The sequence below is a fragment of the Pedosphaera parvula Ellin514 genome (genome assembly GCF_000172555.1).
Taxonomy (GTDB): domain Bacteria; phylum Verrucomicrobiota; class Verrucomicrobiia; order Limisphaerales; family Pedosphaeraceae; genus Pedosphaera.
This window is the reverse complement of the sequence record NZ_ABOX02000008.1, coordinates 57,672-115,342: the sequence shown is the minus strand read 5'-3', so window position 1 is coordinate 115,342 and position 57,671 is coordinate 57,672. Positions and strand designations below refer to the sequence as shown.

General features: G+C 52.7%; 41 protein-coding genes (2 of these 41 cut by a window edge). 31 read left to right on the top strand and 10 right to left on the bottom strand.

Annotated features, from left to right (window positions below; all coding sequences use genetic code 11):
* The 4 genes from CFLAV_RS32050 to CFLAV_RS08460 all read right to left on the bottom strand — a co-directional run.
* On the bottom strand, window positions 1-353 hold the 5' portion of the coding sequence (locus CFLAV_RS32050) for a sensor histidine kinase (RefSeq protein ID WP_160164527.1). Its footprint begins 1,243 nt before the window's first position; only the first 353 of its 1,596 coding nucleotides appear in the window; its start codon is at window positions 351-353; its stop codon lies off the left edge, out of view.
* Window position 354: 1 nt separating this feature from the next.
* Window positions 355-879: a hypothetical protein gene (locus tag CFLAV_RS08470; RefSeq protein ID WP_007414269.1), complete on the bottom strand. Its 525-nt coding sequence runs from the start codon at window positions 877-879 to the stop codon at window positions 355-357.
* 130 nt (window positions 880-1,009) lie between these two features.
* Window positions 1,010-1,324 (bottom strand): type II toxin-antitoxin system PemK/MazF family toxin, encoded by a 315-nt coding sequence (locus tag CFLAV_RS08465; RefSeq protein ID WP_007414268.1) that lies wholly within the window; start codon window positions 1,322-1,324, stop codon window positions 1,010-1,012.
* Window positions 1,302-1,490 carry a hypothetical protein gene (locus CFLAV_RS08460; RefSeq protein WP_007414267.1) on the bottom strand — a complete coding sequence of 63 codons (189 nt, stop codon included), beginning with the start codon at window positions 1,488-1,490 and terminating at the stop codon, window positions 1,302-1,304. The genes CFLAV_RS08465 and CFLAV_RS08460 overlap by 23 nt, the downstream gene beginning before the upstream one ends.
* Window positions 1,491-1,657: 167 nt before the next feature.
* Here CFLAV_RS08460 and CFLAV_RS34000 point away from each other — a divergent pair, with 167 nt between their 5' ends.
* The 7 genes from CFLAV_RS34000 (at window position 1,658) to CFLAV_RS08425 (ending at window position 8,469) form a co-directional block, all read left to right on the top strand.
* Window positions 1,658-2,104 carry a Fur family transcriptional regulator gene (locus tag CFLAV_RS34000; RefSeq protein WP_007414266.1) on the top strand — a complete coding sequence of 149 codons (447 nt, stop codon included), beginning with the start codon at window positions 1,658-1,660 and terminating at the stop codon, window positions 2,102-2,104.
* Window positions 2,105-2,128: 24 nt separating this feature from the next.
* Window positions 2,129-3,577 (top strand): Fe-S cluster assembly protein SufB, encoded by a 1,449-nt coding sequence (sufB, locus tag CFLAV_RS08450; protein WP_007414265.1) that lies wholly within the window; start codon window positions 2,129-2,131, stop codon window positions 3,575-3,577.
* 12 nt (window positions 3,578-3,589) lie between these two features.
* Window positions 3,590-4,087: a hypothetical protein gene (locus tag CFLAV_RS08445; RefSeq protein WP_007414264.1), complete on the top strand. Its 498-nt coding sequence runs from the start codon at window positions 3,590-3,592 to the stop codon at window positions 4,085-4,087.
* 50 nt (window positions 4,088-4,137) lie between these two features.
* Entirely contained in the window at window positions 4,138-4,908 is a 771-nt protein-coding gene (gene sufC / locus CFLAV_RS08440) for a Fe-S cluster assembly ATPase SufC (RefSeq protein WP_007414263.1), read from the top strand.
* Between the two features lie 155 nt (window positions 4,909-5,063).
* Window positions 5,064-5,504 carry a DUF6678 family protein gene (locus CFLAV_RS08435; RefSeq protein WP_007414262.1) on the top strand — a complete coding sequence of 147 codons (441 nt, stop codon included), beginning with the start codon at window positions 5,064-5,066 and terminating at the stop codon, window positions 5,502-5,504.
* A 64-nt stretch (window positions 5,505-5,568) separates the two neighbouring features.
* The gene (locus CFLAV_RS08430; RefSeq protein ID WP_007414261.1) at window positions 5,569-6,687 is read left to right on the top strand and encodes an LptF/LptG family permease; all 1,119 of its coding nucleotides are present in this window, start codon (window positions 5,569-5,571) and stop codon (window positions 6,685-6,687) included.
* Between the two features lie 39 nt (window positions 6,688-6,726).
* Window positions 6,727-8,469 carry a GAF domain-containing protein gene (locus tag CFLAV_RS08425; RefSeq protein WP_007414260.1) on the top strand — a complete coding sequence of 581 codons (1,743 nt, stop codon included), beginning with the start codon at window positions 6,727-6,729 and terminating at the stop codon, window positions 8,467-8,469.
* 445 nt (window positions 8,470-8,914) lie between these two features.
* Here CFLAV_RS08425 and xylA read toward each other — a convergent pair whose 3' ends face one another.
* Window positions 8,915-10,228, bottom strand: coding sequence for a xylose isomerase (gene xylA / locus CFLAV_RS08420; protein WP_007414259.1), 1,314 nt, complete (start codon window positions 10,226-10,228; stop codon window positions 8,915-8,917).
* Window positions 10,229-11,454: 1,226 nt separating this feature from the next.
* Here xylA and CFLAV_RS08410 point away from each other — a divergent pair.
* The 7 genes from CFLAV_RS08410 (at window position 11,455) to CFLAV_RS08380 (ending at window position 23,543) form a co-directional block, all read left to right on the top strand.
* Entirely contained in the window at window positions 11,455-13,053 is a 1,599-nt protein-coding gene (locus CFLAV_RS08410) for a glucose-6-phosphate isomerase (RefSeq protein WP_007414257.1), read from the top strand.
* Window positions 13,053-15,008, top strand: a complete 1,956-nt coding sequence (locus CFLAV_RS08405; RefSeq protein WP_007414256.1) for a tRNA uridine-5-carboxymethylaminomethyl modification enzyme MnmG/GidA — start codon at window positions 13,053-13,055, stop codon at window positions 15,006-15,008. Before CFLAV_RS08410 ends, CFLAV_RS08405 begins: the two co-directional genes overlap by 1 nt.
* Window positions 15,009-15,177: 169 nt before the next feature.
* Window positions 15,178-16,524, top strand: a complete 1,347-nt coding sequence (locus tag CFLAV_RS08400; RefSeq protein ID WP_007414255.1) for an FG-GAP repeat domain-containing protein — start codon at window positions 15,178-15,180, stop codon at window positions 16,522-16,524.
* Window positions 16,525-16,609: 85 nt separating this feature from the next.
* The gene (locus CFLAV_RS08395; RefSeq protein WP_007414254.1) at window positions 16,610-20,692 is read left to right on the top strand and encodes a PVC-type heme-binding CxxCH protein; all 4,083 of its coding nucleotides are present in this window, start codon (window positions 16,610-16,612) and stop codon (window positions 20,690-20,692) included.
* 76 nt (window positions 20,693-20,768) lie between these two features.
* Window positions 20,769-21,323 (top strand): hypothetical protein, encoded by a 555-nt coding sequence (locus CFLAV_RS08390; RefSeq protein WP_007414253.1) that lies wholly within the window; start codon window positions 20,769-20,771, stop codon window positions 21,321-21,323.
* Window positions 21,324-21,448: 125 nt separating this feature from the next.
* Window positions 21,449-22,492 carry a dipeptide epimerase gene (locus tag CFLAV_RS08385; protein WP_007414252.1) on the top strand — a complete coding sequence of 348 codons (1,044 nt, stop codon included), beginning with the start codon at window positions 21,449-21,451 and terminating at the stop codon, window positions 22,490-22,492.
* A gap of 94 nt (window positions 22,493-22,586) precedes the next feature.
* Entirely contained in the window at window positions 22,587-23,543 is a 957-nt protein-coding gene (locus CFLAV_RS08380; RefSeq protein ID WP_007414251.1) for a substrate-binding domain-containing protein, read from the top strand.
* A gap of 7 nt (window positions 23,544-23,550) precedes the next feature.
* Here CFLAV_RS08380 and CFLAV_RS08375 read toward each other — a convergent pair whose 3' ends face one another.
* The 4 genes from CFLAV_RS08375 to CFLAV_RS32045 form a co-directional block, all read right to left on the bottom strand.
* Window positions 23,551-24,288 (bottom strand): DUF3299 domain-containing protein, encoded by a 738-nt coding sequence (locus tag CFLAV_RS08375; RefSeq protein ID WP_007414250.1) that lies wholly within the window; start codon window positions 24,286-24,288, stop codon window positions 23,551-23,553.
* Window positions 24,289-24,371: 83 nt separating this feature from the next.
* Window positions 24,372-25,577 (bottom strand): ABC transporter permease, encoded by a 1,206-nt coding sequence (locus CFLAV_RS08370; RefSeq protein WP_007414249.1) that lies wholly within the window; start codon window positions 25,575-25,577, stop codon window positions 24,372-24,374.
* Between the two features lie 3 nt (window positions 25,578-25,580).
* Window positions 25,581-26,282, bottom strand: coding sequence for an ABC transporter ATP-binding protein (locus tag CFLAV_RS08365; protein ID WP_007414248.1), 702 nt, complete (start codon window positions 26,280-26,282; stop codon window positions 25,581-25,583).
* Window positions 26,283-26,450: 168 nt separating this feature from the next.
* Entirely contained in the window at window positions 26,451-31,148 is a 4,698-nt protein-coding gene (locus CFLAV_RS32045) for a golvesin C-terminal-like domain-containing protein (RefSeq protein WP_007414247.1), read from the bottom strand.
* An 862-nt stretch (window positions 31,149-32,010) separates the two neighbouring features.
* Here CFLAV_RS32045 and CFLAV_RS08350 point away from each other — a divergent pair.
* The 12 genes from CFLAV_RS08350 to CFLAV_RS08300 all read left to right on the top strand — a co-directional run bounded on the left by CFLAV_RS08350 (window position 32,011) and on the right by CFLAV_RS08300 (window position 47,375).
* Window positions 32,011-33,129: a glycosyltransferase gene (locus CFLAV_RS08350; RefSeq protein ID WP_160164526.1), complete on the top strand. Its 1,119-nt coding sequence runs from the start codon at window positions 32,011-32,013 to the stop codon at window positions 33,127-33,129.
* Window positions 33,130-33,178: 49 nt separating this feature from the next.
* Entirely contained in the window at window positions 33,179-34,480 is a 1,302-nt protein-coding gene (glf, locus tag CFLAV_RS08345) for a UDP-galactopyranose mutase (protein WP_083808827.1), read from the top strand.
* A 390-nt stretch (window positions 34,481-34,870) separates the two neighbouring features.
* A complete protein-coding gene (locus CFLAV_RS08340; protein ID WP_007414242.1) occupies window positions 34,871-37,765 on the top strand; it encodes a glycoside hydrolase family 2 protein in 2,895 nt (964 codons plus the stop codon).
* A gap of 8 nt (window positions 37,766-37,773) precedes the next feature.
* Window positions 37,774-38,955, top strand: coding sequence for a PAS domain-containing response regulator (locus tag CFLAV_RS08335; protein ID WP_007414241.1), 1,182 nt, complete (start codon window positions 37,774-37,776; stop codon window positions 38,953-38,955).
* Window positions 38,956-39,081: 126 nt separating this feature from the next.
* Window positions 39,082-39,348 (top strand): ElaB/YgaM/YqjD family protein, encoded by a 267-nt coding sequence (locus CFLAV_RS08330; protein WP_007414240.1) that lies wholly within the window; start codon window positions 39,082-39,084, stop codon window positions 39,346-39,348.
* Between the two features lie 230 nt (window positions 39,349-39,578).
* On the top strand, window positions 39,579-41,252 hold the full coding sequence (locus CFLAV_RS08325) for an AAA family ATPase (RefSeq protein ID WP_237712380.1): 1,674 nt from the start codon (window positions 39,579-39,581) through the stop codon (window positions 41,250-41,252).
* A 120-nt stretch (window positions 41,253-41,372) separates the two neighbouring features.
* Window positions 41,373-42,893: a proteasome accessory factor PafA2 family protein gene (locus tag CFLAV_RS08320; protein WP_007414238.1), complete on the top strand. Its 1,521-nt coding sequence runs from the start codon at window positions 41,373-41,375 to the stop codon at window positions 42,891-42,893.
* A gap of 17 nt (window positions 42,894-42,910) precedes the next feature.
* Window positions 42,911-43,081, top strand: coding sequence for a ubiquitin-like protein UBact (locus tag CFLAV_RS34825; RefSeq protein WP_007414237.1), 171 nt, complete (start codon window positions 42,911-42,913; stop codon window positions 43,079-43,081).
* Window positions 43,078-43,848 (top strand): 20S proteasome subunit alpha, encoded by a 771-nt coding sequence (locus CFLAV_RS08315; RefSeq protein WP_007414236.1) that lies wholly within the window; start codon window positions 43,078-43,080, stop codon window positions 43,846-43,848. Before CFLAV_RS34825 ends, CFLAV_RS08315 begins: the two co-directional genes overlap by 4 nt.
* A gap of 32 nt (window positions 43,849-43,880) precedes the next feature.
* Window positions 43,881-44,615: a hypothetical protein gene (locus CFLAV_RS32040; RefSeq protein ID WP_007414235.1), complete on the top strand. Its 735-nt coding sequence runs from the start codon at window positions 43,881-43,883 to the stop codon at window positions 44,613-44,615.
* Between the two features lie 124 nt (window positions 44,616-44,739).
* Window positions 44,740-46,188, top strand: a complete 1,449-nt coding sequence (locus CFLAV_RS08305) for a proteasome accessory factor PafA2 family protein (protein WP_083808825.1) — start codon at window positions 44,740-44,742, stop codon at window positions 46,186-46,188.
* A gap of 77 nt (window positions 46,189-46,265) precedes the next feature.
* On the top strand, window positions 46,266-47,375 hold the full coding sequence (locus CFLAV_RS08300) for an N-acetylmuramoyl-L-alanine amidase (RefSeq protein ID WP_007414233.1): 1,110 nt from the start codon (window positions 46,266-46,268) through the stop codon (window positions 47,373-47,375).
* Between the two features lie 321 nt (window positions 47,376-47,696).
* Here the strand turns inward: CFLAV_RS08300 and CFLAV_RS08295 are convergent, their stop codons facing one another.
* A complete protein-coding gene (locus tag CFLAV_RS08295) occupies window positions 47,697-49,133 on the bottom strand; it encodes a BNR-4 repeat-containing protein (RefSeq protein WP_007414232.1) in 1,437 nt (478 codons plus the stop codon).
* A gap of 143 nt (window positions 49,134-49,276) precedes the next feature.
* On the opposite strand from CFLAV_RS08295, the gene CFLAV_RS08290 reads away from it, so the two are divergent.
* The 5 genes from CFLAV_RS08290 to CFLAV_RS08270 all read left to right on the top strand — a co-directional run.
* The gene (locus CFLAV_RS08290; protein ID WP_007414231.1) at window positions 49,277-52,291 is read left to right on the top strand and encodes a sensor histidine kinase; all 3,015 of its coding nucleotides are present in this window, start codon (window positions 49,277-49,279) and stop codon (window positions 52,289-52,291) included.
* 36 nt (window positions 52,292-52,327) lie between these two features.
* Window positions 52,328-52,957 (top strand): response regulator, encoded by a 630-nt coding sequence (locus CFLAV_RS08285; protein ID WP_007414230.1) that lies wholly within the window; start codon window positions 52,328-52,330, stop codon window positions 52,955-52,957.
* A 152-nt stretch (window positions 52,958-53,109) separates the two neighbouring features.
* Entirely contained in the window at window positions 53,110-53,754 is a 645-nt protein-coding gene (locus CFLAV_RS08280) for a hypothetical protein (protein ID WP_007414229.1), read from the top strand.
* Window positions 53,755-53,886: 132 nt separating this feature from the next.
* On the top strand, window positions 53,887-57,027 hold the full coding sequence (locus CFLAV_RS08275) for a DEAD/DEAH box helicase (protein ID WP_007414228.1): 3,141 nt from the start codon (window positions 53,887-53,889) through the stop codon (window positions 57,025-57,027).
* Between the two features lie 134 nt (window positions 57,028-57,161).
* A protein-coding gene (locus tag CFLAV_RS08270) for a sugar-binding transcriptional regulator (RefSeq protein ID WP_007414227.1) crosses the window boundary here: on the top strand, window positions 57,162-57,671 show its beginning. It continues 537 nt past the right edge of the window; 510 of the gene's 1,047 nt are visible here — the first part of the coding sequence; it begins with the start codon at window positions 57,162-57,164; the stop codon falls past the right edge of the window.

Here is a 57,671-nt window from a genome sequence, read left to right as displayed (position 1 = left end):
TCAAACTGCCTCCATACCACCCCCCAACTAGGTCCAGGCTTAATCAGTTTTTGCAGATCAGTTCTAAGTTCATACTCAAATGGCGAGACGTGGTGCAAAAGCTTCGTGACCACTTGAACTGGATTTGTTCTCCAGTCTTCTGGCAACCGTGACGCCTGATGCTCTGCCAGGTTAAGAATCTTTATCGCCGCCAGATGAGTCAGAGAGAGACCCGCTTCCGAGGAATCGATGGTATCATTACCTGATGCGCCGAGCACCTCATTGTAGGCCGTAATTGCTTGTTCAGTCGTTTCAAAATGCTCCATCGCAACCGCTCGATTGAAGCGTGCGCGGATCATTAAATTCTCGGGCAAGTTACGGAGTCCACTGTTCTGGTGCACTTCGGATCTTGCTCGATCCTGACTCACAGAGAACATTCCAAATAGTTTGGGCCGCCTCAGGCCAGTCACCTCTCGATAGCGCCGCTTCCGCTGCCTGCCACTCTTTCGACTGTTGCGGACCCAACTGGTTTTCTGTTCTTAGCAATTGAGTTGGTTGGCTCGGCCATTCAAGAGGCTCGGGGTGGATTAACTCATTTTTTGAATTCACACAGAAAATCAGACTGTTTGCGAATTCTGGTGAGCTAGGCCCCCGAGATTGTGGGTCAAGGTTTGCCTCGTACAGAGCGTTGGAGGCTTGGAGTAGGACCTGTGACTGTTCGAATGCTGTGAGGGCAACCGCCGCCACCTGCTTGGCACCTTCTCTGGCTCGCTGCGCCGCCAAAGCTTGGTTCTGTAGCAAGGCCAAAATTCCGAACAACGTGAGCACCACCACCGGCAACAAAATCAATAACCCCTGCCAAAAAAAGCTCGGTTGTTTTTGTTGTTTCTGTTTAGCCATCTATGTGTGCTTCCGTTTTTAACACATTGGCCCATCTGAAGGAGCAAATTGTCACGGTTTTGCAAAATCTTCAGCTGTTGAAGTAATGCCAGAAAGGCGTCGAGGCTGTAACTGTAAGAGGTGACTTCGTTTACAAACCAAGCCTGTTCGCAAGGGCATCATCCACGAGTTCCATCTCTGAGCCATCAAGAGTTCCCAATCGACGCTCCAGCTTGATGGTGGATATGGTTTGAATTTGTTGAAGATGAAAGGCCCCGGGCTTGAGAAAAGGTTTGGGAATGCTCAACTCCCAACGATTGCCCCGCAATGCCGTGGTATGAAGTAAAACCGTCACCAGGTCCAGTTCGTCGTCTGCCGGATTATCGGTCAACAATAAGGCTGGTCTGACCTTGGCTGCCAAACCAAAATCCACAATCCAAACCTCACTCCTTCTTACGACTGGCATCCTCGTCCTCCATGCGATCAAACATCAAAGCCCCCTCAAGTGCTGCCTGATTGCACAACTGGACATCTTCATTCTCGGAAGCTAACTCCAACAATTTCTGACGGATGGCGCGCCGCTCCTGCTCAGAAAGCTTGGGCAATTCGTTGATTATCTCGGTCGCGCTCACAACTAGAGTCTAATCAATTCATTCACGTTGTCAGGTTGAAACTTTTGATCCAGAGCGTTTTGAGATTAGCCGGCATCCGACCGCCCCCACTGCCAATGCATCCACCTTAGATTTAGAATTATTCCAAATATTGACAACCTTCACCATTACATTAAGCTTTTCTTGTGATGAGCGCAGACAATCACAGTGCATTAGATCATCAACTGAACGAGCGACTGGCTACCAGTGGGTTCCGTTTTACGCCCCAACGCCAGCACGTTTATAACGTTCTGTTGGAAAAGCGCGATCATCCCACCGTCGAAGAGGTCTTTATTCGCTCCAAGCATGGCATGCCAGATATCTCAATGGCAACGGTTTATAACTGTCTAGATGCCTTGGTAACCTGCGGTTTGGTCCGTCACGTTAATCTTGATCGTTCCGCCACTCGTTACTGTCCAAATATGAAGGAGCATTGCCATTTTCACTGCGACTCCTGCGGCGGTATCTATGATGTGGATGTGTTGGCCGAAAACAACCCTGCCGGTCTCAAAATACCAGACGGTTTCCGGGTCAAACACTTTGATATTTCCATCCGCGGGCTCTGCCGCGACTGCTCCAATAAAGAGCAGAAATAGTTTAATTCCAACAATTTACGTTTTATGAGTACTGCCACTGATACTATCGAGGAATTTGTTAATAAGGAGTACAAGTATGGCTTCGTTTCGGATATCGATACGGAAACCATCCCTCCCGGCTTGAATGAAGATGTCGTTCGCTTGATTTCCAAAAAGAAAAACGAACCCCAATTCATGCTCGATTGGCGTCTCAAGGCCTATCGCCATTGGTTGACCCTCAAGGAACCGAACTGGCAAAAGGCCGAGTATCCGCCGATCGACTACCAAGCCTCCATATACTACGCTGCTCCCAAGCCCAAAAAGACCCTCAACAGTCTCGATGAAGTCGATCCCGAGCTGCGTAAAACCTTCGATAAGCTTGGCATCTCCCTCGACGAACAAAAGCGCATCTCCGGCGTCGCGGTCGATGCCGTCGTCGATAGCGTCTCGGTGGCCACCACGTTCCAAAAGGATCTGGCCAAAGTGGGAGTCATTTTCTGTTCGTTTAGCGAAGCGGTCCAGAAACACCCCGATCTCGTCGAAAAATACATCGGCTCCGTCGTTCCTTATACCGATAACTTTTTCGCCGCGCTCAATTCCGCCGTCTTCAGCGATGGTTCTTTTTGCTACATTCCGAAGGGCGTCCGCTGCCCGATGGAACTCTCCACCTACTTCCGCATCAATACTGCAAATACCGGTCAGTTCGAACGCACGCTCATCATCGCCGAGGAAGGCGCTTACGTCAGCTATCTCGAAGGCTGCACCGCTCCCATGCGTGATGAAAATCAATTGCACGCCGCCGTGGTCGAATTGATTGCCCTCGGCAAAAAGTCCGAGATCAAATATTCCACTGTTCAGAATTGGTATCCAGGCGATAAGGAAGGCAAAGGCGGTATTTACAATTTCGTCACCAAGCGCGGTAAATGCCAGGGCGAAGGTTCCAAGATTTCCTGGACTCAGGTCGAAACCGGTTCCGCCATCACCTGGAAATATCCCAGCGTCATTTTGCAGGGCGACAACTCGGTGGGCGAATTCTACTCCGTCGCGCTCGTAAACAACCGGCAGCAAGCCGACACCGGCACCAAGATGATTCACGTTGGTAAGAACACCAAAAGCACAATCATCTCCAAAGGTATTTCCGCCGGCAAAGGCCAGAATAGTTATCGCGGCCTCGTCAAGATCATGAAGAACGCCGAGAACGCCCGCAATTTCTCGCAGTGCGATTCCCTGCTGATCGGCGATAAATGCGGCGCTCACACCTTCCCTTACATTGAAGTGAAGAACACCACCGGTCGCATCGAACACGAAGCCTCCACTTCCAAGATCGGTGAAGACCAGATCTTCTACTGCAATCAGCGTGGCATCTCCACTCAGGACGCCGTGAACATGATCGTCAACGGCTTCTGCAAGGAAGTCTTCCGCGAGTTGCCGATGGAATTTGCTGTCGAAGCCCAAAAGCTCCTCGGCGTCAGCCTGGAAGGCAGCGTCGGCTGATTTTGGGTGCGGATGAAAACTGGAGATCATAAGGTTGAGATCGAAGGCGGTTACCTTTTCGAAAAGGGGACTTGGCACTTCCGAAGCGCATTCCTGCCCGAGCCAAGAATTTGGGGGCCTGCGATCGTCATAATCGCAGCTATCGTTTGGTACGGGGCCAACCATGCGCTTGATTGGTATTGGATTGTCGTTCCGTCGCTCATTATTTTTTTTGTCGGCACAAGCGTGATTTGGAGATTTACCATTGAACCGCAAAATGGAGTTGTGCGCGAACAAGCGCTTTTGTTTGCCCGCCGTGTTGTAAAAGAACAACTCATGTCGTTTGCTGACTTCAAATACATCTTCGTTGACCGCAAGGGCCCGGAAGGAGAGGAATTCAGGATTTTCTTACAGCACTGTTCCGGTCGCAAGATGCTAGTTAAATGCGAGTCAACGCCGCGCGGCGCCGAAGAATTGGCGTGGCGAATTTCCTGTGATACCGGCATAAAAATGAAAGGCGAGCGGGACTGAACAAGTCCTATCTTCCCAAACTGTATTTATTTATTTGTATTAATTTTAAAATGAGCAACCACTTACTCGAAATCAAAAATTTACATGCCGGTGTCGACGATAAGAAGATCCTCAAAGGCATCAACCTGACCATCAATCCCGGCGAAGTCCACGCGGTCATGGGCCCCAACGGCAGCGGCAAAAGCACGCTCGCGTCCATCCTCGCCGGACGCGAAGGCTACGACGTCACCGAAGGCCAGGTCCTCTATGACGGCAAGGATTTGCTCGAAATGGACCCTGAAGAACGTGCCCGCGAAGGTGTCTTTCTCGCCTTTCAATATCCGGTCGAAATCCCCGGCGTGAACAGCACCTACTTCCTGAAGGCCGCCCTCAATGAAATCCGCAAGCACAAAGGTTTGCCGGAACTCGACGCCATGGAATTTCTCCAACTCGTGAAGCAAAAGGTCAAGCTCCTCGAATTACCCGAAGACCTGCTCAAGCGCCCCGTCAACGAAGGTTTCTCCGGCGGTGAAAAGAAGCGCAACGAAATCTTCCAAATGGCAGTTCTCGAACCCAAGCTTTCCGTCCTCGACGAAACTGATTCCGGCCTCGATATCGACGCGCTCAAAGTCGTCGCCAACGGCGTGAACAAGTTGAAGAGCAAGAACAACGCCCAACTCGTCATCACCCATTATCAACGCCTGCTCGACTACATCATCCCCGATTTCGTCCACGTCCTCTACAACGGCAAAATCGTAAAGACCGGTGATAAAAGCCTGGCTCTGGAATTGGAAAAGCGCGGCTACGATTGGGTTATCAGTCATGAACCTGTATCAGCCTAGAATCTTCATCTAATTCATTCAAAACGGCGGTTGATCACCGCCGTTTTCCTTTTATCGATTGGAGGGCATGAGACCGATCACCTTGAAAAAGCCTGACTAGTAAAACGATGGCTAACCAACTATAATGGGATTGTCATTTAGGAATCTTGTCATGTATGAGTGACTCCGTTCCATCAGCCAAATCGGTTACAGACCGGGGAATGCATGACCGGAATCTGTATCGTCGTATCGTCAAGGATCGTGGCCTATGCGGCCTTGCCAATAATACGAAGTGGGATGAACTTACTTCTGCAATGCGCTCGCGCATGGGCAAGGCTTGGACACCAAAAAATCGCTGCAAATGCCTCGATAGCTCACCATCTTATTGGGACGGTGAGTGGTTCTACCACCTTCCTTTTCCGCTTATGTCTCTGGAGTGGCTGGACCTCTCCTTTCTCGAAAAAAAGAAACAATCGAGCTCCACTTCAATAACTGTTGACCACTCAGGATGGATCGAGGAATTATTGAACGGTATCGGCTTAGACTATCAAAAGGGCAAAAGCGTAATTCGCATTTTTGGCTACAGCCCGCGGAACTTTGACCTTTTTGAGGCATAAGAACTTCGATTGTTTCTTCGCACAGCTTGCTTTGATCGCACACCATGGCTACCCTGCACATTGAATGCGTCTGCTTGACCGCTATTTATTGCGTGAATTGTTGATTCCTCTGAGATACTGTCTGGGGGGGTTTCTGATATTTTGGATCTCATTCGATCTAATTAACAGCATACACCAGTTTCAAGAGGCCAAGCTCCACCTTTTCGATGTAGTTCAATACTATCTGATCACGGTTCCTTCCTTCCTCGTCATCGTTTTGCCGATGGCCCTGTTGCTCGCTTTGCTCTACACACTCTCGAATCATGCCCGGCATCACGAAATCACCGCCATCCGCGCCGCCGGCATAAGTCTTTGGAGAATTTGTATTCCGTACGTCGCCGTCGGCCTCGTGTTTAGCGCCGCAGTATTTGCGATCAATGAATATTGGATTCCCGATAGCGATCAAAAAGCGCAGGACATTCTCGATAAGTATAAGCCTAACCGACCGGACGGCTCCAACAAGGATGTTTACCGCAACTTCGGAATTCCCAACGGCCGCGACAAACGCACGTGGGATATCGGCTCATATAATCTGAAAACTGAAATCATGACTGACCCCAAGGTCAGTTGGATCGATACCAACAATCTACCGCACCGTTTGATCGCGGAACGCGCCGAGCGCACCAATGACGTTTGGACATTCTACAACGTCACGGAATTCGAAACCATGCCCGACGGCTTCATGGGTCCCACGATGAAGACCAACGTCGTTGCACATCCCGAATTTTCCGAAACCCCGGACCAAATCCGGCGCGAAATCAAATTCAGCAAACGGCTCACCTCTCATAACGCCAAGGCTGCCGAAGTTCCCATCGTCGACATTCTGGATTACCTGGATTTGCACCCCGTCCTCACCAAGAAAAATAAATGGTGGCTCTACACACAATTGCATGGGCGCCTCGCCGCTCCCTGGACCTGTCTGGTCGTTGTTTTTCTTGCCATTCCTTTCGGCGCGGCTTCCGGCCGGCGCAATATTTTCGTCGGCGTCGCCAGCAGCATCGTCATCGTCTTTGCCTACTACGTTCTGCTAAAATTAGGATTGGCCCTGGGCACCGGCGGCTATGTGCCAGCCTGGGTCGCCGGCTGGCTGCCCGACTTCGTGTTCGGCGCTGCTGGCATCTGGATGCTTCTTCGAGTGCGTTGAGTTTGCACTCCACAGTTTTGAGAAGCTGATGAAATTTTTATGAACTTTCCGAATCGAACACCGGGTGATGAACTCGCGGACCTGAAGGTGCGTTATGCGCGCCTCGATTTGCTCTATCAGGTCGGCAACGTTATCCATTCCACTCTCGATCCGCAGGAAGCCCTGCAGTTGATCATCGACCAGGCGGTCCGCGTGATGCGCGCTTCCAGTGGCTCGGTCGTTTTGATTAATCCGACGACCAACTTTCTCGAGATCCACGCTTCCATGGGTTTGCCTCCCAATGCCGCCGCCTTAAAACTGCGCGTCGGCGAGGGCATCACCGGATGGGTCGCCATCAAGGGTAAAACCGTCCGCTCCGGTGATGTCACGCAGGACCCTCGTTACATCCAGTTGCGCCAAAATGTTCGCTCCGAGCTCGCCGTCCCCATGCTCGTCAACGGTGAAATCCGCGGAGTGATCAACGTCGACTCGGATCGCAACAACGCTTTCAGTGAAGGCGATCAGGAACTGCTCGAAGCACTCGCGCTGTCGGCTTCGCGCGTCATCCAAAACACCTGGCTCTACGAACAACTCCGCTTAAAAGCGCGCCTGTTCGAGATGCTGGCCAGCGTTGGTCAAACCATCAACTCCGCACTAAACCTGGATGATGCGCTCCACGTTATCACGCGCGAGGCTTGCGGCATGATGCAAGCCAAGATGTGTTCCCTGCTCATGCTCCAGGAATCAGGTGAATGGTTGGAATTGCGCGCGAGTCATGGCGCTGGCGAAGTGTACATGAAGAGCCCCAAGCTCAGCATGAACGAAAGTCTATTGGGCACGGTGGTCCGGCGTCGCAAACCGATCCAGGTGGAAAATGTGCAAACTTCCAGCCGCTATCAGCGCGCTGAAATCGCCCGGCAGGAAGGTCTGGTTGCGCTGTTAAGCGTGCCACTCATCTTCGCCAACGAATGCATTGGCACCTTGAGCATTTACACCGGCCGACCCTACAAGTTTTCCAACGAGGAAGTCCGCATCCTCTCCGCGCTCGCCGAGCTCTCGGCCATCGCCATTGAGAAGGCGCGGCTTTATGAACGCATTGTCGACGTCGAAGAGCAGTTGCGCCAGAACGAAAAACTTTCTGCCCTCGGCTTGCTCGCCGCGGAAGTCGCTCACGAAATCCGCAATCCACTCACGGTGATGAAGATGCTGTATCACTCGCTGGATTTAAAATTTCCCGCAGGTGATCCGCGTAACAAGGATGCCGAAATCATCGGCCAGAAAATGGAGCTGCTCAACAAAATCGTGGAACAAATTCTTGATTTCGCCCGCACCACCGAACCCACCTTTGCCGAGGTTCATCTGAACGAATTGATCGAGGAGCTCGGGCTTCTGGTCCGGCACAAGCTGCGCAATCAAAATGTTCAGTTCATCCATCATCTCGACTCTGATCTGCCCGCGGTCATGGCCGATGCCACCCATCTCGAACAGGCATTTCTCAATCTGATTCTGAATGCGGCCCAGGCCATGCCCAACGGAGGCAAACTCACCATCACCACACGCGCGATTGAAGGGGGCGGGAAGACTTTACAGGTGGCAGTGGACTTTAAAGATACCGGCGAAGGCATGACCGAAGAACAACGCCGCCGCGCTTTCTCCTCGGTGCTCTCCACCACCAAGGCCAAAGGCACCGGCCTCGGCCTCGCCATTGTCGGACGCGTCATCGAAACACATCACGGAGAATTGAAGCTGAAGTCCGCTCCGGGACGCGGCACCACCATCAGTGTTATTTTGCCCCTCGCCTGAGCCCAATAGCAGCTGCACAAATTGGAAGCCTCCACGAACCCACCGACTCACTCGGCGTGAGCATTCTTGAGCAACCCGCGACGGTGATCGCGCGACAGAGCTCATTCAACCAAAATGTGGACAACCACGATCCCCTCTTCCTTTGCCAATCAGTTGACCACCACGTGCAGATTAAGGTTTCCACGGACACTCCAAACCAACCCACGATCTCCAGAGGTCCGTAGGACCGAAATGTTTATAGCTACCAGGCAAAAAGAATAAACCCGCTTCGGCCCACGATGCCAACCCCTCTACCCCCACCATCCGAAGCGGAACACGACAGCGCCATCCCTCCACCTTCTGGTTTCAGAGCATCTTCACCCGCAAGACTCCAACTCAGGCCTCAGAAAATAAAAAGAGCAGGAGTAAATCCCCTGCCCTCTTTCACATTTCGTTGACGAATTATTTAAATAAACTCGTTAATCAAATTCTCCAGCATCTCCTGGCGCCCACTCGTATTCGGAGCTGCTTCACCTTTCTTCAGGATGTACGCCTCCAGCTCCTTGAAGTCCGTCTTGCCCTTCTCAATTTTTGCGCCAATGCCCGAATCATACGAGCTGTAGCGCTGCTGCACGAACTCAGCAAGACGCCCATCTTTGCGTATGGCTGCGGCAATCTTCAACCCGCGCGCGAACGCATCCATGCCGCCGATGTGCGCATGGAACAAATCAATCGGCTCAAAACTTTCCCGGCGCACCTTCGCATCAAAGTTCACGCCACCAGTGGTCAGCCCGCCCATCTTCATGATCGTCAGCATACACTGCGATGTCAGATAAATATCGGTCGGGAATTGATCCGTATCCCAACCCAGCATTGGATCTCCCGTATTCGCATCAATCGATCCCAATGCGCCCGCCGCTGCCGCCACTTCCATTTCATGCTGCATCGTATGACCCGCCAGCGTCGCGTGATTGGTTTCAAGGTTCAGCTTGAGATGATCGGTCAATTCGTACTCGCGCAAAAAGTTCAGGCAGGCTGCGGCATCGGAATCGTATTGGTGCTTGGTCGGCTCCTTCGGCTTCGGCTCAATGTAAAATTGTCCCTTAAATCCAATTTTCTTTTTGTACTCCACCGCCATGTGCAGGAACTGGGCAAGATGATCGAGTTCCCGTTTGATATTGGTATTGAGCAGGGTCGCATAACCTTCGCGCCCACCCCAGAACACATAACCCTCACCACCGAGCTCCTGGGTCGCTTCCATCGCCTTCTTCACCTGCGCCGCCGCATACGCAAATACATCGGCATTGCAACTCGTCGCCGCCCCGTGGGCATAACGGGGATGAGCAAACAAGCAAGCCGTGCCCCAAAGCAATTTGATGCCGGTCCGCTTTTGCTCTTCCTTCAGCACCTTCACCACCGCATCCAGATTCTTGTTGCTCTCGCTTAAACTCTTTCCTTCCGGTGCCACGTCACGATCGTGAAAGGCATAAAACGGCGCGCCCAATTTTTCAATAAACTCAAAAGCCACCCGCACCCGGTTCTGCGCATTCTTCACCGAGTTGGTTCCATCGTCCCAGGGGCGAATGGCTGTGCCGGCGCCAAATGGGTCGGAGAGCTGATTGCGGAAGGTGTGCCAATACACCACCGAAAAGCGCAACCAATCCTTCATTGTCTTGCCCTCGATGATTTCACTCTCGTTGTAATGCTTGAACGCGAGAGGGTTTTTGGATTGTGGTCCTTCGAACTGAATCTTGGAAATTTTTGGAAAAGCGGCTGGCATGTTTATATTCTTTCTTATTGGTTCAAGTGAGGATTGCTAATGGAATAAGGGAAGAAGTTCAAGCTGATTGTCATAAAACCAGCGCAGATGCCTCTGAATGCCGCAGCAATCCGGTTTAAACACAGCCGGATTACAAATTGGTTCAACTCCGAAATCCTGCCACGGCGAATATGGAACCGGTCGGAACCACTAGAACAAATAAATGCAACGAGACCAACGGAGACCGTCCTCGACCCGCTAAAGAAAAATAATTGGGAACGATACCTTTTTATCTCTTGACCCAATGCCCTAATGTGTGACGCCTTCTCAGTTTCCGCTGACGCTGAGTCTTTTTCCAAGACCAGTTTTGGGATTAATTAAGACGCTACTCAATTGGTCTTGCTGCCACAACGCCATTATGTCTGCGGTTGAGAAACTAAGGTAACCATTCGGATGAGTGTGTGCGATTTTTCTTCGCCATCGGGACAATGAAGCATCCATTGGTGACGGCTGCTGAAACAATCGGTTGTTCCAGGACGAAATCGCCATCCTCGTCATCTACCGTCTCTGCTAAATTCAAATATTTCGGTGCATAGAACCCGTAAAGCTTCTGGCATCCAGGGCAAGAAAATATAAAGCTGCCCTTCCATGTAACGCCAGGCTGTGCTTCAACTCTGATGATTCCATCGGGTCCGGAAGGTGGAAGATTCGTAGGAGCAATGTGAGCTGAGCCACGGAATAGATCCGACCTGTCTTGCCGCCACGTTGTCTGCACTCCAGCGAGCGGGGTTCTCGTTTGGGCATCAACTACCTTAATGCATATCTGTCGATTGTGGGCACATCCAATTAACGAAGACGAAAATATGCCTAAAAGAAAAACTAATGTAAAGAATCGCTTCATAACTATGGTCGCAAATAATCGATCAGCTCGTTTGCTACGTGATCTATAATTGTGATATGGTCAATTCCGTTGTCCTCTAGGCCCAGGATTAAGATCTATGTCAGATCTGATGCAAAGAATAAAAACTAAAATACCCTTATTGGAGCCGGGTAATAAGGGTATTTTAAAAACGGTTGGACTTCGTGTCGAGAGAAATGGAGTGACGGCACACATTCTGAGGGGAGAATCGATTTAGATATAGATGTGTCCGCCCTGCATGAAAACCACTCTGTCATCCCCTGCCCGTTTGTATTTTCAAATGCTGGTTTATTTCTCCTTCCACATGCAGTAGGCTAGCCCCACAACTATGAGCTTTTCCAAAACTGAACTTTGGCCGCGATTTCAGAAGTATTATACCGAATTCCCTTCCCTCGGCCTCGCCATCGACCTGAGCCGCATGAATTTCAGCGCCGATTTTCTCGCTTCCATGAAGACACCCATCCAGAAAGCCTTGATTGCCATGGCTGAACTGGAAAAAGGTGGCATCGCCAACCCTGACGAAAAACGCATGGTTGGACATTACTGGCTGCGCAATCCCGCACTCGCTCCCACCAAAACAATTCAAAAGGAAATCGAGGATACGCTCGCCTCAATCAAGGAATTTGCGGCCCAGGTACATAGTGGCGCGATCAAAGGCTCCAAAGGCCCCTTCAAGAATTTGTTGGTTATCGGAATTGGCGGTTCGGCTCTTGGACCCCAATTCGTTGCCCACGCCTTGGGTCACCCCAAAACGGATAAAATGTCCATCTTCTTCTTTGATAACACCGATCCCGATGGCATGGACAAGGTTCTGGCCGAGTTGAATGGCCAATTGGGCGAAACGCTGACCGTTGTGATCTCCAAATCGGGCGGCACCAAGGAAACCCGTAATGGCATGCTCGAAGCCCAGGTAGCCTATGAACGCGCAGGTCTGAAGTTCCCCACCCACGCGGTCGCCGTCACCGGCTCTTTGAGTGAGTTGGATAATTATGCCAAAAACAACAACTGGATACGTCGCTTCCCGATGTGGGATTGGGTAGGCGGTCGCACCAGCGAACTTTCTGCCGTTGGTCTTCTCCCCGCCGCCCTTCAAGGCATCGATATTGATGAGATGCTCTCGGGAGCCAAGGCTTGCGACGATATCACCCGCCAAACCGATATAAACCAAAACCCATCCGCTCAATTGGCATTGATGTGGTATTATATTGGCAACGGCAAGGGAACCAAGAACATGGTCATCCTGCCCTACAAGGATCGGCTGGAATTCTTTTCAAAATATTCGCAACAGCTTATCATGGAGTCACTTGGAAAAGAGAAAGACCTCGATGGCAAAGTCGTAAACCAAGGGATCGCAGTCTTCGGCAATAAAGGTTCCACCGACCAACATTCTTATGTTCAACAACTTAGAGAAGGCATTTTGAACTTTTTTGTGACCTTTATCGAAGTTTTGAAGGACCGGGATGGAAAATCTATCGAAGTGGATCCCAATGTAACTTCCGGCGACTATTTGGAAGGCTTTTTCCTCGGAACACGGCAGGCTTTGTATGAAAATGGCAGGGAATCGATTACGTTAACGTTGCAGTCTGTAACTCCTTTCTCCGTCGGCTTGCTTATTGCTCTTTATGAACGGGCCGTAGGGCTGTACGCATCATTAGTTAACATAAACGCCTATCACCAACCAGGCGTCGAGGCCGGCAAAAAAGCCGCTGCTGCTGTCATTGACTTACAGCGCAGAATCCTGAATTATTTAATCGAAAAGCGCGGCCATGCTTTGACCTCTGCCCAAATAGCAAGTGGCATAGGAGCTCACGACGACTTCGAAACCGTTTTTAAAGTTTGCGAACACATGGCTGCAAATCCTGATCACGGCGTCAAAAAGACTCCCGCTAAAAGTCCTTTCGATGCCACCTATCAAAGAATGCAGTAATGTTTGTTTATCCGAAGAAGTACGATGTCATTGTAGTGGGTGCCGGCCATGCAGGTGTTGAGGCCGCACTGGCCGCCGCCCGCATGGGTTGTCAAACCCTGCTGCTCACGATCAATGCCGATACCATCGGCCAGATGTCCTGCAACCCCGCCATTGGCGGCTTGGCCAAAGGCCATCTTACCCGGGAGATCGATGCCCTTGGCGGCGAGATGGGCAAAGCCACGGACATGACAGGCCTTCAGTTTCGGATGCTCAATACTAAAAAGGGTCCAGCCGTCTGGGCTCCCCGCGCTCAGTGCGATAAGAAAGCCTACCAATTCCGACTTAAATGGGTCTGCGAGCGCGAACCCAATCTGGATGTTAAGCAGGGCCAAACCATCAAATTGGTTCACCAGAACGGGCAGGTCACCGGGGTTGAAACCTCCTTGGAAGTCCAATACCTATCCGCTACGGTCGTCATTACCACCGGCACTTTTCTTCGAGGCTTGATGCACATAGGCCAGAATCAACAATCCGGAGGCCGCGCCGGGGAGTCCGCCGCCATGAACCTTTCGGCCTCGCTGAAAGAAGTCGGTCTGGAATTAGGTCGTCTGAAGACCGGCACGCCCCCTCGCCTGCTCCGCCGGTCGATTGATTTCACCAAGACCGCGGAGCAAAGCGGCGACGAACCTATTCCTTTTTTTACCTATTGGAAGGATGATTTGTTCCACGTGGAACATTCTGGGGTCAATCCACGGGATATTGGCCACTCAGCGGGCAAATATCCGCCCGGCTCAATCTTGGATCGCTTAAACGGCCAGCTTCATTGCTATATAACGTATACCACAGATGCTACCGCCAAGATCATCCGGGAGAATATCCACAAGTCTCCCATGTATTCCGGCGTCATTGAAGGAGTCGGCCCCCGGTATTGTCCCTCCATAGAAGATAAAATTGTAAAGTTTCCAGAAAAGGAGCGGCAACAGATATTCCTGGAACCAGAGGGAATCGCGACGGACGAGATCTATGTAAACGGATTTTCCACCTGTCTGCCCTACGAGGTTCAAGTCCAAATGGTGCAAACAATCATCGGCTGCGAGAACGCAGAAATCCTCCGACCCGCCTATGCCGTGGAATATGACTTTGCCTTCCCGACCCAGCTTTACCCGTCACTGGAAACCAAGGTCTGCTCGCACCTCTTTCTGGCCGGCCAAATCAATGGCACCTCCGGCTACGAAGAAGCTGGAGCCCAAGGATTGATGGCGGGAATCAACGCCGCACGGAAAGTGCAGGGGAAGGAACCTATCATTCTGAGGCGAGATCAGGCCTATATAGGAGTGCTCATAGACGACCTCGTGACCAAGGGAACCATCGAACCCTACCGCATGTTCACGTCCCGGGCCGAATACCGTTTGATTCTTCGCCAGGATAACGCCGATCTCCGCTTATCCGAAACTGGCCATCAAATCGGACTCCTGCCTGAACGGAATTACATAAAGTTCAAGGCCAAAAGGGAAGCCATCGCCGCGGAAATCGACCGTCTGGAAAAGACCCGTCAAGGTACGGATCTATTGGCACAGTTGCTCCGAAGACCCCAAGTCACTTATCAGGACTTACCAGGGAAGCGCACCGATCTGTCTGAAGACGTAATCCAACAGGTGGAAATCGCCATCAAATATGAGGGCTACATCGACCGCCAGGAACTGGAAGTAGAGAAGTTCAAGACCTTGGAAGATAAACAAATTCCCACCGCTTTCGACTACGATACCGTTCACAGCCTTCGAACAGAAGCTCGCCAAAAACTTAAAAAGATTCGGCCAGCGACACTTGGCCAGGCATCCCGCATCTCCGGCGTTTCGCCTTCAGATATCGGAATCCTAATGGTGTGGCTCAAGCGCGGCGTTCCAGCCGTAACACCTGCGGCAACCTCGGCCACGGACGGGAACTGTTCATCGGAGCCGGAAGGCTGCTGTTGATAGGCAGGAGACTTCAATGAATTCAAACCATACCAAGCCCAACCCGCCAAATAAGCATTATACGAATCTCTTCGTACTTTCCGCAGTTCCATACATATTACATCTTTTAATTTCGGACTAAAGCTGTCACGGGCTTGACCCTCTCTCAGAGAACTGCAAAAGATAGGAAATGCTCAAGCTTTCCTTCACTGCGGTCGTACTATCTCTGAGCGCTCTTCTCAGCGCTTCAGCCAAGGATTACACGGTCCACACGTTTAAAAAGATTCAGCTCACCGATAAGTTCTGGGGCGAAGGGGCAAACTTTGGCGACTTCAATCACGATGGCATAATGGACGTCGTCTCCGGCCCCTATTGGTACGAAGGCCCCGATTTTCAAAAGCGCCACGAATATTATCCCGCAAACACCAGCTTCAAATTAAAGAAAGCTGACGGCACCGAAGAAAAGGTCGAAGGTTTCGAAGGAGCCCTCGGCGTGAACAACACCTACTCCGATAATTTCTTCGCGTTCACCTACGACTTCAATGGCGACGGCTGGGATGACATCATGATATACGGATTCCCTGGCAAGGAAGCCGTCTGGTATGAAAACCCGAAGGGCAGGGAAGGTCATTGGCAACGGCACCAGGTCTTCGACATGGTCGATAACGAATCGCCAACTTTCCAGGACATTAACGGCGATGGCAAGCCTGACATCATTTGTAACTCGGGCGGTTACTTCGGTTACGCCACTGCAGATTGGCAACATCCCGAAAAACCCTGGACCTTCCATCCCATTTCACAAAAAGGCAATTGGCACAAGTTCACCCACGGCCTCGGAGTAGGGGACATTAACGGCGATGGACGCATGGATCTCCTCGAAGCTGGCGGCTGGTGGGAACAGCCCGCTTCACTTGCAGGCGATCCCGTCTGGAAGTTTCATAAATTCCCGTTTGCTCCCGGCCATGGTAGCTCCCAAATGTATGCCTATGACGTCAATGGCGATGGCAAAAACGACGTCATCACCGCCCTCAATGCGCACGGCTATGGGCTGGCCTGGTATGAACAGATTACTGAAAACGGAGAAATCTCCTTCAAGCAGCACATCCTCTTAAACGAAAAAAAGGAGCCGAACGAATACGGCGTCACTTTTTCCCAGCTCCACTCTGTTGACCTGATTGATATGGACGGTGACGGCTTGAAAGACATCGTCACTGGAAAACGTTTCTGGGCTCATGGCAATCACGGGGATGTCGATCCTTCTGACCCCGCAGTGGTGTATTGGTTCAAACTCGTACGCAAAGGAAAAGGCCAGGCGGATTTTGTGCCTTACCTGATCGATGATAACTCCGGCGTTGGCACACAGGTGGTCGCCGGCAATATTAATAAGGACAAATTACCCGACATCGTGGTTGGCAACAAAAAGGGAACATTTGTCCTTTTGCAGGAAGCCAAAAAAGTCAGCAAGTCCGAATGGGAAAAAGCACAACCCAAACCCGTTGCCAAATCGTCCGGGGAAAAGCAAGCGGCCGTAAAATAACTGCTCTCCTCATTAATCGAAAATTGAAGTTGAATGCCGTGCAGAATACGACGTCTGCATTTAGTCAGCTAACACTTTCATTTGAATGAAATCGCTCCTTCGCACTTCATGTTTAGGCATCGCCGCTCTGTTCACCGCATTGAATCTATTGGCTGCGGATGCCGGGCCGATCAAACCCGCGGGCAAGGATGGCAAGCCACTCAACCTCGACTTTGAAAACGGCACGCTTAAAGATTGGACAGCCGTCGGCCAGGCATTCGAGAAGCAACCTATTCGTGGTGACACTGTCTCTCCTCGTCGCGGAGACATGAAGAGTAATCACCAGGGTGATTACTGGATCGGCACCTACGAAGTCGCGGGCGACAAGGCAAAAGGCACCCTCACTTCAGTTCCTTTCAAAGTCACTCATCCCTGGGCGAGTTTCCTCATCGCTGGAGGTAATCAGCCCGGCACGCGCGTTGAATTGGCCACTGCCAACGACCACAAGGTATTTCTAAAAGTTTCCGGTTACGACAGCGAACAATTGCGACCGGTGCTCGTCGATTTGCAGCAACAGCTCGGCAAGGAAATTTTCATCCGCCTCGTCGATGATGAAACCGGCGGCTGGGGACACATCAACTTTGACGACTTTGAATTCTACGATCAAAAGCCGCAATTGGCGAACGCTCTCGACCCTGCAAAAATTGCTGCCGACGAAATGCCTCCAGCCGATGTCATTAAATTCGCCGGCCTCTCACCCGAAGATGCCGCGAAGGAGATGACTCTGCCTCCCGGTTTTAAAGCGCACCTGTTCGCCGGCGAGCCGGATGTGAAACAACCAATTGCTTTCGCCATCGACCATCGCGGTCGCATCTGGGTGGCCGAAGCTTATACCTATCCCATTCCCGCACCGGAAGGGCAGGGGAAGGATCGTATTCTCGTCTTCGAAGATACGAACGGCGACGGCAAATTCGACAAGCGTACCGTCTTCATCGAAGGTCTCAACCTCGTCAGCGGTCTTGAAGTTGGCTTCGGCGGTGTCTGGGTCGGCGCGGCTCCGTACCTAATGTATATTCCCATTCAGGATGGCGACGAACCCAAGCCCGCAGGCAAACCACAAATTCTTCTCGACGGTTGGGGCCATCAAGATACCCACGAAACTCTAAACACTTTCACTTGGGGACCCGACGGCTGGCTCTACGGTTGCCACGGCGTATTTACATTTTCCAATGTCGGCAAACCCGGCGCGCCTAATAGCGAACGCATTCCGATGACCGCCGGTGTCTGGCGTTATCATCCCACCAAACATATCTTCGAACGTTTCTCCGAAGGCACGAGCAATCCGTGGGGTGTCGATTTTGATGAACATGGTCAATGCTTCATCGAAGCCTGCGTCATTCCCCATCTCTGGCACATGATTCAAGGCGCACGTTACGAACGTCAGGGCGGTCAGCACGTCAATCCTTACATCTACGACGACATCAAAACCATTGCCGACCATCTCCATTACGGCGGCAACAAGGGTCCCCATGCCGCCAACGGTCGTGCGGGTGCCATGGGTGGTGGTCATGCCCACGCCGGCTTGATGGTTTATCAAGGGGACAGTTGGCCTGAAGAATATCGCGGCGGACTGTTCATGAACAACATCCATGGCGCACGTATCAACATGGACATCCCCGAGCGCCAGGGCTCCGGTTTCGTAGGCCATCATCATCCCGACTTCATCAACTTCAACGATTCATGGTCGCAGATTCTTAATTTGCAATACGACCAGGATGGTTCCGTTTACATGATCGATTGGTACGACAAAAACCAATGTCACCATAATGATCCGAATGGTCACGACCGCTCCAATGGCCGCATCTTTAAAATCGTTTACGGCGACACCAAAACCACGCCGGTCAATTTGGAAAAATTAAGTGACGAGGAATTGGTCAAGCTGGTCACTTCGAAAAAAGAATGGATGAGCCGCCATGCGCGCAGAATTTTGCAGGAACGCGGACTCAAACCCGACGCACAGAAGGCCCTGGTTAAAATCTTGAATCACGACTCAAACCCTGCACACGAACTGCGTGCTCTCTGGGCTCTGCAGGCCGCCGGCACGTTGGACGAAAAAACCGTGCTGGCCCTGTTAAAGAGCAAGGATGAATACATTCGCGCCTGGAGCATTCAAGCCCTCTGCGAAAATGACAATATTTCAGACGCTGGACTGAAGGCCTTCACCACCTTGGCCCAATCAGACAAATCACCAGTCGTTCGTCTCTACATCGCTTCCGCACTCCAACGCATCCCCGTTGAAAAACGCTGGGATATCGTCGCCGCACTCAATCAACACAACGAAGATGCGAACGACCACAATCTGCCGCTCATGAATTGGTACGCTGCCGAACCACTCGCGACCAAAGACATCACCCGCGCTCTCGCACTCGCGGAAGAATCCAAACTCCCGCGCATCCTCCATTTCACCGTGCGCCGTGTTGCTGCCATCGGTACACCGCAGGCATTTGCTGAAATCACCAAAACTTTGGAAAAGGTGAACACGGACGGAAAACGCTTGGACATTCTAAATGGCTTGAGCCTCGCCCTGAAAGGACAACGCACTGCACCCATGCCCCAGGGTTGGGAAGCGGTGGAATCCAAGCTCAACCAAACCGCCAACGCGGAAGTGCGCGCTCAATTGCAATCCCTCTCCCTTACCTTCGGCAGCGCTGGTGCGCTCGCCTCGTTGCGTCGGACATTGGTCGATGGCGGCGCCGACGCAAATGCGCGCAAAACCGCGCTCGATTCCTTGTTGAGCTCCAGGGATTCAGGCCTCGCTCCCGTCCTGCAGCAATTGCTGACCGACGCGAATCTGCAAGGCTCCGCTTTGCGCGGCCTCGCTGCCTACGATGATCCCAGAACTCCCGTTGCCATTCTCACAATTTATCCAAACCTCACCGGCACGCATCGTCGTGATGCCCTGAACACCCTCGCCTCGCGCGTGACCTATGCGAAGGCCTTGCTGGTATCGGTAGAGCAGGGGACAGTGCCAGTGAAAGACCTGACCGCCGATCTGGTGCGCAACCTGCGCAACCTGAAGGATGCTGATCTCGCACAGCAAGTGCAGAAGGTTTGGGGCGTCAACCGCGACAGCAGCGCGGATAAGAAAGCTGAAATTGAGAAGTACAAAAAAGTGTACCACGCTGGCGGTTCACAACCCGGCGATGCCTCACGCGGCCGCGCCGTCTTCACCCGTACTTGTGCCCAGTGTCACACCTTATTCGATACCGGCGGCAAGGTTGGCCCCGACCTCACCGGTTCGAATCGTGGTGACCTCGATTACATCCTGTTGAACATTGTCGATCCGAACGCTGTCATTCCAAACGATTACCGCGCCGCCAATATCGATACCAAGGATGATCGCAGCATCACTGGCATCATCAAGCAACAGGACGACAAGAGCATCACGGTCGTAACCGCGAATGAAGTCATCACGATTCCCCGCAACGAAGTAAAATCCCTGAATCAAAGCGAATTCTCCATGATGCCGGAGGGTCTGCTGCAATCGCTCAATGATCAGGAAGTGCGCGACCTGATTTATTATCTCAGCCGCCCCGGTCAGGTGCCTTTACCGGCACCAGTCGAAACTCCTGCCGATCCGGCAAAGTTCTTTAACAAAAAAGATCTCTCAGGTTGGGATGGCGATATGCAACTCTGGCGTGTAGAGAACGGCGAAATCGTCGGCCACACTGACACCGGCCTCAAACACAACACCTTTTTGAAAAGCACCGTGGCGGTTGATAACTTCAGGCTCGTGCTCAAAATGAAACTCACGCCTAACAAGGAGAACAGCGGCATTCAATTTCGCAGCGAACGCTTCGGCGATTACGAAATGAAAGGCATGCAAGCGGATGCCGGTGCCGGTTGGTGGGGCAAGCTCTACGAGGAAAATGGCCGCGCCATTCTATGCGATACCAAAGGGGATCAATTCGTGAACCAGGACGATTGGAACACGTATGAAATCCTCGCCGTGGACGGCAAAATCAAGACGGCCATCAATGGACACCTCTGCGTGGATGTCGACGACAACAAAGTAGCCCGTCACGGAATTTTCGGCTTGCAGATGCATGCCGGCGGTCCGCTCGAAGTCCGCTTCAAGGATTTGCAATTGGAATTGAATCCAAAATTCGAAATGACCACCGTAAAATAGTCGGCCAACCATTGGGCGTAAGGGAAGAGGCTTGCTGTTTGGAGGTTAATTCCTGCAAGCCTTCCCTTTAATCACAATGAGCATCCGGTCCCGCAAGCCAGGCAAAGTTTGGTACCTGCTTCCCGTTTTCCTTTTCCTGATCGTGACACTTGTGGCTCCGGTGGGGTACGTGGTTTATGAGCTCGCGACGGGAGACTCCTTTAGTTTTCAATTATTGGTTCCCGGCGAAAAGGAATTCGAAATTCCAACCGCAGGCAAATATGTTCTTTGGAATGAAACGCGCACGATCTACCAGGGGCAAACCTTCAACTCGACAACCAATCTGCCGCCTGGCCTGACAATTCAGCTTGCCGATCTGAAAACGAGAGCGGTTCTGCCCATGTCCACCACCTTCTCGGCCTCCGAAAATATAAATGGTACGGAAAGGCATTTGATCGGCACCTTTCAACTCGCTGCACACACCAAATACCGCCTGTCTGTCATCGGCCAGATCCCGAAACGAGTCTTTTACTTTAGGGATTCACAATTTAAAAAATTCACCGAGTCCGCCTCCGTCGCTCTCATAATTGCCTGTGGAGGCGTCATGGTAAGCGTAATATCGGCAGGAATGATCTTCCTCAAACGCCGCTAAAGAAGAAATCGCATATTCCACAAATGCGTCAATGGACCTAAAGTTCTAGTCCAAACAGGCCTAAACAGGGGTGTAAAACGAATATCTCTATTGCTTCCCGCTGGAATTTGGGGTTTCGTTCAATAGTGCAAATCAAGTTTTGGCCCCAGGATTTAAAGCTGGCCCATACGTGGACCATCGCCAGTAGCGTCACCAGCGGCTCGGACGTCACGTCCGTGGGCATCGTTCAACTCACTGACAGGGATGGCACCGTCGGTCTCGGCGAAGCCGCCCCGGCCAGGCGTTATAATGAATCCACCCCCGGCTCTCTTGATTTCATTGCCAAGGTGGATGCTACAAAACTTTCCTTCGACAACATCGAAGCGAGCATGAAGTACGTGGAGTCCCTGGCTTCCGGCCAGTTTGCAGCCAAATCCGCCATTAACGTGGCTTTGCTCGACGGCGCCGCCCGCAAGGCTGGCAAACCCATTTACGATCTGCTTGGCCTCGGCTTCCGCAATAATCATCACGTCACTTCCTTCAGCATCGGCATCGATAAGGCGGATGTCATCCGCAAGAAGGTTCTCGCGGCGGAACAATATCCTGTGCTCAAACTCAAGGTCGGCGCTGCGGATGATAAGGCCAATCTGGCCGCCCTCCGCGAAGCTGCTCCCCAAAAATGGGTGCGCGTGGATGCCAATGAAGGTTGGAAGACGAAGGAGCACGCCCTCGAAATGATCGAGTGGCTCGCGCAGGACAAATTTATTCAGTATATCGAACAGCCAATGCCGGCCGATAGTAATCCAAAGGATATAGCCTGGTTGAAAGCCCGCTCACCATTGCCACTGTTCGGTGACGAGTCTTACCACACCGCGAAGGATGTGGACCATTGTGCCGAATGTTACCACGGCGTGAACGTGAAGCTCTGCAAGACTGGCGGAATCAGCAACGCTTACGAAGCTCTGCAGGTTGCCCGCAAGGCCGGTTTGAAAACGATGATCGGCTGCATGATTGAAACCAGCATTCTCATCAGCGCCGCCGCGCATCTCGCCGAACTCTGCGACTACCTCGATATCGATGGCAATCTCCTCACCACCAATGATCCCTATCTTGGTGTGACCGCCGAGAAAGGTTTGCTCTCATTCGCCAGCGCGCCGGAGAAGTTGGGTCTGCGCGTCAGAGCCAAATAATTCATCAAACCGTTTTACTTCCAGGCGGCTGACAACAGCCGCCTTTTTCTTTTTCCCCATGGTCAGAAAGGGGATCTTTCGCTAACCTCTTCGCATGATCTCACGCGTCGCTACATTTCTGGCAACCCTGTTCTTCTGCCTTACTGCCATGGCTCAAACTCAAAAGAGCTACAATTTCGGCATGATTGGCAAGTCACAGGGCAATGCTTTCTTCGAAGCAGCTCATGCTGGAGCCAATGCCGCCGCCCGCGAGTTGGGCGCAAAGCAGGGAATCAAAATCAAAATCGACTGGCGCACCCCCAACGAGGAGGATGCCCAAAAGCAGGCGGAGTTCATCGAACAACTTGTTCTCAATGGTGTGGACGGCATCATCATCAGTTGTTCCGATGCCAACAAGCTGACCGATGCGATCAACAAGGCGGTAAAGCAGGGGATACCAGTGGTTACCTTCTCAGGCGACGCGCCCGCCAGCAAACGCTTTGTCGCGCTCGGCATTGACGACTTCCAATGTGGGGAACAAACGTTCGAAGAACTCGCCAAACAACTCGATGGCAAAGGCGTGGTCGCCGCCATTGATGGCAATCCCAATGCCGCCAACCTGCAAAAGCGGGCTGCTGGATTTCGTGCCGCCGCCAAAAAGCATCCCAACATCAAATTGCTCGATGTCTTCTATCATAAGGAAACTCCACAGGACGCCGTCGCCAAAATTGAACAGGTGATGCAAGCGAATCCCGACGTCACCGGATGGGGCTTGCTCGGCGGCTGGCCACTCTTCACGGATAACGCACTCAAGTGGAGTCCTGGCACGATCAAGTGTGTTTCAGTCGATGCCTTACCTCAGGAACTCGGATATGTCCGCAGCGGCCATGTTCAAATATTGCTCTCCCAGGATGTCTACGGCTTTGGCTACAAAGGAGTGGAGCATCTCGCCAACAAACTTACCCTCAAGAAGAATCCTGCGAATCCGATCGATAACACCCCGCTGACTGCCGTCACCAAAACGAACGTGGAAGAATTTGGGAAGAACTGGGAAAAATGGCTGCCAAAATGAGAAACGATTAATCGCCGGACTCAACCAATTTTTCGCCGTCCATTCCGTAAATGCCGACGAGGTAGCCATTCTCACGCATGGCACCAACGTGCAGCGTTCCCTGGATGTTCACCGGCTGATCCATGATCGGCTTCACTCCTTTGCCCGTGGTCTTGACGCTGATCCATTCCGTAATCTTAGGCACGTTGCCGTAGCAACACATCGATTGATCCTTCATGATCAAGAACTCGGTTACTGATCCATTATCGACTTTCAGTGGCAGCATGAAACCTTTGACGGAAACTTTTTTCTGATTGAAAGCCTTTACCGTGGCCGGAATTTGCTCGTCGGCCTTGTCCGGTCCGGACATGGCGTTTGTCACCGGAGCTTCATCAGGAACATCGAAATTATAGGAAGCCAGTTTATCGAAACCTACCGTAAGATAATCTCCCTTTTTTTCCGGTAATGAAACAGCGGAAGCTTGGACAGGAACTGGAGTTGCTTTTGTTTGAACCGGGGTGGCGGGCACAGTCTTGATTTCAGTAATGGGAACCACCTTCGATTCTGTGATGGTTGGCGTCTCGGTTTTCTGTGGTTGCATTCCGGTAACGGCCACAGCCTTGGGAGCATTAATCGGCTCACCATGAATTTCGCGCGTCTCACTCTTCTCAGCAGCCGATTCCGAACGACTACAGCCGTTGAGCACAACCATCGCCATACTTAACGGCACGGCGCCAACTAGAAATTTGAGTGCTCGCGACTTCATATAAACTACTTCAACTTATACTTCGATTCGATGGCTACTTCAACCACGCTTCAAGGATCTGACGCCGCTCCATTGGCTTTCATTCAGGAAAGCGGCACGAGGTTCTCAGCCACATCCGTTCGATACGCTTTGAACGCTGGTATTAATCCCGCCAAAGCACTGATGCCAATCATTCCCAGCGGTGTCCAAAGCAAAACCAGATTACCCGCCATCGGATCAATGACCACACCGGTTTTGGAGCGAACTATCTCAGCCGCAAATGTCATGATGCCAAAGTAAACTCCAAATCCGATCAGCATGCCCAACGCCGCAATGGTCGCGGACTCCAGCACGATCATGCTGAAAATCATATCCCGATGCGCACCCAATGCGCGTAGGATGGCAATCTCCCGCCGCCGCTCATTCATCGTATTGTAAATGCTGGCGAGAATCGAACCGGTGGCCACCAGCGCAACCAGATAAGCCACCAGTTCAAGCAGTTTATCAAACCAACTGATCTTGCTTAACAACTCCGCCATGGTGGCGCCAATGGGCCAGGCAAAAGTCAACTTGGTTCCCTGCTTATTGTAAAACTCCTCAAGACTCCGCCCGGCAATCGGGTTGCGCAGCTTCACTAGTACAGCACTCAGCTCATCGGCGGCTTCTGCTTTATGTCCGCTCATTTTCTGCACCCCTTCGAGTGGTATCCAAATCACCCGGTCCGCCGGTGTGTTGGACGGTTCCAGAATGCCCACAATCACATAACTCTCCGCATGCTCCTCCTTCTCGTTGAAGGTTAGTCCGTGATAAGGATGAAATGTATCACCACGCTTCAGGTGCAGCTTCTCCGCCACAAAACTCCCCACGATTGCCTCGCGCAAACTGGAATCGAAAATTCTCCCCGGCGCCTTCACCTGATAGTGACGGCCAGGCGCATATTCCGTTTTCGTAAATAAGTCCGGCAACGTTCCCACAATGCGATAGCCGCGAAAGTTGTCACCCATGGCAATCGGCACCGCCAGTTCGACGCTCGGATTCTTCTGAATTTCCTCGTAATCACTCCAGGAAATGTTCGCCGGTGAAGCCTCCATGTGAAACACTGCGTTCAAAACCAGTTGCAACTTCGAACTGCGCGCGCCCAACACGGCGTCGAACCCGCCATTGATTTGCGTAAAGGTCGCTTGCGCCTGCTCTTTGATCGACCACACAGACATCAACAATCCGCCTGCCAGGGCAATCGAGAAGGCAGTGACCAATGTTGACAACAAGTGTTGCCTTAAACTTTTGAAAACGATGCGCCAGATGCTCATGGCTTAAGATCCTTCCTCTGATTCGTTGGTTGCCGCTTCATCCAGGGCTTTATTAATGCGGGAGAGATCAAACACGGTTCTGAATTGTCCCAACACCTCGCGGTCATGACTGACCAGCAACAGCGCCGCGCCATTCTCTTTGCAAGCCTCGCGAATCAATCCCAACGCTTCACGCGCATTGTTGTGGTCCAGATTCCCAGTCGGCTCATCCGCCAGGACCAGCTTTGGCTTGTTTGCCAGCGCACGTGCCACCGCCACCCGCTGTTGTTGACCGGTGGAAAGCTGACGCGGACGATGCTTCATCCGATCTCCCAGCCCCACCCGCTTCAAAAGAGTTTCCGCAAAGCCACGATCCACCCCGGGCCCAAAAGACATGCCCAATAATACATTCTCCAAACAGGTATACCCTTGCAGCAGATTAAAGGTTTGAAAGATATAACCAATATTCATCGCTCGGAGACGATCACGACCCGGCTCATTCAAAGCGGACATCTCCTGCGCATCGATCACGACCCGCCCTTCGTCCGGCTTGAGAATGCCGGCAATCAAGTTCAGCAACGTGGTCTTGCCCGAGCCACTTTCCCCGCGCAAGGCAACCTGAGACTTCTCCTGCAAAGTAAACCAGGGCACATCGATGATCGTGTGCCGGTTACCTTCAGGCGACATATAGGACTTCTTCAGCCCTTCAATTTCCAAAAGCGGCATGTATCCATTAAATCACCGGTTGCGCAAAGACGAAAGGGAGAAGCTTGGTTTGGTGCATATTTTTGTCATGTCGCCGCAAGTACAAAAACAATGGAACCGAAGGTATCCCTTCGGTTCCATTTTGAGCGGCGATATTATCCAATCGCCAATGTACTTTTGAAACCCAGCTTACGGTCCGACGTAAACGAGTTTTACGGCATCAGCAATGACCACCCTGGTGGTATCTGTGAAGTTATCAGTTATCTTCACGCTGCCGCCGGTCCCGGCTGCAAGGGCAAAGGTTCCGATCGAATTCCACTGCCCACCGTTAACTTGTTCATTGACACTGACGGTTTGGGACCCGCCGTTATAGGTGACCACGAACGGAGCAGCCGTGGCGCGATTGCTGCCGACTGAATGCCACTCGTAGACCTGATAGTGGCCGGCCGTGGGAATGGTTGGCGTATATTTTAGATAACCAGCGCCAGCGCCTGGGGATTTGAAGCGATAATCGCTGCCGTACTTGTCCGTCGAACTGGTGCCAGTTGACCAGGTTCCGGTAACCGTGGCTGCGGGATTATCGATGATTATATCAGCAACCGGAGCGGCACTGGCTTGAGCGGAGTTTGCCGAAGTGCCGCCGGCACCGACTGCATGAACGACGTAGTAATATGTCGTGCCGGCAGTCAGCCCGGTGTTGCTATAGGAAGTGGTTCCAGCCGCAAGCGTGGCAATGGTGGTGTAAGGTCCACCTGAAGTGGTGCTGCGGGCTACCACCATGCTGGTCTCATTCGTTGCATTGTCAGTCCATTTCAGATTGATCTGGGACTTGCTTGCTGCTGTGGCAGTCAGGCCGCTGGGCGCCGCAGGAACCGGTATCAGAACGAACTGAATCGCGTCCGCGATCACCATCTGGGCGGTATCCGCAAAGGCATCGGTGATTTGAACATTTCCGCTGGAACCGGCAGCGAAGCTGTAGTTGCCAAGCAGATTCCAATTACCACCGTTCACCTGCTGATTCACATAGACGGTTTGTGTGCCACCACTATAGGTAATCACGTGCGGCGCGTTGGTGGTTCGGTTGGCACCGATTGGATGCCACTCATACACGGCATAGATACCCGCAGTGGTAATTTTCGGAGTGAACTGCAGATATCCGGTGCCTGTGCCTTGGCCCTTGAACCGGTAATTGCTACCGTATTTATCCGTGGCCGAGGTGCCTGTTGACCAGGTGCCAACAACATTGGCGGACAGATTATCAATCAAAAGATCCGTGACATAGGTCGTAGTCGGGCCCTCATTCGAGTAAGCAGAGTCACCGCCGCTGCTGTGCGCGCGCACCACATAGTAGTAGGTCGTGTTGGCCAACAAACCGCTGTCCGTGAAACTCGTGGAATTCGCGGAAGCGGTCACAATGTCGGTATAAGGACCACCAGCAGTGGTGCTGCGTGAAACGATGAAGCCGGTTTCATTTGAAGAATTGTCGCCCCACGTAAGACTGACTTGAGAGGCACTGATGGCTTGCGCAACCAGGCTGCTGGGAGCCGCAGGTATTGCCAGTGTGGTCGCACTTGCCTGCGCAGAGTTGAGCGAAGATCCGGCGCTATTGCTTGACCGGACAACATAGTAATAGACCGTGCCTGCTGCGAGCCCTGTGTCACTATACGAAGTTACGTTGGCTCCCAGAATTACGATATCGGTGTAAGGCCCGCCCGAGCTCGTGGAGCGACCGACGATAAAGTTGAGTTCGTTGGTGGAATTATCAGTCCAGGTCAGATTAACCTGCGTGGAGCTGGCGGTCGTGGCGGCCAATCCACTCGGAGCCACAGGCGCAACCTGCGGAGTGCTGCCCATGGCCTCGTTGGAACTGGCAGATGCCCCGGCGGTATTTGAGGCACGCACAACATAATAGTAAGTGGTGTTCGGCGTGCATGTGGAATCACTGTAGGAGGAAACACTGGCTCCCAAAGTTGCAATGTCGGCATACGGCCCACCAGAAGTGGCGCCGCGAGAGACAATATAATTGAGTTCGTTATTCGCATTGTCCACCCACGTGAGATTGACTTGAGTGGCACTGATGGCTTGTGCAACCAGGCTGCTGGGAGCTGCGGGAATGGTTGCGAACGTGGTCGCACTTGCCTGTGCGGTGTTGGCCGACGATCCGGCGGAATTTTTTGCCCGCACGACGTAGTAATAAGTTGTGCTGGGGGTGAGGCCGGTGTTGATATACGAAGTTATGTTGGCTCCCAACACTGCTATATCGGTGTAAGGACCACCTGATGTCGCGCTGCGAGCGACAATATAGTTGTCTTCGATATTGGAGTTATCGGCCCAGGAGAGATTGATCTGCGAGGCGCTGACAGCCGTTACCGTCAAGCCGCTCGGGGCGACCGGCAGAACTTGCGGAGTGGTGGCGCTGGCTTCGCTGGAATTGGCAGACGCACCGCTGGTATTACTGGCGCGCACGACATAAAAGTAAGCCGTGTTGGCTGCGCACCCGGCATCACTGTAGGACGAAGTATTGGCGCCTAAAGTTGCCATGTCGGTATATGGCCCGCCAGCGGTCGTGCTGCGAGCGACGATAAAATTAAGTTCGTTGGTCGCATTATCCGCCCATGTCAGGTTGATCTGTGACGCACTGATGGCTGCTGCAGCCAATCCGCTGGGGGCCACAGGTAGTGCTGAAAGTGTGGTCGCACTTGCCTGCGCGGAGTTGGCCGAGGCTCCGGCAGTATTGCTCGCCCGCACAACATAGTAATAAGTTGTGCTGCTTGAAATTCCCGCATCGCTATACGAGGTCGAGTTGGCCCCCAGTGTGGCGATATCAGTATAGGAACCACCCGAAGTCGTGCTGCGCGCAACGATAAAGTTGCTTTCGTTGGTGGAATTATCGCTCCAGGATAAATTGATCTGAGAGGAGCTGACGGCTGTGGCGAGCAACCCACTGGGGGCAGCGGGCAGAACTTGCGGAGTGGTGGCGCTGGCTTGGTTGGAATTAGTAGAAGCACCGTTGGCATTCGAGGCACGCACGACATAATAGTAAGTCGTGTTGGCTGCGCGTCCCGCATCGTTGTAGGAGGCAACGTTGGCACTTAAAGTGGCTATGTCGGTGTAAGGACCACCTGCAGTGATACTGCAACCGAGCACAAAGTTGTTTTCGTTAGTGGAATTATCAGTCCAGGTTAAATTGATCTGCGAGGAGCTGACGGCTGTGGCAGCCAATCCACCCGGAGCCGCCGGTGGTGGTGGAGGCGCAATGTAAACCAGCTTGATGGCATCCGCCAGAACCATCTGAGTTGAATCGGGAATATTATCGGTGATCTTGATGTTTCCAGACGTACCTGCAGCAAAGGGGTAGCTGCCAATAAAATTCCAGACGCCACCGCTGACTTTTTGATTGATGAATACGGTTTGGGAGCCACCATTATACGTTATAACATAAGGAGCGTTAGTGGTGCGGTTGCTTCCAATGGGATGCCACTCATACACCTGATAGTTACCAGCCGTGGTAACACTTGGTGTGTATTGCAAATAGGCAGCACCGGTGCCCTGGCCTTTAAACCGGTAATCCGCACCATATTTATCCGTTGAGCTGCTGCCGGTTGACCATGTGCCAACAACGGTCGCGGAAGTATTATCAATGATGATGTCAGATACTGAGCCCGCACTGGCCGTGGTGAATGTAAGGTCACCAGAGATGGTTTGGTTCAAAGAGGCACTGCGCGACTTAACGTGATAATGATAGGTCGTCGAGACGACCAGACCCGAAAGCGACACGGAATGATTGAAGGTGAGTGCAGCATTCGTTGCTGAGCTGCCATAGGAAGTGGTGGCACCATATTCAACCACGCTGTCTGAACTGATGTCCGTTGCCCATGTAATGGTTGCAGCCGTGCCAGTGATGCCAGTAGCTGCGACGTTCGAGATGGCAGGCGCATTGGTCTGAGAGCCGCCGATATCTGATCCGTTGATACCAGTCCACTGATCCGTGGTATGCAAATCAGCCCGCCACCAACTTACACCTCGATAGCCACCGCGGGTCACCGGGTTTGTGTCGGTGATCAGGGAGTTTACAAAAGTGGTGATTTCAGCACTGGTTACAGTTTCACTGGAGGAAGGACTCCAGCCTTGTCCCACAGGAGCAATTGGCTTGATGGAATTGGTAAAATTGCCAGTGAGGCCGCTTTGCCAGTTGCGCCACTCGGTATCCATGGTGGTGACCATTTGATCCGGAGCGTAACCAATGGACTTCCAATAATCCTGCGGCATCACCGCATCGCAGTACAATCCAAATTCCTTGTAAGGAAAGGTGTTGTGCAAACTGATAATTGGCAGAGGAGAATGCGCGAGAAAACGTGTCGGGAACCCGGCGCGAATTCCCTGGCAAAGCTGAGTCGCCAAGGTCGTATTATTAGCGAGATTGGAGCTCTCCCATTCCACTTCGGCATCGATGACGAAGCCGTCAGCGCCCATGTTATAGACGTTGGTTGCCAGTGTGATTTCCCCGGGAATGTTAGTGCCGAAGGAACGACTGTAGCCGAAGATTTTTAACCCCGCAGTATGCGCAGCACTCACAAGGCTCGCTGTGAACTGCGGAGAGCCGGAGGGAAACTGGCTTGCACCGTCACCCGCCTTGACGATGATGAAGTCCATTCCCTGACTCTTCTCGTAATTCATCAAACTTGCGACATCGGTTACACTCGCAACATTGCCGCCAAGTTTATTCGTCGCAGTTGAGAGAAAGTAAATCCAGTCACCTTTGCCAAGGTTGGCCGGCTCGACGCCGTTGTCGAGTGACTGGGCACTCAGATGGTTACTTGCCATGGCGCCGGCAACGAGGCCGGCCATGGCAAGACGGTTGAAGAGAGAATAACAATAGTTTTTCATTGATGGTTTGTTAGGTCTGATACGTATGAGGCAGTTCGCACATGTGCGGGTTCGCAAGAACAATGTCATGTCGGCAATTACTGGCCATTACACATTTGTGTAGGAATCATTTAAGTGTACTGCAAACCCTGATGAGTCCCTGGGGAAAACGAACCCGGCATCATGATTAAGTCCAGAAGGTAAGCATTGATAATGCCTCAAATCTATTATGGCGCTAAGTCGAAACTTTATTGCGTCTGCCGACACAGCAGCAGTGCCGTTAGTAAATGCATGAGTAATATCTGGACATAATCTGCCTTGATATTGGACAGACCGACATCAGTGACGGTGCTTGCATCCACGTTTGGAATTACCGGGGTTGGCAAAAACATCTTGTTGGCGATTCTGAAACCTCTCAACCATGGCGGAGGGGATGGATGCTTTTATGAAATTTAAAGTTCCACCACGCACCTTGAAAACATAAGCGGGACGTAACAAGAACTGTGCATTTTTTACCAGCGCATTGGGTCGCGCACCGTAAAAAATGAAATGTTATCAAGGTTCTGGGTGAACACCCCATTGAGACACCCCCTACTCTGAAGAGTATAGTAGTTAGGCGTTAATGCGCTTGGATTTAACCCGGAGACCATTAATCGAACTAGACTGATAAAGACGGATTGCAACGTGAGAATTAAAGTATTTTATGTCCTACGCACCGAATCGTTCTGAATTGCTGATATCGAATGGAAACACTGGCTCCAATCCTCAACCCGCTTCCCAAGGCATACATTCTCGAACGAGTACCCGCCTTCCCAGATCAATATCTTCCGATAAAAACCGCCGGAAGATTGATCGGAATTTCCCCTTAATTGTTCATTGCCATTTGTGTTGGGATTGGGTTTGGCAAAGACCGCAGCAATTCCTCTCCCGCCTGAGCGAACGCCATCAGGTGCTCTTCGTCGAAACACTTGCGCCCGATCCGCAGCTGGTCGCACCCATCGCCCGTTTCGAAACCCTTCCCGCCCATCCCAACATTACGCGTTTGCGCATGCAATTTCCCACGTGGCGCTGGAACAACGGAGCCTACGTTGACAAGCTGCGACGCAAGCTGCTGCAAGAGGCATTGCTCGGACCGCTCGCTGGAAAATTTGAAAATCCGGTGCAGTGGTTTTACGATCCAATGGCCGTGACTCCATTCGCGGGACACATGGATGAAATTGCGACAGTCTACGATTGCATGGACGAACTTTCCAAGTTTCGTCACGCCGACCCCGAGTTGATAAATCGCGAAATGCAATTGCTCGCCAAGGCGGATGTAGTGTTCACCGGTGGCAGCAGATTATACGACGCCAAGAGCAAACATAATGACAACTGCCATTTTTACGGCTGTGGTGTGGATAGTGAACATTTTGGAAAGGCACGCGACCCCAGAACCGCTCTGCCTCCGGAACTAAGAAACAAGGGCGATAAAAAGATGCTCGGCTACTTCGGCGTCGTTGACGAGCGGATGGATTATGAACTTATCGCGCGACTGGCCGATGCCAACCCGAATTGGGAAATCGTTATCGTCGGCCCCCTGGCCAAGGTCGAGGAATGTGTCCTTCCCCGTCGCTCAAACATTCAGTGGCTGGGCGGCAGGCCTTATTCCGAGCTGCCGGCCTATTGCAAAGCCTTTGACGTTTGTCTCATGCCGTTTGCCCTGAACGAAGCCACGGAATACATCAATCCGACCAAGGCCCTGGAATATATGGCCACCGGGACCGAGATCATCAGCTCAGCCGTCCCGGATGTGGTAAGAAATTTCGCCAGCGTGGTGAAAATTGCGAACTCGCACGATGGCTTCGTTTCGCTTTGCCAGCGCGCAGTGGCCGAACCTGACCGGGCAGCAATTGAGCGCGGCATAAAGATGGCCGCCAATCACTCCTGGGATTCCATTGTGGCACAAATGGAGGGACACATTGAGGACGTGCTCGCCAACAAACTGAACGTGGCGTCAGTCTGAATCCAACCTGAATGACCAGACCAAATGATAAGGGGACACTACAATGGAGATGTTTGATTATTTGATCGTCGGAGCCGGTTTTGCCGGAAGCATCCTGGCCGAGCGTTTGGCACGCGGCTGCGGAAAAAAGGTATTGATCGTGGATCGGCGTCCCCACATCGCGGGAAATGCCTATGACCACTATGACGATGCAGGAATTCTCGTTCATAAATATGGACCTCACATTTTCCATACTAACAGCCGGGAGGTCTTTGATTATCTTTCCCGCTTTACAGAATGGCGGCAGTATCAACATCGCGTGCTGGCTTCCGTCGATGGCCAATTGGTTCCCATTCCGATTAACCTCGACACCATCAATCGGATGTATGGCGTAAATTTAAATTCATTCCAGATGGATGAATTCCTCGCGAACCGCGCCGAAAAGCTCGAACATATCCGCACCTCCGAGGATGTGGTGGTCAGCAAGGTGGGACGGGAATTATATGAAAAATTTTTCCGAGGCTATACCCGCAAACAATGGGGACTCGATCCCTCCGAACTGGACGCGCAAGTCACTGCCCGCGTTCCAACGCGCACGAATCGTGATGATCGTTACTTCACTGACAGTTACCAGGCGATGCCCAAACAGGGCTTTACCCGGATGTTTGCCAACCTGCTCGACCATCCCAACATCAAGGTGATGCTCAATACGGATTACCGGGAAATCAGGGATATGGTGCCTTATCGCGAACTGATCTTCACCGGCCCCGTGGATGAATATTTTGATTACTGCTACGGCAAGCTGCCTTATCGTTGCCTGGAATTTAAACACGAAACCCACAACAAGGAAATGCTTCAACCGGTCGCAGTCATCAATTACCCGAACGATTATGCTTACACACGCGTCACCGAGTTCAAACACCTGACCGGCCAGGAGCACCAGAAGACGAGCATTGTTTATGAATTCTCGCGCGCCGAAGGAGATCCTTATTACCCCATTCCGCGGGCTGAAAATGCTGAGTTATACAAAAAGTATCAAACCCTGGCAGAAGCAAATAAGGGAGTTCATTTTGTGGGCCGGCTCGCTACCTACCGTTATTACAACATGGACCAGGTGGCAGCCCAGGCCCTGACGGTTTTTGCCAACCTCATCGGCTCAAGCCGCGCCCAAGCTGCTGAACTGCAGTATGAACCCCGCCTGACTACCTTGACTGTGCCCATGGGCATTGCCGGGAATGGTCATGCCATCGGCAACGGACACAGTCATGGAAACGGCCAAAGCAATGGTCATTCCAATGGAAACGGAAATGGTTCCTGTCGCACTCAGGATCGTAAAACCAACCCTCGACGGCGCACTTTTAATTCGACCTAGTGGGGCAACAAATCGTTTTCCCAACCCGGCCTTGAATGCCCGGTTCGCAGGGACGGCTCTGAAGCGGCTTCTCCCCGGCACAAATGATATTTAATGATTCCAATCACTGTCCATCTTTCTGCTCTCAGTAAATAACGGGAACCATTGCCAGATTGCACTTTGAGTTTATCGTGAGGGATTACGGTCAAAGAAAGAGCTGTTTACCTCTGATAGGCGGTTACGCCGCCACCATAAGAATTTGGAAGTCAGAAAGATAACTAGCAGCAGGCTGAGTGGACTGCTCCAGTCGATCAGTTTATTTGGACAATTTTTGGAGCTTCAGTGTAACGGAGTACGTTGGCATTTGGAGTACCTGGGATTGTTGTGGCTGCTTTAATTTGAAAACGCATTATGCAGGTTGAGTTTGCTTGTCCCCGGCCCGAATATCCACGTCCCGATCGCCAGCGAGGCACACGTGAGGGAGTCGATTGGCTGAATCTGAATGGCCCCTGGCAGTTTCGCTTCGATCGTTACCGTGTAGGCATCGATGAAAACTGGTTCATTCCCGACGAACAGGAATGGCGCGAGCAAATCATCGTGCCTTTCTGCTGGGAGTCACTGGCAGCCTGGGGTGAAGGTGGGGCGGCCGGCAACGAAAACTACTATTCCACCCGGGTATTCTACAATCCCCTCGAAATCACCAAAGCCAACCATCGTGCGGCGGCGCGGTATGAAGTGGGCTGGTACCGGCGAACCATTGAAATTCCAGACAACCCTGCGTGGCAGGGCAAACGGGTTATTCTCACCATCGGGGCGGCTGATTTTTTCACGGACTGCTGGTGCAACGGTCAGCATCTCGGGCATCACGAGGGAGGTTACACCCCTTTTGAATATGATCTGACCGATACCCTGGGTGACCCCGAACCTGATGGAAAGAGAAGAGCTCACGTGGTGCTGCGAGTCGAGGATCCCGTTGATAACAACGAGCAGCCGGTCGGAAAACAGTGGCGCTGGTATACCACCACGAGCGGTATCTGGCAGACGGTGTTCCTTGAACCACGCAGCGCCACTTACATCAGGAACTTCAAGATTTACACGGACATAGATGCCGGCACCGCTCGCTTCCAGATCAACTGCGAAAAACCCGGCCAGAATTGCGAGGTCGCAGTGGAAATATTTCCTCCCAACGGAGAGCCCTCAAGTACCTTCAAGCTGGATATAAGCGACGGGGTGGCCGAGCAGGCGATTAAAGTGAATCCTCTGTTGCTCTGGAATCCCAATGAACCTCATCTCTACAAAACCATCCTGCGGTTGCAGAACAACGGTCAGACGGAGGACTCCGTGCGGACTTATTTTGGAATGCGAAAGATTGATTTCGCGCCCGGCGATCCCCCCGATAAACCTGTGGCATTGCGGCTCAACGGCGTTGCCCGTTACCTGCGCGGAGCCTTGCACCAGTCTTATTATCCCGAGGGTGTTTATACCGCGGGAGATGTGCAAACCTTTATCAACGATATCGGCTACGCCAAGAGAGTCGGGTTCAATTTTCTCCGGATACATATTAAAATCGATGATCCACTGCTCCTTTATCACGCAGATAAGATGGGCATGTTGCTGATGGCGGACTTCCCCAATTTCGGAGAAGGAGGCGATACTCCGCTCGGACGCAAACGTTTCGAAGTAATGATGCGCGAAGCCATCGACCGCGATTTTAATCACCCTTCCATTTTTGCCTGGTGCACGTTCAATGAAACCTGGGGTTTTGGCGGACAGGTTGAATTCGTGGATATGATCCACCCGGTAAATCCCAAGGATCGGCCAAAAAACAAACCGCTTTCCTCCGCTGTCTCCGCACAAGGCATCTCCGCAGGCGCCTCGACTGCTGTTTTAGATGCTCCAAAAAAGGAAAAGGAAAAACTGAAGAACCTTAGTTCTCACGCCTGGGTGCAAAGCATGTGGGAACTGGCGAAGAAACTGGACCCTACGCGATTGATCGAGGACATGAGCGTGGTCCACTGGGAACATTTGGATTATTTCGCTCATGGCGATACTGACATCAATTCCTGGCACTTTTACATAAATGATTATTATCGCGCCAAGGAACATATCGCCAAGGTGGTGAACCAGACCTTTCCCGGCTCCAATTTCAATTACGTTCCGGGTTTTGCGCACAAAGGACAACCATTGATTAATAGTGAATATGGCGGAGTCGGCGCTTTGGATGGTGATGTGGATATCAGTTGGACATTCAAGTTCCTCACCAATGAATTGCGGCGGCACGGCGCAATTTCGGCCTACATCTTTACCGAGCTTCATGATGTGGAATGGGAGCACAACGGATTCCTTAATTATGATCGAACCCCCAAGGAATTTGGTTACGATCCCAGGATCATCAACGAAAGTGACACCTTGCCCATGGATGCACCGCCCATTTCACGGGTCGCGCCAGGTCAGGTGTTAAAAGTGGATATAGCCTCTTCGCATTTCTCGTCTCGACCCAACAGGAATATCAGCCTTCGCTGGCGATTGGATGGCCTGGACACACGCGGGCGCATCCATCAATCCATTTCTCGCGGCTGCGTGCCCATTGACTTTCCGCACCGCCGTGTCGCCCATGCCCTCACGGTCGAGGTAACCATGCCGGAGGAATCGATGCTTTGCACGCTGTCGGTGGATGCCTGCAATCTCGAAGGCAAAATAATCGCGCGCAATTTTGTGCAATACTTTGTCTCCGATCATTACCCCTTGATTCGGGAAGCAACACCCCGGTCACTTATCCTGCGTGGAAATCCAGGCGACTGGGCGGCGGCTGAATGGAGCGGCGGCATGGGAGAGCGCGACCAGGAACGGGCTGAGGATTGTTGCTACGGGACAGGTCATGGGTTCTTTGAATGGGTCCTGCCTCTAAACGGCGCTGATCTTTCCAAGGCGCGACGGTTGCGCATCCTATGCGAAATCTCTTCGCACCGCATCGATACGCCTCAGACGGACGATGATATTTTCCCCACCACCCTGCATGGATATCTGAATGGCATCCAAATATATAACTCTATCATCAGAAACCATCCGCATGACAGCCGGGGAGTCTTAAGTTATCTGCGCGGCGGCAAGGGGGCTTACGGCTATCTGGAGCATGGATTTGCCGAAGGAGAAACACTTCAACAAATCGCCCGCCACGTGCTGGACGATCACCTCCATCTGCGCCTGGTCGTGCCGGCGGATGCCCTGGCTCAAGGGGGGCTTACGGTATATGGTGCTGAGTGCGGCGGATACCCCATCTCTCCCACAATCATAATTGAGTGGTAAGGTAAGGCATGAAAGGACCATTACGAATCCTTCATCTGGAAGACGACCCGTTGGATGGGGAACTGATTCGCCGCATGCTCCAATCCGCTGGCCTCGTCCGCGAATGTGTGAGGGTGGAAACGGCTGATGCCTTCGCAGCCGCTCTGGAGCAGCCGTTCGACTTCATCCTGTCGGACTTTACCCTTCCCGGATTCAACGGCATGAACGCCCTGGAAATGGCACACTCAAAATTGCCGGACGCTCCGTTTATTTTCGTATCTGGAACAATTGAAGAAGAACTGGCGGTCGAGAGCTTGAAGCAAGGCGCCACCGACTATGTTTTCAAGAATCGCCTCTCTCGCCTGATTCCTTCGGTCCGACGGGCAATGCAGGCTGCGGGGGAACGCGAGGAAAGCCGCCGTGCTGAAGAGGCCATGCGGCAATCCGAATACAAATACCGGCAACTGTTCGAAAGCTTGAGCGATGCTGCGTTTCTCATCGAACCGCAGAGCGGCCGGATTCTGGACACCAACAAGCAGGGCGAACAGCTACTGGGCAGAACCCGCGGTGAAATTGTCGGGCTTAAACAGGACAAAATTCATATTCCCGAAAAGTTTGAAGACTGTAGAAATTGCTTTCGCGTGGCGGCGGAGCAGGGAACCACATTGGATTGCGAAGCTGAGGTGATAGGCAAGGATGGAGCCTTGATCCCGGTGCACATTCGGGCAGCCCCGATTCTGCTTTATGGACGCAATTTGATGCTGGCACTTTATCGGGACATCACCGAGCGCAAACGGGCGGAAGAAAGAATGCATGAGCAAGCCCGGCTCCTGGACCTGGACCCGGATGCCATCATTGTCCAGGACATGGAAGATCGCATTCAATTTTGGAATCAGGGAGCCACCAGCCTTTACCAGTGGACAAGCGAGGAGGTCTTGGGCCGGGAAACGAGCCGTCTACTCTACCACGATCTGTCAGAATTTGAAGCTGCAAAACAGATTGTCATGGAACGCGGTGAATGGTCAGGTGAACTGCATCAAATCACCAGGGACAATCACGAAGTGGTGGTGTTCAGCCGGTGGAAGGTTGTTCGCAATGAAGCTGGGCAACCGAGGTCCATTCTGCTTGTGAACACAGATATCAGCCAGCATCCGTCTAATCGGCTCGCAGGCGACCGGATCGCCGCAGATCATCTGCCCTTGCGACTGTGAAGCAAAAGCCGCTTTTTGTTTCTGTCAGCCACCGTTTCGCACGCCGCTATTTTTGGATGGGACAAGACCCCATTTTACCTTTCCCTTCATTCAGACAATATTGCTGTGGAAGGAGAACACCAAGTTATGCAAACAGACCTAAGCAACGGCAACAGTGTAAACCTGCAGCAGTTAATCAACGATTTGAAGGTGGTGGTTAATGATGGCGAAGCCCTGTTAAAATCAGGTGCCGCGCAGTTGAGGCAAAAAGCTGCCGCTGGCGCCAAGGCAACCGACGAAAACATCCGCCGTAATCCCTATCCCAGCATGGGGATTGTTTTTGGTGTCGGAGTACTCCTGGGCATTCTGGCCATTAATCTCATGAAGAGTGAAGATCGTTTTGAGAGCAACTGATCGTTGCACCTCGCTCTCCCCGCTTCATGCCAACTCATTCAAATAAAATCGGGATGCTTTCTCACCGCGCATCTTTCATTGAGTTCCGGCTCGTGAATGTGGCTTATTTGCCTGGGCTGAAACGGGCGACATAAATTGAGGAGTGGAGGCATATGTTAAAAACCACGTTCTATATTTGCAAAAGCTCTGAAGAGAGTTAATCTTTCGTCATGGGTGAACCTAAGAAAAAAATGCCAGCGCCCAAGGTTGAAAACACACCCGCAGATCCTTCGCCCTTGGGTCAAATGCTCTCTCACGAAGAACTTGAATCCCTCTCTGCGCTCCAACTGGTGGATGTGATAGCGGGGAAGCTTCCACCACGCCATTCCTCGTTGATGGATTTGATTTATCTGCGCGACCGTGTCGCTGCCATCGAGGAGATGAATGACCAGGCTCGCCAGGCCATCGAAAAGCTGGATGAGATTGTCGAAAAACTGCGCTCGCCTGCCTTTCGTATTGGCACCTTTCTGATGCCGGTTGACGATGATAAGGCACACGTTTGTCTTGGCGGAACGGATTACGTCTGCCGGGTTGATCCAAAAATCCCATTGAACAGTCTGCAAATGGGCCAACGTGTGCTCTGCAATGAAGCGTTCGCGGTGGTGCAGGGCCTCGGCTTTGATAAAAATGGGCCGATTGTCCGCATCGATGAATTGCTCTCAGACGGCCGCCTGCGCATTGGTCAGGAAGCCGGTCTTACTTCGCTGGTGCTCTTGCGCTCAGCACTGCTCGTGAAGGAGAAATTAAAACCGGGCATGGAAGTGCGCCTCGATGTAAACCAGCGGGTGGCACTCGAGGTCATCGGCATGGGCAAGCGCATTGAACGGTCTTTGGAAACCGTAACCGAGTTGCCCTGGTCCTCCATCGGCGGTCAGGCGGAAGCCGTGCAGTCCATCCGTGACACAATTGAACTGCCGTTCCTGCATCGGGACCTCTTCAAACGTTTTCAACATACAGTTCCCAAAGGGTTCCTGCTGCATGGGCCTCCAGGTTGTGGCAAGACCCTGCTGGGTAAAGCCACGGCCTATAATCTGCGTCAACAATTGAAGGCCGAGACCGGGGTGGATCATCCCGAATTCTTCCTCCACGTTAAAGGACCCGAAATTCTAAACATGTGGGTGGGCGAATCCGAACGGCAGGTGCGTGATTTGTTCATACAATGCCGTGAACGCGCGCGCGATGGCGCTTTGGCGTTCCTGTTCATTGATGAAGCCGAATCCATCCTGGGAACACGGCGATCGGGGCGCTACAACAGTATTTTGAGCACGCTGGTTCCAATGTTCTGCACCGAAATGGACGGCTTGGAACCGTTGCAAAATGTGGTGGTAATTTTGGCCTCCAATCGCGCGGACTTGATCGACCCGGCTATTTTGCGACCCGGACGTATCGACCGGAAAATCCGCGTGAAACGTCCTGATCAGACGGGGGCTCAGGCGATTTACGAAATATATCTCAAGGAATCCTTGCCGCTGGCGGAGCCACGCGCGCAACTGGCCCGCGCAGTGACCGAGGCTCATTACGCGCACATTCCGGAAAATCAATTCCTCGAGATTGTATTCCGCAGCGGTAAAAAGGACTTCCTGTATCGTGGCGACATGGCCAGCGGCGCGATTATTGCCGCCATTGTCGAACGGGCAAAGGGTTATGCCATCAAGCGCGCCATCGAGACCAAACAGGAAACTTTTCTCACCCGCGAAGATTTGCTGCTCGCCATGAATCGTGAGTATGAGGAAAATGATCTCTTCCCGCCAACGGATGTTACGGAAGATTGGCTCAAACTAACTGACTTCGACCCGGAAAACGTCATCAAACTCTCGCCTGTGCGTCCTGTTAAAAAGGACACACACACAAGCGGCGTGATCTAACGTGAACCAACATATGGGGATTATCAGGGAGCGCAACTTCTCCCAGACCTTGAGGGAAGTTCGGTTTGATTTTTCTCCCGGCAAATATTTCCAATCGCAGGACCCATCCCTGTGCCGCGCATGAGCTCACCCCTTGTCCAGTTCGGAATCGAAACGGAAATCGGCATCGCCCGTGACAACGACGAGCATTTGGACGTCGTGGCCGAATCGATTGCCCTGGTGCGCAGCGTGGTTGAACCCGGCGTTCTGATGCGCTGGGATTATGAAGCCGAGGATCCCCATGCCGACATGCGCGGATTTCACGTCCCCGAACTCAGGCAGGATACGGATGAGGCCAATTATTTCGCTCAGGATGCCCAGCGGGAATTGAGCTATGTCGAAATCAAAAGTGATCTGGTGCTGGGCAATGGCGCGCGCTTTTACAATGATCATGCTCACCCGGAGTATTGCACCCCCGAGTGCAGCACCCTCGATGAAATAGTGACCCAGGACCGGGCTGGCGAGCGCATCCTCATGGCTTGTGCTCAGCGCCTCTCCGAACAGCGCGGCCATACCGTCCGGCTTTATAAAAACAACACCGATTTCCGCGGCCATAGCTATGGTTGCCATGAAAATTATTTGCTGCCCCGCTCCTTGCCTTGGGGGCTTCTGGCGCAGGGTGTGCAGGCATTCCTGGTCACCCGCCAGATAATTGCGGGTGCGGGCAAATTCGCCATCGAAGAGGAAGACCGCTTTGTCTCCCCTGACTTTCAAATTGCACAGCGGAGCGACTTTTTCAGCGAATTGCAAAGCGTCGATACCATGCAGCGCCGTCCCCTGGTAAACACGCGCGATGAACCACATGCCAATCCCCGGCTTTATCGAAGATTCCATGTGATTATCGGCGATGCCAACATGTCTCCCTTCGCCACCCGCCTGAAGATGGGCACGACTGCACTGGTATTGGAAGCCCTGGTTCGCGATCCCAGGCGGAATTGGCCCATTTTGGCCGATCCCCTGGAAGCATTGCCGGCCATCTCACGGGATTTGAGTTTCAAATGGGAAGTCATGATGGAAGGGGAGAAGCTTTCAACTGCGCTCAACATCCAGCGCGACTATCTCAACGCGGTCAAAGCCCTTTGTGACCTGACCGATCCGAACCGGGCGGCAGTTGTGGCCGACTGGGAACAGGTCCTGAATGATTTGGAAACGGACGTACTGCTTTGCCGCAACCGACTGGACTGGGTGGCCAAAATGGCGTTGGTGCGGGAATTTCAGGCGGCTCAGAACATTGCGGAAAATGATCCCTGGTTGCAAAGCCTGGATTTGGAATATCACCGGCTCGATCTCCGGGAAGGACTTTATTACGGTCTGGAACAAAGCGGAGCCATGCTGAGGGTTCCCGACGAAAATATGGTGCGTCGGGCCATGAGCCACCCCCCCTCCTCAACCCGGGCGCTTATCCGCGGTAAATGCATTCAGAAATTTGCAACTTCAGTGGAAGCGGCACAGTGGGACCATATCATCCTTCAGGCCAATGGAGAATCACTCAAAATTTCATTAACGGATTTGTTCGCACCGGATGAAATTTTGCGGTATGCTAAGCTTGTCGATGGAGCTCGCTCGCCCGAGGATTTGCGAAGTTTGAAAACAATGTCATAATATCTCAAAATAATCTTATGCCCGACCAAGCACAAAAAACCCGGCCTGTCGGTCCTGGCCCCAGTGGCGGTGGAGAAGGCCCCGGTTCACCCAAAGTGGAAAAACCAAACACGGAGGAACTCCTGAAGCGGATGCGCAAAGTGGATCCCGATCAGGCCAAGCGCTATCGTCAACGAACTGGCCAATGAACAGCCAGACGCCGATTGCGGGTGATTTCCTTTCTCTTCTAGACATTCACAAGCTGGTGCCTATGCGCACAGCCACATCGCCTGCGGCACCAACGCAAACGCAGGCGACCACGGTTTTTGCCTTTCATTTTGCCGAGGGAGTCATGATGGCTGGCGATCGCCGCGCCACAGCGGGCAACGTGATCGTCACGGACAAAGTTGATAAAGTCATCGAAATCGACGCCGCCTCACTCCTTGCCATTGCTGGCGTTCCAGCCACCGCGTTTGAAATGGCCCGGGTGCTTCAAATTTCTTTCGAGTATTATCGTCGCAGCCAGCTTCAACCGCTCAGTCTCCAGGCCAAGGTTCGCGCCCTGGCCCGATTATTGCGCGAAAATCTCCCCATGACGATGCAGGGAGTGGGAGTGGTTGTTCCCTTGTTTGCCACCCTCGATCAATCTGCCACTCCTGCCAAACCACAGATTTATTTCTACGATCCTCTCGGCGCTCAATTTCAGGCCACAGATCACGTTGCTTCCGGCTCCGGCTCGGGAACCATTCGCAGCATCATGAGTTTCCAGGAACAGTATGGAAACCCCAAACCATCTCAGATGAATTTAAAGGAAGCGGTGAGGTTCGCCTTGCGCCTCCTGATGGTGGCTTCCGAATTCGATTCGGCAACCGGCGGGGTAAACCCTGTGACCGATACCTATGCAACGATCAAACTCCTGCGCAGCACAGGAGTGGAAACCATCACTGACAAACAACAAGCCGACCTTTTGAAATAATGGGACATTAGAAGGGATGAATCTACTCACCAATGACTGAAGAACCGTATCGTTGGCTGGAGGCGGTTGCCAACCGCCGTGAATACGTTCGTGAACAACTGAAAGGCGGCTCGCCAGCTTTCGCGGCCAGCATGCCCGAGGGTATTTTGCTGCTCGGTGTGGGCAGCGGACAATCCAAGGTCTTCGAATTATTTGACCGGCATGCTCTTGCCGGACTCGGACATCCCGCGGATATCGAAAAAATACGACAAGCCGCCATCGATGCGGCTCACACTGAAGCTTTCACCCGCGCTCCCGAAGATGTGAGTTTACGCCGATTGGTCAGCTTCGGCTTAAGCCCCCAGCTCAAGACCAACTTCGAGCAAATTTTTACCGCTCCATTTCTAGTCGAGATGGTGTTGGCGGAGCTCGGTTCCACGCCGGAAAAGGACACGCTATTGCGGCTCCATTTCGACGGCTCCTTCCAGGTTCAAACCGGAGCCGTGCTGGTGGCCGCCAGTCAATCGGAACCCGAGGCTGCAGCCCAGGCCTGGCTGGCCAGGGAGTTGGCCGGCAAAAAGGATCGCAAACAGGTCGCGGATTTGTTGCTTCAAGCCTGGTGGGCCTTGTTGGAGAACAAGCCTGCCGGCGAAGGGACAGAGGCGGAACGTCAGAAAGGCTGGCGTGAGCTGGCCAAGGGGCGGGTTGTGGAGATCGGCTGGCTGAATCGTGGTAGTTCCCGTGCGGCGAAATATGAGGCTCTCACCCCAGCGCAGGCTGGATTATGATCTGTGCTATATTGGAAACAGGCGCTGATGCTCGCAGTTAATATTGTTCTCTGAGAATCAAGATAAAGCGTTTTAGGGGCTCGATCTGGATCTCACGATGGAGGCTTCAGCGCTCGTGTTGTTTATGAATCGCATTGTAGGACTGGAAACAGAATATGGCTGTCTGACCAATACGCCAGCGGGCTCGTTCATCGCCGTTGAGCGCGTGCGGGATTGGATTTTCGGACGGGAGGAATTTGGACTCATCGACGTGCATCATCGGGATTGGGATGAACCGCCGGGCAACGGCGGTTTTCTTTTTAATGGAGGTCGTGTCTATATCGACATGGGCCACTTGGAATACTGCACCCCGGAATGTCTCAATCTCGTCGACCTGTTAAAGTACGACCGGGCGGGAGACCTCCTGGCCGTGCATGCACTGAAGGCGCTTGGGCTCAATGGTGAGGTCAGCTTTATTCGCAATAATATTGACCACTACACCGGCGCAACTTTCGGCTGCCATGAAAACTACCTGGTGCGCCGCTCGGCGCCTCTGACGGAAGCGAACGTTCTTTCACTCCTCACCTTCCTGACCCTGCGTCTGCTCTACACCGGGGCAGGGCGGGTGGGAACCACGCTTGCGGCAGAATGGCGCGGTGAAGTCAGCCGGCCCGGTTCGGATGGGATGTTCCAGATGAGTCAACGAGCCGACTATATCAACAACGATCTTTATGAATGGGTGCAGTTCAATCGCTCGATTATCAATACGCGCGATGAACCCCTGGGCGATCCCCGCAAATTTCGCCGTTTGCATCTTCTGCATGGCGACACCAGCGTGTTGCCGGCCACTGTGCTGTTGAAAGTCGGCACCACCTCCTTGATGCTCGATCTGCTCGAGATCAACCATCTGCCCAAGATAGTCCTGGCGGATGCAGTAAAAACTTTTCGCACCCTGTCACACGAACCGGAAGGACCGTGGGTTGTGCGGCTGTCGGATGGACGCTCTACTGATGCCGTGGAACTTTTGCAAAAGTTTTTTGACGCCGCCTGGAGCGAGTTTCATGGCCGCGACACCGAAACTGACGTATTGCTCGATGTTTGGGGTTCGACGCTAAAAGCACTCAGTTTTGAACCTCAGGCGCTGATTGGCAAAGTGGATTGGATCACCAAAAGATGGCTGCTGAATAAATTTCTGGAGCAGGAGAAGCTCGATTGGGATGATCCATGGCTCAAGGCCCAGGATTTGGAATTCCATCACGTGGATGTCACCCGCAGCCTTGGGTTGGCGCTGAACCGCCCACCACCAGCATGGGATTTGACCGACAAGACATTTGATGCTGCGGTACTGGAACCGCCAAACAATACTCGTGCGCACGCGCGCGCCAAGGTCATGCATTTGCTCCGCGAGCATTCTCCGCCTTACTCCATTGACTGGGAAATCATCGGTGTGGAAGGAATTAATCCGCTCAATCTCCTCAACCCATTCGATCCCAATCCGCCTGAGATAAAAAGTTGGTTCACCGAGTTTAGTGGAGCTATCAAGGGGTTTTCAGCTCCCACACGTCCCTCACGCAGGGATACCGGCAAGAACTGACCGACCAGCCGGTTTAGCCGTGTGCATGCACACCCTTGTGCTTGACTTTACCTATATGGGGCACAAAAAATGAGAGCATGATTTTTCATATTAGGTCAGAAAAACGACTCACGCTGCTTCTCAAGAATGCTCCCCTGCTAATGCTGGCTGCCTCTTTGGCCCTTGCCACCGGTTGCAAAACCGCTCCCACTCCCGGTGCCATGGCGCCTCGCGCGAATGACGAAATCATGGTGGCGGGCCAGCGGTTTCATACCGGAACCAAGGTGGTACTGTGGACTGATCCAGGCGGCTACGACGCCTACCGTGTGGAACGCCGTTTTGCTCCTCTCGAGAAGTCCGGCTGGGAAGCCTCCCATGAGGAAGTCAAGGAACTGCAGTCACCAAACCGTTATAACACTCGCAGGGGAACGCTCACGCCCGAGCAAATTGAAGAGGTCCGCGGCGGCGGCTGGCCTTTGCCGATGTTACAGGATGTGGTAGACCAGTTCGTTCTCCATTTTGATGTCTGCGGCACCAGTCGCCAATGCTTTAACATCCTGCAGGATCACCGGGATTTGAGCGTCCACTTCATGCTCGATGTGGACGGCACCATTTATCAAACGCTCGATTTGAAAGAGCGAGCCTGGCATGCCACCACGTCGAACAACCGTTCCGTCGGTATTGAAATTGCCAACATCGGCGCCTACAGCAATGAAGAGAAGAGCCCGCTGGGCGAATGGTACAAGCAGGAAAAGGGCAGGACCCGCATCACCATCCCGGAAAGCTTTGGCGGTGACAGTGCCCTGCGCACGAAAGGATTCGTGGGCTATTCCGCTCGTCCCGAACCGGTCAAAGGGGTGATCCAAGGGCGCGAACTTACCCAATATGATTACACCCCCGAGCAATATGAAGCCTTGGCTCACCTGACGGCCGCACTGTGCAAAATTTTCCCGAAAATTACGTGCGATTACCCAAAGGACACCTCTGGAAATCTCATCACTCACAAGCTTTCGGATGCAGATTTAAAAAATTACCACGGAGTAATGGGTCATTACCATGTCCAGACTGACAAAGTGGACCCCGGCCCGGCGCTCCAATGGGATCGCCTGATCACCAAGGCTCAAAAATTGAGATACGCCGGTTTCACGAAGACCGTCGAAGATACTTCCAAGGGGCAATCACGCAGTCCCTTTGGTGCCGGCAACTAGACTGCCAACTTAACATTTAAAGACGCCTCCCAGCGAGGCGTCTTTTTTCATTAATGACGGACCGGGGCGAAATTTTTCAAGCAACTCTTTTTCCTTTTTAGCCCTTTTAATATGAGGAAAACGCCTGATGGAAGAAAAATAACTGCTCTGGAATATTCCAACCGTGAGCCGTGTTGCATGAGAGGCAGCCGACGCATTTTGTTGGTTGAAGAAGAATTTAGTAAGTGTTGCGCATCGCATGGGGAAGACTGGGTTTAAGTAGGTTTTATTGGCTTGCGACCAGGGAGAGCGGTTTAAATTTTCCACCACTCTGACCCCTCATTACCAGACGATTTCCGGATCGGCAAAGTCGCCTGTCATTTTTGCGGGCAACCGCCATACATGCTCTCCTTTTTGGTTGGTAAAGTAGAGACACGATTCCGACGGCTGGCGGGCATTTCCATCAGCCCATATTGCATAGAAATCAGGGTGGGCATCAACGGGTTTGCGCACGTAAGTATGATTGCGTGGACTGTGCTCGGTCAATTGCTTCACTTTTCTCCAGGAGCCGCCTTGATTCTGACTGGTCCACATGACCACTTCACCGCCGGGATTGTAAGGCTGAGGTCCCGGTTCTGTTGGAGCGATTATCCGCCAGGTACCATCGGCTTCGATGTAGAGGGAACCATGATCGTAATTGTTATGGGAGGTGGTGAACACATTGAACTCCCAATCCTTCCCGGTCCAACGCGCGGTCTTCCAGGTGCGTAGATCATTCTTCGGACCTGACTCAAACCCTTTGCTGGTGAGAAAAAGAATCACTGGATTTCCCTTTCCATCAAACGCGATGTCCTTGAGATAAACCAGCCGCCCTTCAGCTCGCGAATCGTATATCAGCGCAGGATTGTTGGTGGCAGTCAGCGGCAGCTCAAGGGTTTTGCCATCCGCTGTCGTCCAGCTTTTGCCGGTATCGCGCGTTTCCAGATAATAAATGTTGGCGCGGCCATTCAATCCGAGTGGCTTGGGATGAAAATCAAGAGCTGTGGCCAGACGGGTCCCTTCACGCCAGCTGATCTGGTAATCTCCCATTTCGATGTAGGCCAGTTTCTGCCCCGGGTTCCATTTTTCACCGTCCTGACTGGTCATCCAGAAGAGATTGCGCCCTTCGGAATAACGCGTATGCAGGAACAAAAATCCTTTTCCGGGCAGCCACCACGGTTGTGTATAAGAGAAGTTCGTGGTGAGAATCCGATCGAAAGCATCAATGGAGTATGGCTTTCGGCTGCGATGAATGTAGGACGGGCGGGCCGTGCCATGCGAGGAGGAGAAAATCCAGATGAATCCCTTGTCATCGAGCATCAATGTCGGGTTGTCATGAGCGTCATCAGTGTGTTTGTTCAGTAGAATTGTGGGACGCGGCACTTTGCCTGTCTTGTGATCATAATAGGAAACCATGTGCAGCAACTGTTGCTTGTCCTTTCCGGTGTGTGCCGTGGTTCCTCCATAACAGAAAAAGGTTTTGTCCACTTCCTTGCAATAATAAGCGATGGGAATTTGTTGTTGGGGATACGTGGCGAATCCGCCGCTGTATTTGAACTTGTATTCGTCCTTGGAAGGCTGATTCATGTACCAGATGCCCCGGTAACCGTCATCCTTGCTGTAAACGGCTTCGCTGGAAGAAGGATGCTCCGCGGCTGTAGATAGGAATGAAACACAGACTTGGATCAGGATTACCCAACCCGCCATGGCCATGATCCTGCCCGGTTCCCATCGGGGCATCCTTAAGAATCCTGAATTGGTAATCATTGTGTCAGCATCATATCAATTCAAAAGGATTTGCCCCGCAAAATGTTATCCCTCACCTGAGGCGGGATGCGCATTAACCTCTTTACATGTCAGCCTCCCGCCAGAAATAATGGGATATGCCGAAATATCGCTGGCTGTCTCTGACGTGCATGTGGGTGCTGCTGGTTCTTCTTTCCAGCTCCCCCTCTTTTGCCAGCACCGGTTTTAAGGTCGATGTCTTTGGCGTTCAAGACGGCCTGCCGCAGGGATCGGTAATTTCCTTGATTCAAACAAGAGACGGATATTTGTGGATGGGAACCCTGGGAGGATTGGTGCGGTTCGATGGTATGCGGTTCAAGGTCTTCGACATCAGCAATACTCCGGGACTGAACAGCAGCGAAATTGTCTATTTGTTCGAGGATAGCCGCAGCAACCTCTGGGTGGGCACCCAAAGCACAGGCGTGCTGCTGATCAAGGATGGGAAGGTCAGTTCGTTAAACGATTTTGACAAGGGACAGGAGAGCCGGTTGGTGTCGGTTTGCGAAGATGACAACGGAGTAGTGTGGCTTTATACCGCCGACGGTCAACTCGCCCGCTATCGCGATGGACGGGTGATACGTGTGCCAGGCCGCCTACCGCCGAGCCTTTATCGTTCAGTCATCATGGAAGAAGGGCGAACGCTGTGGGTGGGGATGGATCACCGGCAAGTGGGCTTGAATCCAGGGGCAGTGGCCCACTCGGACGCGCTTCCACCGCTGGAGTATGATGTCCGCCTGGCCAGGCTGGAGTTGTTGCTCGCCAGCAAGGGCGGAGGCTACTGGCGTGTGGCCGATGGACACGTGCAAAAATGTCAGGGGAACCGGGTGGAAAAGGACCTGGGCGGTTATCCCTGGAAAAAACTGCCAACTTGTGCTTGTGAAGACCAACAAGGAAACCTGATCGTAGGCACGCTCGGTGACGGATTATGGTGGCTGGAGGCCGATGGCACTTTCACGCAAATCTCGGAGAAACAAGGGTTGTCACACAGTTACCTACTTTCCCTCACCATGGACCGGGAAGGAAATCTCTGGGCGGGCACCGATGGGGGCGGACTGAATCGCATCCGGACAAAAAACTTCAAGGCGGCGGAAATCAGCTCGCTCCCTTTAACTGTGCAATCGATTTGCGAGGATGCCGCGGGAGGGCTGTGGATCAGCACGAAAGGCGGAGCGCGTTATTTAAATGGCCCCGAGTTGAAAGAATATGGACCGATCCAGGGACTCGCCAGTACCAATGGGCAATCGATTTTTGTTGATCGGAATCAAACCGTTTGGGCCGGGACAGATGGGCTCGGACTTTTCCAACTTCAGGACCGGTTGTTTCAGGAAGCGCCCGGCTCGGCGGACATCGGCAGAAAAATTCAGGTTATTTATCAGGATGCCAAAGGAGTGCTATGGGTCGGCACTGAAAAAGGTTTGGCCCGTTGGGATGAGCAGGCATGGAAGTTATTTCCCATACGAGAAGGACTGGGTGTGCGTGCTCTCGCGAACGGCACTCATGGGGAACTACTGGTTGGGACCGATGGCGGGGGACTCTATCTGTTCGCTCATGATAAGTTCACGCACTTTGGAACGGAGGCCGGTCTTGCCGAAGAAAAGGTATCGTCGTTGCTCCTGGACGGGGAGGGTGTTTTGTGGATGGGCACACGCGGGAAAGGATTGCTCAGAAGCAAGGCCGGCCAGTGGACAAGATTCAGCATGGATGACGGGTTGGCCAGCAACAGCATCAATTACCTGCTTGATGATGGACTGGGATTCCTGTGGCTGGGTTCCTACGGAGGCTTGCTGCGCGTTCAGAAGCAGCAACTGGCAGAATTCGCCAAAGGAAAAAGCAGTTCGATTACCTGCCGGGTTTATGGCGAGGCAGACGGTTTGCCCTCCGGTGAATGCACGGCAGGTTCGCAGCCGGCGGCCTGCCGCACACGAGATGGAAAACTTTGGTTTCCAACCTCGCTGGGTCTCGGATGGATAGACCCTTCAAAAATTCAGCGCAACACCAATCCGCCGCCCATTGTCATAGAATCAGTTCTCGTCGATGGGCGATCGCAGAATACGAATGGCGTTCGGACAAAACTCCCCGACACCATAACTCTCAAGCCGGGACAGGAACGGATTGATATCGAATTCACCAGCCTGAATCTTGCGGCTCGGGACAAGGCGCGCTTCCAATACCGCATGGAGAGGCACGAAAAAGAATGGACGGATGCAGGAAACCGCCGCATCGCAAGCTACCCCAAACTGCCCCCAGGGAATTATCGCTTCCAAGTCAAGGCTTGGAACGAAGACGGTGTTGGGAGCACAGCTGATAGCACGCTGGCTTTTGTGGTCGAGCCGCCGTTCTGGCGCACATGGTGGTTCATCACGGCTACAACGCTTTTACTGGTGGGGATCATAGTCGGCATCGTTCATTATGTCTCCACGCAGAAACTCCAGCATCAACTGGCCAGCTTGAAACAGCAGCAGGCTCTTGAGAAGGAACGCCAACGCATCGCCCGCGATATCCATGACCAGGTCGGCGCGAGCCTGACTCAGGTGTCGATGTTGGGTGAGATGGTGGAGAGTGACAAAGACGTTCCGGAGGAAGTGGAGGCTCATGGCCAGCAGATAGCCCAGACGGCACGCGAAACCGCGAAGGCGCTGGATGAAATTGTTTGGGCCGTGAACCCGTCCAACGACACGCTCGACGGGCTCATCACCTATTTTTGCAAGTACGCACAGGAATATCTGTCGGTTGCTAATTTGCGCTACCGGCTGGACGTTCCCCAAAATCTGCCAAATACTCCAATTCCGCCTGATCTCCGGCACAATATTTTTCTCGCAGCCAAGGAAGCTGTGACCAATATCGTGAAGCATTCCAAAGCTTCAGCGGCCCGGATTCGGCTGCATTTGGAAACAGACCGCTTCGTCCTGGACATTGAAGATAACGGAAAAGGAATGGCAGACATGGACCCGGCTCGCGCCAAAACCCGCAACGGCCTCAGCAATATGCGCAAACGCCTGGAAGAAGTGGGCGGCAGCTTTTCAATAGGTCCCGGCGCGGAGGGAGGCACACTGGTTCGCCTGAGCGCACCGCTCGGAAATCACAAATTTGACGCGAACAGGAAAGCAGTGTAACAACGTGCTGGTTCAATCGACCTCATTATTATATAGATGCCAATCACAGTTTCCATCGTTGAAGACAGCGAGCAGGTCCGCAACACGCTCGAGAAGCTGCTTAATCGGGCGGATGGCTTTAAATGCTTAAGCCAGTACGCCAATGCCGAGGCGGCGCTTGAGGATTTGCCCAAGGACAAGCCGGAGGTGGTGTTGATGGACATCAACCTGCCCGGCATCAATGGAGTTGAATGCGTGCGCCGCTTGAAGCAGGCGGCTCCTGATCTTCAAGTGATGATGCTGACAGCCTATGAAGATACGGAGAACATTTTCGCCGCCCTCGCAGCTGGCGCCTCCGGGTATCTCCTGAAACGCACCCCACGCACAGAGTTATTGGAAGCAATCAGGGAAGTGAAACGGGGCGGATCTCCGATGTCCACGCATATTGCCCGCAAGGTGGTGCAATCGTTTCGGGCTCCCACCGCTGCCACCCCGCCACCGGAGCACAATCTTTCGACACGCGAACAAGAGGTCCTGGACTGCCTGAGCCAGGGATTCCTCTACAAGGAAATCGCCGAGAAGTTGGGGATCAGTTACGAAACCGTTCATACTTATATCCGGCGCATATACGAGAAGCTGCAAGTCCGCACCCGCACGGAGGCAGTGGCCAAGTTTCTCAAGCGCTAGGAAATTCAGCAAAGTCCGGCCTTCGCATTTCCCGCAACAAAGCTTAAATCTCCCTCTACCAGCCCTGGTGAGCGCGAAGAACGCTTGGCAAATTCCCGCGTTCCTGCTTTAACTCTCCCAGCAACTCATGATTTGGGGTACCCGCAAGAGTTATGATCTCCTCTAAAACAAGCACCTCCCTGGCTAAGGCGCTGCTGATAATGCTATTGCTTGGCAGGGGCACTCCCGAGCCAATGGCAACGGTGACGGCTGGGCCTGTGACTCTTTCTGTCATTGATTTACAAATCAACTCCGTGAAAGGAAAGCGTGCAATTGCTTTCAAGGTTTCGACCGATGCCGTGGAAATTCGAATTACAAATAGTGAGCCGACCAAAGTCATTCAGGGAAAGTTGTATAAGGGAAGCAAGCGCCTCTATGAAGTAGCCGGTAAAGGAGTGATCGATGAGGTGAAAGGCACCGAAGAAGGATTCAAGTTGAGAACGCCGGATGGCAAACTCCTGTGGAAAATTCATCTCTACCCGACAAAGCTAAAAATCAGCGATAACGAAGAGGACAAAAACGCTTACGTTCTCGAAACAAAGGATGGCCAGGTCAATATTCAACTCGATGAAAGGTCCATCGGAACTGTGACTCGCAATAGCCCCGGTGAAGTGAATGCAGGCAACAGCGATGGTAAACCCTCCTTTGTAAGCCATTTCTCGCGTCTGACCGTTGCTCCTGGAATCATGCTGTTGGACAAGATTCCAGAGCCGGAGAAATACCTTATTATCGCCGAACTCCTGGCACGAGGCCGATGATTCTTTCTTACGCTCCCGGGGTCGGATGCGATGCTCCAAAGGAACCATTCCGGGAAAACATCGATTCATTCCTTTTGAAAGCAAAATGATTTTCTATTTTGCTATGGCGGTTTCTGCGGCAAATTAAGTGCCGTGAGTAATGTGGAACTGAACGATGCACTTTTTGCCAAACTGGCCGGCTGGGAAGCCGTGAAACAGGCGCGCACTCTATTGGTTGGAAATCGCGTGCTCAGTTCAGAGTGGCAACCGCCGACACTCAAAGGAACTGTGCAGGAAGGCAGCACCACGCTTCGCGCCGGGCTCGTCATCCGCAGCGCCTCCGACGCTGATAACCTTTGCCCTTGCCGCGATTCTCGCCAGCGCGGGTTGATTTGCGCGCATTCAGTAGCCGTCGGCTTGCACTACGTCAAAGGCCAGACACCAGTGCCCCAGACCACGGATAAGAAGCCGGTAAAATCAGAACCTGCCAAGGTGGTGCCAAAGGCCAGCAGCAAGGCCATCCAACGGGCGGCCATCGGGGAAAGAGGCGAGCCTTTGGAAATCTTTGCCATTCTGCCCCCCAATTTTGCCGAGGCAGCCACGAAGGGCAGGGTAATGCTGTACCTCGAAGGAAAGTGGCAGGGAGGCCGTGTTCCTCTGAATGCTCTCCCGCTGAGCACGCCATTCCAACTTACGGAGCAAGACTCGGCTCTGCTTAATGGCGTGGAACAATTGGCGGAAGGCGACACTCCGGCGATGCTCATGTTGAACGCCAGCCAACTGGTTGAACTCCTGCCGAAGCTGGCCGGTCATCCCAACATGACCTTGGGCAAGACTCAAACGTTGGAAATTTCGAATGACCCGTTGCCGCTCAAAATCGAAGCCACCCTTCAAGAGAACGGAGAAATCGTTCTTCGCCTGAAGGGCGCAATCCCGAATGGCCTGTTGCGGGGAGCAACGTCATGGGCTTTTCAAGGAACAAAATTGCAGCCGTTGGGTTTGCCCGCCGGACTGGAAAACTTATTGAACGGACCGCTGCGCATGCTGCGAAATCAGGTTCCTCAATTCCTCAACATTGAGTGGCCCAGGCTGGCAGCCAATTCCGATGTCGCAGCGAATTTTTCACTGGAAGATTTTGAATTGGAACCGGCGACTCCACGCTTCAAACTGCACCTCGCTGGTGGATTGGCAATGCTGGAAGCGAAGCTGGAATGTTTCTATGGCGACAAGCCGGTGGCTTCCATGGCTGCCGATTCGCCCTGGCTTGCCGACCCGGCTTCGCCCACGACCTACCGCACTCGCAATTTTAATGCAGAACAGGAAGCCTTGGCGCGCCTCCTGCGAAATGGATTCACCGGCCCGGATGCAAAAGGTCTTTTTCATCTCAACGGTCAAAATCCTGTTCTAAACTTTTTCGCGCGCGAGTATCAGCGTCTGGAAAAAGACTGGATCGTTACCCTGGAAGAGCGGTTGGAACGCAGCACGCAAAATAATCTCGAGCGCATCGAGCCGAAATTTCAGATTACTCCTTCCGGTGAGCAGTGGTTCGACCTAAGCGTCACGTACGACACACGCGGGGGCGAGCGTTTTGCCCCGGCAGATGTGCAACGCCTCCTGCTTTCCGGCCAAAGCCACACTCGTCTGAAGAACGGCAAGTATGCCATCATCGACACCGGCGCAGTGGAAGAATTGCAGGAGGTCCTCGTCGATGCTTCTCCGCAGCAGCATGCGAATGGCTATCGCATGAGCAATGCGCAGGCCGGTTTTCTCGAAGCCACATTGCGCCAACAGAGTGGTTGGAAAGTGCAGGCACCCACAGCCTGGACACAGCGGGCCGCACAGCAACGTGGCGATATAAAAATCGAACCGCCGCCCTTGGGTGAACTCGATTCAGTTCTTCGCCCCTACCAGAAGGAAGGTGTGGCCTGGTTGCAGTTCCTGCGGGACAACGGGTTCGGGGGCATTTTGGCAGACGAGATGGGCCTCGGAAAAACTTTGCAAGTGCTGGCCATAATCAATGCGCTACGTAGTCTCAAAAATCTGAACGCGCCCGTACTCGTGGTGTGTCCCACCTCACTCGTTTTCAACTGGGCGGCCGAGGCTGCGAAGTTCACTCCTGAACTGCGCGTAGTGGCGCTCCACGGGCCTCAGCGTCACAGTCTGTTCGCGGAGATTTCCCAAAAAGATTTGGTGATTACCAGCTATGCACTTCTGCGGCGCGATGCGGAACATTATCGCGGCCTGGAATTTGACACGGTGGTGCTGGATGAAGCACAGCACATCAAAAACCGCCAGACACAGAATGCACAGGCGGTAAAATCGATTCGAACCAGGCGGCGACTGGTGCTCACCGGCACGCCACTGGAAAATTCCGTACTGGATCTCTGGTCCATCTTCGACTTCCTGATGCCGGGGTATTTGGGTTCGGCTCAAGATTTCAAGGAACGCTATGAGGCTCCCATCGTCCGGGAGAAAAACCTCGAGGTGCAGAAACGGCTGGCGCGCCGTTTGCGCCCCTTCATGTTGCGCCGCCTGAAACGGGAAGTTGCAAAGGATCTGCCCGAGAAAATCGAGCAGGTAAGCTATTGCGAACTCAACGAAGGTCAACGCGCGCTTTACCAGCAGGTGCTTGAGGCCAGCCGGAAAGAAATCGTCAATGCCGTGGATGCCAATGGCCTGAACAAAAGTCGAATGGTCGTACTCACGGCCTTGTTGCGGCTGCGGCAAATCTGTTGCGACTTGCGTCTTCTGGAATCGAAGTTGGAAGCCAAACCTTCTGAGCCTTCTGGAAAAGTGGAACTCTTCGGCGAATTGCTGGAAGAAGTCGTCGATGGGGGACACCGCGTATTGGTCTTCAGCCAGTTCACCACGATGCTTGGATTATTGCGCGAGCGGTTAGCGGCTGAAAACATCGAGTTTTGTTACCTGGACGGTGCGACGAAGGACCGCGCCCAGGTCGTGGAGCGATTTCAAAGAGACTCGCGCATTCCCGTGTTCCTCATCAGCCTCAAGGCGGGCGGCACCGGTTTAAATCTGACCGGCGCCGATACCGTCATCCATTTCGATCCCTGGTGGAATCCAGCGGTCGAAGCGCAAGCCACGGACCGGGCCCACCGAATTGGTCAGAAAAGGGTGGTCACCAGCTATAAGCTGATCACGCGCGGAACCGTTGAAGAAAAGATCCTCAATTTACAAACCCGTAAACGCGCACTCTTTCAGGGGATGTTGGGTGGGGAGGAACAATTGGCAGAAGCGCTGAGCTGGGAGGAAATTCAGGACTTATTGACGTCCTGAGCGTGGCAGCTTTCGATGCACGACATATCACCGGCTTTTCCCTCGCGTCAGCAATTTGGTCCGCAAACGAATATAATTGACCAGCCAGGGAAGGTTCCGATATGAATATGTATAGTTATCCGTAATAATTATTCATGTCGGAAAGTTACACGCATGACCCAGTGCATTTGGCCGCGAAGCTGTACTACGTGGACAATTTGCCGCAAACAGACATCGCCAAGTTCATAAACGTGTCCCAGGCGAAGATTTCACGCTTGTTGGCCGAAGCCAGGCAGCGTGGCATCGTGCAGATCACGGTGGCAGAATATGAATTTAGGAATCGCGATCTGGAAAAAGCATTACAAGACCGTTTTGGTCTTCTTTCCGCCTATGTGATCCGGTCTTCGAGCAACATTGCGCCGGAGGACTTCCGGAGAATGGTGGCACATTTTGCAGCACCGCTGGTCGCCTCACTGCTCCAACCGGGAATGACCGTGGCCGTATCGGGTGGACGGACACTGAAGGAAATTGTTCAATCACTACCGGAGGTTCGGTGCAAGGACATTACCGTTGTACAAACGATGGGGAGCATCGATTCGCATATCGGCCCCGTGGATGCCCTGGAGGTCGCCAGAACCATTGCCAGACATTGCGGAGGTTCCTTT

Coding starts and splice junctions, on each gene's coding strand:
- CFLAV_RS08325 (WP_237712380.1), top strand. CDS start 39,579: ATGCCAGCGCCCAAGGTTGAAAACACACCCGCAGATCCTTCGCCCTTG.
- CFLAV_RS08290 (WP_007414231.1), top strand. CDS start 49,277: ATGCCGAAATATCGCTGGCTGTCTCTGACGTGCATGTGGGTGCTGCTG.
- CFLAV_RS08300 (WP_007414233.1), top strand. CDS start 46,266: ATGATTTTTCATATTAGGTCAGAAAAACGACTCACGCTGCTTCTCAAG.
- sufC (WP_007414263.1), top strand. CDS start 4,138: ATGAGCAACCACTTACTCGAAATCAAAAATTTACATGCCGGTGTCGAC.
- CFLAV_RS08435 (WP_007414262.1), top strand. CDS start 5,064: ATGAGTGACTCCGTTCCATCAGCCAAATCGGTTACAGACCGGGGAATG.
- CFLAV_RS32045 (WP_007414247.1), bottom strand. CDS start 31,148: ATGAAAAACTATTGTTATTCTCTCTTCAACCGTCTTGCCATGGCCGGC.
- CFLAV_RS08340 (WP_007414242.1), top strand. CDS start 34,871: ATGCAGGTTGAGTTTGCTTGTCCCCGGCCCGAATATCCACGTCCCGAT.
- CFLAV_RS08285 (WP_007414230.1), top strand. CDS start 52,328: ATGCCAATCACAGTTTCCATCGTTGAAGACAGCGAGCAGGTCCGCAAC.
- CFLAV_RS08465 (WP_007414268.1), bottom strand. CDS start 1,324: ATGCCAGTCGTAAGAAGGAGTGAGGTTTGGATTGTGGATTTTGGTTTG.
- CFLAV_RS08365 (WP_007414248.1), bottom strand. CDS start 26,282: ATGCCGCTTTTGGAAATTGAAGGGCTGAAGAAGTCCTATATGTCGCCT.
- CFLAV_RS08320 (WP_007414238.1), top strand. CDS start 41,373: ATGAGCTCACCCCTTGTCCAGTTCGGAATCGAAACGGAAATCGGCATC.
- CFLAV_RS08410 (WP_007414257.1), top strand. CDS start 11,455: ATGAGCTTTTCCAAAACTGAACTTTGGCCGCGATTTCAGAAGTATTAT.
- CFLAV_RS08370 (WP_007414249.1), bottom strand. CDS start 25,577: ATGAGCATCTGGCGCATCGTTTTCAAAAGTTTAAGGCAACACTTGTTG.
- xylA (WP_007414259.1), bottom strand. CDS start 10,228: ATGCCAGCCGCTTTTCCAAAAATTTCCAAGATTCAGTTCGAAGGACCA.
- CFLAV_RS08425 (WP_007414260.1), top strand. CDS start 6,727: ATGAACTTTCCGAATCGAACACCGGGTGATGAACTCGCGGACCTGAAG.
- CFLAV_RS08375 (WP_007414250.1), bottom strand. CDS start 24,288: ATGAAGTCGCGAGCACTCAAATTTCTAGTTGGCGCCGTGCCGTTAAGT.
- CFLAV_RS08390 (WP_007414253.1), top strand. CDS start 20,769: ATGAGCATCCGGTCCCGCAAGCCAGGCAAAGTTTGGTACCTGCTTCCC.
- CFLAV_RS08405 (WP_007414256.1), top strand. CDS start 13,053: ATGTTTGTTTATCCGAAGAAGTACGATGTCATTGTAGTGGGTGCCGGC.
- CFLAV_RS34825 (WP_007414237.1), top strand. CDS start 42,911: ATGCCCGACCAAGCACAAAAAACCCGGCCTGTCGGTCCTGGCCCCAGT.
- CFLAV_RS08305 (WP_083808825.1), top strand. CDS start 44,740: ATGAATCGCATTGTAGGACTGGAAACAGAATATGGCTGTCTGACCAAT.
- CFLAV_RS08315 (WP_007414236.1), top strand. CDS start 43,078: ATGAACAGCCAGACGCCGATTGCGGGTGATTTCCTTTCTCTTCTAGAC.
- CFLAV_RS08380 (WP_007414251.1), top strand. CDS start 22,587: ATGATCTCACGCGTCGCTACATTTCTGGCAACCCTGTTCTTCTGCCTT.
- CFLAV_RS08400 (WP_007414255.1), top strand. CDS start 15,178: ATGCTCAAGCTTTCCTTCACTGCGGTCGTACTATCTCTGAGCGCTCTT.
- CFLAV_RS08395 (WP_007414254.1), top strand. CDS start 16,610: ATGAAATCGCTCCTTCGCACTTCATGTTTAGGCATCGCCGCTCTGTTC.
- CFLAV_RS08295 (WP_007414232.1), bottom strand. CDS start 49,133: ATGCCCCGATGGGAACCGGGCAGGATCATGGCCATGGCGGGTTGGGTA.
- CFLAV_RS32040 (WP_007414235.1), top strand. CDS start 43,881: ATGACTGAAGAACCGTATCGTTGGCTGGAGGCGGTTGCCAACCGCCGT.
- CFLAV_RS08335 (WP_007414241.1), top strand. CDS start 37,774: ATGAAAGGACCATTACGAATCCTTCATCTGGAAGACGACCCGTTGGAT.
- glf (WP_083808827.1), top strand. CDS start 33,179: ATGTTTGATTATTTGATCGTCGGAGCCGGTTTTGCCGGAAGCATCCTG.
- CFLAV_RS08330 (WP_007414240.1), top strand. CDS start 39,082: ATGCAAACAGACCTAAGCAACGGCAACAGTGTAAACCTGCAGCAGTTA.
- CFLAV_RS08280 (WP_007414229.1), top strand. CDS start 53,110: ATGATCTCCTCTAAAACAAGCACCTCCCTGGCTAAGGCGCTGCTGATA.
- sufB (WP_007414265.1), top strand. CDS start 2,129: ATGAGTACTGCCACTGATACTATCGAGGAATTTGTTAATAAGGAGTAC.
- CFLAV_RS08470 (WP_007414269.1), bottom strand. CDS start 879: ATGGCTAAACAGAAACAACAAAAACAACCGAGCTTTTTTTGGCAGGGG.
- CFLAV_RS08445 (WP_007414264.1), top strand. CDS start 3,590: ATGAAAACTGGAGATCATAAGGTTGAGATCGAAGGCGGTTACCTTTTC.
- CFLAV_RS08430 (WP_007414261.1), top strand. CDS start 5,569: ATGCGTCTGCTTGACCGCTATTTATTGCGTGAATTGTTGATTCCTCTG.
- CFLAV_RS34000 (WP_007414266.1), top strand. CDS start 1,658: ATGAGCGCAGACAATCACAGTGCATTAGATCATCAACTGAACGAGCGA.